Here is a 57671-nt window from a genome sequence, read left to right as displayed (position 1 = left end):
TCTCCATTTTCGGTGACAATTCCGCCTTTCCCTTTCTCCGCAAAGCCGAGGTCTTCAATTGCACAGATCTCGGCAATAGTAAAGCAGTCGTGTACTTCGACAAGGTCAATGTCTTCAGGGGTCAATTTTGCCATTGAATATGCCCTCTTTGCAGCCATCACGGTTGAGTCCAGAGTGGTGATGTCCCTCCTGTCATGAAGGGCAATTGTGTCACTTGCCTGTGCTGTCGCCTTAATGTAAATGGGAGTATCGGTATACTTGTGAGCGATGTCCGCAGGAGCTACAACAAGTGCCGATGCTCCGTCTGTTATTGGGGAGCAGTCGAAGATATGCAACGGATCAGCCACCATTATTGACTTCAGCACATCATCTACGGAGATTTCGTTCTTGTACTGAGCAATGGGATTTAAAGAGCCGTTTTTATGATTTTTTACGGCAACCTCTGCAAGCTGTTCACTGGTGGTTCCGTATCTATGCATGTGCAGTTTTGCAATCATTGCATACAGGCCGGGAAAAGTTGCTCCTGCCATACCTTCCCATTCACGGTCGGCTGCTGCTGCAAGAGCGGAGGATGCCTCTTCGGTCCCTACATCGGTCATTTTTTCCGCCCCTGCTGCAACTACGATATTGCTGTAGCCGGATGCTACTGCCATGATGGCCTGGCGCAGCGCAAGCCCGCCTGATGCACAGGCAGCCTCGACCCGGGTAGCCGGAATATGCAGGTTCTTGGAAAGCCCGGAATAATCCGCGATGAGGGCCCCTATATGTTCCTGGTCAACAAAACGGCCGCCACTCATGTTCCCTAGATACAGAGCATCGATTTCTTTTCCGCTAACATCTGCATCATCAAGTACTCCGATAGCGGCTTCTACAATTATGTCTCTCAAGGAGCGATCCCAGAGTTCCCCAAATTTAGTATTTTTTACTCCGATAATTGCTACGTCTCTCATTCTTATTCACCCCGTTTTCAGGCCAGACGGATCTTGCCTTTATGCCTGGCATACCTTGCGTAGTCGATGTATACGGGATCCTTGATAAGTTCGGAAACCTTCGGAGCCCTATTTCGGATTTCCTCAATCCTGTCGGTAACTGTTATGCTGAACGCGTCGGACCCTGCTCCTGACCCGAAGGCGGTTGCAAAAATACGGTCTCCGGGCTTTGCCTGGTCAAGGGTTGCAGCAATTCCCATCAGGCAGGAACCAGAATAGGTGTTCCCTATTTTCGGGACAACAAGTCCGGGAGTAATCTGGGCTTTTGTAAACCCGAGTATCTTTGCAGCTTTGCTAGGGAATTTCCCGTTTGGCTGGTGGAAGACTGCATAATCATAATCTTCAGGTTTTGTCCCGAGTTTTTCAAGCAGCCCTTTTGCGCCGTTTGTCACGTGCTTGAAGTATCCGGGCTCTCCCGTAAACCTGCCTCCATGTTCGGGATAGGGCATTCCTTCCCTTCTCCAGAAGTCAGGGGTATCCGTTGTAAAAGAGTATGTATCTTCAATGATTGCGGCAAGTTCGGATTCTTTTCTTCCGATCAGGCAGGCAACTCCGCCTGCAGCTGCAGTGTATTCAAGGGCATCGCTTGGGGCTCCCTGGGAAACGTCTGCTCCGATGGCCAGGCCAAGGTCGATCATTCCCGAGCCCACGAGGCCCATACAGGCCTGAACTGCGGCTGTTCCTGCTTTACAGGCAAACTCAAAGTCTGCTGCAGTCATTTCGGGGGTTGCGCCGATAGCCTGGGCGACGATGGTGCTTGTAGGTTTTACAGCGTAGGGATGACTTTCTGAACCCGTGTACACCGCCCCGATTCTGGAGGGATCTACGCCGCTTCTTGCCATTGCATATCTTGCCGCTTCCACTGCAATCGTTGCTGCGTCTTCGTCGACATCAGGCACGGACTTTTCGTACACCATGAGGCCATTTTTGAGAGCCTCGGCGTCATCACCCCAGAGCCGGGCGATTTCTTCAATTTTTATCCGGTATCTCGGGACATAAGCACCGTAAGATACAATTCCGATAGTCATGTGTTCACCTGTTTTTGAGTGTTTAAGGCATCAGTTTCAGGGTTCATTCCCTCGCATAATATTGACTGTATTTTTTCAGTAACTGCACAATCTGGTCGAGGTCCATTGTGGTTGCGACCAGGGGGATTCGGTCTACCTCCGCCATCTTGACTACAACAGGTTCAACCTCGTCATTACGGAGTCCGTGGAGCACAACAGCTCCGGGTTTCAGGTTGGTGACCCGGATAGCTACCATGGGGGATTTTCCGGTACTGACCTTCGTAAAGATCATGGCTCTGTCCGTACTCCAGCCGTAGAGCTTCTGGAATTCATGGGAGGAAAGTTCCAGGATCGCCCTCTGACTGTCGATGACAGAAAAACCATACAGAGGCTTTTCAGCTCCTTTGTAGACAATATCGCCTTCGATAAGGTTAACCAGTTTTGCAAGCTGTATCGGGATAGTATATTCATAGGTTGAGTAGATGGATTTAGAACTGTTTTCAGCGTTAAGTATGGATTCGTAAGCGTGGATCTTCTTCCCACCCCGCTCCATATCAATTTCAAGCAGCGATTCAACGATCTTCCGGACTATCAGTGTCCCTGGAGACTTTCGCCTTCCACTTTCATAGTCGCTGATCACAGAGGGGGATACCTTAAGGTAATTTGCAATATCGGTCTGGGATATCTCGAAGTTTAACCTCCACTTTTTCAGGGACTCTCCGGGCTTTTCCGAGAGTGTGATATCACCAGCCATTTTTTCCGCGAGACGGTTGCGCAGATTTTCTGAGGAATCGTTTGATGTCATGACTTCCTTAAACTAAGACGAAACATTACCATATATATCTAACGAATGCGAGTTCGGCAATTGTCGCAGTACTGGAGCGGTTTAAAAATGGATGTCTTCTACAAAAAATTTATAAGATCCGAAAGATAAATTGGAACGTGATGCCTGCAACTCCACGGAGCCCGGAGATAAGTGTCTCCGACCTTCTCCTATATATCAGCTGCCCGCGGCGGGTGTACTTTGTCAGCCGCGGATTTGAACTATTTCCGGAAATAAACGCTTCACGGCTCGAGAGAATGCTCCTGAAAGAGCTCTCTCTAAATTATCCTGAAATTGTGAGCAAGTGTTCGTTAAACGCCGATACCCTGTGTAAAGAACTTGAAGTTGCCCTCAATCAGGCATATGAAGATCTCCCGTTAATGTTTCCGGGGGATTTTACCCGCATAGAAGGGGGCGCACTGGAAGAAGGGAGCGCGCGGGCAAGAGCAAAAATTCCGGAAATTGTGGCGAACCTTCTAAGAGGGCTTGAAGAATATGGAAAAGACACCATGCTTGCGGCACTTACCCCTGTAAAAACCGAGCCTTTTCTTTCCTCGGAAAAACTTAACCTGAAAGGTGTCCCCTCCAAAATAGTCTGTTTTGAGGACACGAATGTTCCTTCAATCCTGAAACCGGGAAACTGCCCTGTCCAGGGGGTTTGGGCGTCCGATAGAATGCATGCTGCATCTCTTGCCCTCCTCCTTGAAGCCGAATCCGGAAAAGAGGTCCCTTTCGCTTTTGTTGAGTATGTAAGTTTCGGGCTTCTCCGAAAAGTGGTCATCCGAAGTTCGGACAGGAGAGAGGTGTTGAAAATCTGCAGGCGGGTGGAAAAAATAAAAGCCGGACTCATGCCTGAAAAAACTGAAGAAAAATTCTGCACGCAATGTACATTTTCAGAGCATTGTGTTTCGAATTCTTCTCTTATGTCTAAGTTTTTTTGAACAGAATATTGACAAAAAATTACAACACAATGAAAAAGAGCAAAAACCAGAAGAATGTACCATGTTAGGGTGATAGAAGGTAACACTAAAGCGCATTAATAAATAGGTAAAAAACGATACAAAAGAAATATGTTGCTCTGTAATGAATTGTAAGGATTTTTTCAAATTTGGTTGAACGGTTAGTATCTTTTTTAATATGAATATTATAAATTTTTCATCCTGATGGCTAACTTACGTTGGGCATGGGTGTATACGCTTTCTGACCAAAATCTCAAACAATTCCAAAATCTCAAACAATTAGTCCTATTATACAGGGCTTTTTAAATAATTAATCATAAATCCTACATACTTTGGATTGTTAGACTCTTTGGTCAGAAAACTTATAAGGAGTTAACAACCAGGAATTTATGGAGTAAAAAAAGAGGAATTATTTCCTTTCTTCTTTTGTTTATTTCTGTGGTTCTCACCATTTTTTGAATGTGATATCATGAAAACCGGAAATTTATTGTTTATAGGAATAGTGGTCGGACTTGTGTTATTCGGGTTTTTTGAATTTTTAGGGTTTGATCCAACATACGGAGGGATTATAGGTGCTGTTGTTGTAGGCATATTAATTGGTAAAACCATAGGCAAAGGGTCGGAAAAATATGCTTTTTTTTCAATATTTACATATAACCTGATTGGCTGGATTTTAGTATTTTTGTTTACCTCCGATGGAAAGCTCGCGTTACAATATGGGGGTGTAGCTCTGTCTGCTCTCATCGGTTTTGCGCTCATTATGGCTTTTTTCTATTCAGTAATAGGGTTCTTTGGGGCATTTGTTGCCTCCAACCTCAGCAGTAATCAACAGGACGAAAGATTATGAATTTTTCTGAAATACGGATTATTGGAGAAGATGAAACATTAAGGGGTTCAAAAAGTAGATATGTTTGGCTTTTTGGCGGAGTTTTTATCTTTCTTTGTTTTCTGGTAATGCACTATAGTACCAGTTACCTTTTCCTTTTCTTTTCAAATTCCGGCGACATCCCGTATACTTTGATTTCTTATCAGGTGGTGTTGTTTATCGGACCTTTCATGACTATGATAGCGTCTTTTGATATCATAAGCAGTGAAACTGAAACCGGGTCGGTAAGATACATCCTCTCCAAGGTCCACAGGTCATCTTTTGTCTTAGGAAAGTTTTTCTTTTTATTACTGGTATTTACGTCCGTTTCCTCCGGAATTGCACTTATAAGCTTGATATATCAGTATTCCTCAGGAAACGCCTTTCAGTTCGAAAGTATCATCCTATTCTGGGTTTCTTCAAGCCTTTATTTGGGATGTTTCATAAGTATTTTTATATTTATCTCAACGCTGTCTGCAAACAACAAAATTTCATTCACAATGTCTGCAGTCTTTCTTGGGATTTTGATATTTTTCATATTACAGGGAAATGAAAGTTATCTAAAATATATCACCCCCTTTTTTTATGGGGCTAAAAATATGGAGTTTATGAGAGGCTTCCCGGTTGAAGGTGGATATCTTAAAGTTTTTGAAAGCCTGCTGTCAATGTTCCTGTACATACTGGCCTTTTTATCCATGAGTTTGGTAGCCATTAAAAGGAGGGATTTCTAATTACTGTGGCTATCTCTACCAAAAAACTGTACAAAAAGTACGGTTCCCGTTTTGTTCTGGAAGATCTCTCCCTGAATGTAGAAAAAGGAAGTATCTACGGTTTTTTGGGCCGGAACGGTGCCGGAAAAACAACCACAATAAAATTATTGTCAGGGCTTTCAACGCCTACACAGGGGCAAATTTTTGTTGACGGCATGGACATGTCTTCCGAATCGGGAAAGATTAAACAGCTCCTGGGTCTGGTTCCTCAGGATTCCGGTTTTTACGATGAGAGGACAGCCTTAAGCCACATGATCTATTACGGCAGGTTAAAAGGCCTGAGTAAAAAAGAGAGCTTGGAACAATCTCGGAATTTACTGGATCAGGTTGGGCTTGGCAATGAAATGTTCAAAAAAGTGGCTTATTTTTCCCATGGTATGAAAACACGGCTGGGAATTGCCCAGGCTCTTTTGAATAAGCCGGAAGTACTGGTTCTTGACGAACCAACAAACGGTCTTGATCCTGTTGGTATCCGGCAAATTCGGCAAATTCTTCGCGAGTGCAATAACAGAGGGATTACGATATTTCTTTCATCCCATAACCTTCTGGAAGTACAGGAGATCTGTACCTATGTCGGGATTCTGGACAAAGGCAAGCTTATTGCCGAAAGTGCAATTGAGAAAATTCGCCACCTTGAGTCAAATGGAGTTATTACGATTGGAGTATACAATCTCTCTTCTGAGATGATTTCTTTGATCAAGAGTCTGGAGTTTGTTGTAAAAACCGAATTGAAAGCCGAAAATACTCTGGACATTTTCGTAAATTCCAGGATAGATGTCAAACCGGAAATCAACAGGTTAATTGTTGAAAGCGGAGGCCGTGTTTTCAAACTTATAGAAAATTCTCTCTCATTGGAAGATGCTTTTCTTAATGCCACAGGAATGAATCTTTAACTTTCAGGTAGGAAAGCCGTGTTTTTGCTTCAAAAGGAAACATGGCTTTACCCATGTCTGCGAAGGTCGGATCATACAATTAGTTGTTCCCAAAACCCGGATTTAGATCCTAAATTTTTGCGTTTCCTTTTGTTTCCTTTTAATAGTATCCTTCGGTTTTTAATTTTAGGGGAACCCTTGCGTTAGGTGTGAGTATATATATTTTCCCTCCAGTATCTCAAACAATTTGTCCTATTAAATAATATTTCTGAAAAGGTGGATTGTATATCCAGTATTCTCTCAATTGTTAGAGACTATGGTCAGAAAACTTATTAGGAGTTGACAAAGAGGGACTTGTAGAGTTCAAATGGACTTTCAGAATAATTCTGACATGGGAACATTGCTTCTGGCAATGTTACTTGCATACGCGGTGCTTATGCCGGCGGTAAGTGCAGAGGAAAATTTAAAAACAGGTGATAAGCCTTCAGAATGGGAGCAGGGGTTAATTGATGCACTGAACTCAAATACAGAAAACCTATCCACAGACGATGTGATTGCGGATTATTGTAAAGCAAACAGACATAAAGTTTCAATGCCAAAGCTCGATACTGCTTCAGATGAAAACAATTCCAGGACATATCAACTGAAAGACGGATCAAATATAACTTTCACAAATCAAGGTTATTTTGTTATTGATAATCTGATAGTAGAAGAAACAAACAATAATACCGTCCAGTTAAATAACCAAAAAAATACAATCCAGCTAAATAGTAAAAAAAGTGAAATGGATTCCCAATCGCTGGTGAATCCGGATTATACTTCTACTCTAACTCACTCCGTAAGTGAGTATAATTTCCTTGGTTGGAAATTGTTTACAGTTACCACAGAAGGGTATTTTGGGTATGATCACCAATCCGTACAGCCTTATCATCTAGACTCATGGTACGTGCACAATATGCCTCTCAATCTCTGGCAGATTTCTAACTGGGAAGATGGTGAGTATCTAACTTCTAACAATACTGCAGAAGTTTACGGTCAGGGAAATTTCCATTACGGTTTTGAATACAGGGGCAACAGCATAACTGTTCAAAACTATTACATCAAGGTTTATTTATCGTGTGATCGAAATGGAAATTATGGGACTCATTACTCTATAACCGATCTTAACCAAAAACTCAAAATTGGTCCCCTGAATCTTGAATTCTGAACTCTCAATCAACTTATCAACGCTTAATAAACTCTTATCAACGCTCAATCAACCCTTATCAACTCTCAATCAAGCTTCTGATTATGTAAATTGGTTCTGATACTTTTGATTTTAAGAAGAAACCTTGTTTGGGATCAGCTCAATTATTGAAATGAATTAATTTCTTTGTATGGGTGTGAATTTATTATGAAAAGATCAAGTTATGAAATATTGTTTCTCGCTTGTTTTGCCTTTTTTTTTATTTTGAATCTTCTGAATGTGATTGGTCAACCTGATATGTCAATTCTTATAGCAATAATTATTGCAGCATTTATGGAATCTCTAATTCCTTATTTGGTTATAATTCTGATTATACACATAGTAAATCATGACAGCAGAGAATCTTAATTAAAAAATATTTTACTAAGTTGCTGCCTTTTAGTTGAGTGTGTAATGAGACTATATATAGGCTCTACATAATCCAGAATTAAGAACTTCTACAGAATCAACTTCAGGGTACTTATGAAAATGTAAAAACCGAGAATGTTTTCCCGCGCCGAATTATTGAGATTTTTTTGAATGCTATTGAACGGTTTGTCTCTTCCTTTACACAGCACATTTACAATTTTTAATCCTATAATGCACTTGCTCCGGTACGAGTATATAAGTTCTCTGACTAGGATCTTAAACAATTCTTCATATCAAGTGACATTTCAGAGAACTGTAATAATAAGTCCGACGTTCTTTCTGATTGTTAGAGACTATGGTCAGAAAACTTATAAGGAGTTATGTAAAAGGAATTTTTAGAGTTTGAAGATACATTCCAGGCAACCTGAACTTTTCATTTTTTCAATTTTCATGATATAGAAATATTAGCACAGTAAGCAGAACCGGGATTTGTTTCAATAAAACAATAGGGTCGTCAGTTAACTACTTTCCGTTTAATTCAAACCCGTTCCTCACTTATTGAGATTAGTTTAAAACTTAGATTCCTTTGAGTGAAAGCATAAAAATATCTGTGGTTAAGAATCTGGCATCTTTGAAAACACGAGAGTAAGGCCCTGAAGGATAGGACGTAAAATAATGGAAATAAACAGACAAATAATTTGCCCACTTATCTTTGTTGTTTTTTTGGTAACGATCACAGGGTCGGTTTCTGGAGTTGCCGCTGATCCTGAAGTCAAAATGAAACCGGTGGGACATTTCGGTGGGACGACGGATGCTGTTGATGTCGCTGGCAATTATGCCTATGTTGGACAGGGGCAGGACCTTTTGATATTGGATATAACTAATCCCTCTTCACCTGTTTTAGTGAGTAAGATCATGATAGAAGGTTTAGTAAGGGACGTAAAAGTTTCCCGAGATTATGCCTATGTAGCCGATGAGGATAATGGTCTTATGATTGTTGATATCAGCAATCCTGCTTCTCCTACCCTGAAAGGAAGCTACAATATTTCCGGATATACTTATTGTGTTGCAGTTTCCGGTAATTACGCTTATGTAACTGATGACGATGGCTTTTTGATTGTTGATATCAGTAATCCTTCCGATCCGATTCTCAAAGGGCGTTATGCCGGTTCTACTGGCGATATTGCAGTTTCCGGGAATTACACCTTCGTAGCCGATTGGGATAATGGTCTTATGATTGTTGATATCAGCAATCCTTCTTCACCTGTTTTTAAAGGGAGCTACGATACTGAAGGAGGTATTTACGGTGTCTCAATTTCCGGGAATTACGCCTATGTGGCCGATGGCAATGCCGGTCTTTTGATTGTTGATGTCAGCAATCCTTCTTCTCCTACTCTCAAAGGAAGCTACAATACTGCCGGAATTGCTTGTGATGTTTCAGTTTTGGGCAAATACGCCTACGTGGCTGATAATGATAAAGGTCTTGCGATAATTGATATTAGCAATCCTTCTTCTCCAACTCTCAAAGGAAGCTGTGATACTCCAGGATATGCCAGAGATATTTCAGCTTCAGGTAATTATGTCTGTATAGCGGATAAAAATGATTTTGTGATTGTTGATATCAGCAATCCTTCTTATCCAGGTCTCAAAGAAATTTACAATACTATTGGAATGAGTAAAAGTATTTCTATTTCGGGCAATTATGCCTATGTGGCCGATTGGGATAACGGTCTTTTGATTGTTGATATCAGCAATCCTTCTTCTCCCATTCTCAAAGGAAGTTGCAATACTCCCGGATCTGCTCAAGACGTTGTGGTTTCAGGCGATTATGCTTATATAGCCGATAGGAATGATCTTGTGATTGTTGACATAAGCAATCCGTCGTCTCCAATTCTGAAAGAAACTTTCAATACTGGGGGATGGGCTCAACATATTACGGTTTCCGGCAATTATGCCTATGTAACCGACAATGCTAACGGTATTTTCATTGTTGACATCGGCAATCCTTCTTCTCCAACTCTTAAGGGGATTTATGATACTTCTCCAACCGTCATAGAAAATTATGCGTATATTGCATGTATCTGGAATGTTGAGGTTTCGGGTAATTATGCCTATGTAGCCGATGAAGGAGACGGTCTTTTGATTGTTGATATCAGCAATCCTTCTTCTCCTATTTTAACTGGAAGTTATGATACTGCAGGGCATGCTTGCGATGTTGCAGTTTCAGGAAACTATGCCTATGTAGCCGATAGCAAAAATGGGCTTGTGGTTATCGACATTAGTAATCCTTCTTCTCCGGTTATGATAGGAAGGTATGATACTGCAGGATATGCTGACCGTGTTTCAATTTCAGGCAATTACGCCTATGTAGCCGTTGATAATGGTCTTATAATCGTTGATATCAGCAATCCTTCATCTCCGATTTTAAAAGGGATTTATGCCGTTTATGCCAGTGATATTGAAGTTTCAGGGAATTATATCTATGCAATTGATGGTGTTAACGGTCTTGTTATTCTGAAAGCAAATCCTGAACATTCAGCATTTTTTGTTGCAGACTTTAGTAGTAATATCACCTCCGGTTACGCTCCTCTCTCGGTCCAGTTTAATGATCGCTCTCAGAACGCAACTTTATGGAACTGGGACTTTGGAGATGGATTTAATTCAACCGATCAAAATCCGGTCCATACTTACTCCTCAGCAGGAACCTATACTGTTAACCTGACAGTAAACAATGAAGGCAGAACAGCCTCAAAAGAGGCCGCGATCTTTGTGCTGAATGCAACAAGTCCAGGTGAAAACGGAATAGTCGGCGAAGGAAACGGTAGTTCTGGGGCAACCTTAACAACAGATACAGGCATTCCTGCAAAAGAAAGCAAAAGAACTCCCGGATTTGAAATCGTTTACGGGATGATAAGCCTGACAGTTGCATTCTGGATAAAGGAGAAATAAAAAGTAAGAAAACTTTATCCTGATATTATTTTGCCTCAAGATTCGTTTCAATTTTTTCATACATTCATAACCCTAAAACCTTATCAGATTCGATTTTATCCGGAAATCGAATTAAATTATAGAAGATTTTAGAAAATATCATAACTCCGGATTTTTTGATAACAATACTGGCATGAAGGACAAACACTGCTTGGAAAACAAAAGATGAAAAGTAAAACTATCTCAACAATACCAATTGCAACTTTTTCGATTCCACTTCCATCTATGGTAATGTCTAATAAAGCACGTAGAGGACATACTCTCATAAGAGCTTTTGGAACAACGGCGTTTGTGATTCTAACACTGGTGGGCTTAGCAGGCGCAGCTCCATTTGCATATGTGACGAGTATAGGAATCGACACCGGTACTGTCTTTGTAATTGACACCGCAACTGACAGTCTAACAGCTGTGATACCTGTAGAAGGCTGGGCCGGAGAAGTCGCAATCAACCCTGCAGGAACAAAGGTATATGTGACAGACATATCAGGATTAAGCACCACCGTCTCTGTAATTGATACAGCTACAAATACAGTTGATGCCGTAGTGGATGTGGGGGGTTATCCTCGAGGAGTTGCAGTCAATCCGACGGGATCAAGGGTTTATGTAACGAATCGTTACAGTAGAGTAGAGGATAATAGCAACAATGTCTCTGTAATTAACACAGTAATTGGCACATCCACAAACACTGTAATGGATCCGGTTAATATGGGGTTGAGTACTTATAACGTTGCATTTACACCGGATGGGGAAAAAATCTATGCTACTAACAGCCGCAATAACACTACTTCTGTGCTTGATGCGGCTACAAACAAAGTTACAGCCACTGTACCTGTAGGAGACTATCCTACTGATGTTGCAATCAGTCCTGATGGAAATAAGGTGTATGTGATTAATTCGGGCAGCAACAATGTTTCTGTAATTGACACCAATACAAACAACGTTACAGGAACTGTGCCTGTAGGAGACGGGCCCAGTGATATTGCGGTCAGTCCTGATGGAACTAAAATATATGTGACGAACTCCGGTTCCCTTGATGAACCGGGTAACACTGTTTCTGTAATTAATACAGCAACAAACAGTGTTACAGCTACAGTGTCCATAGGAACTGCTCCCAGAGGAGTTGCAGTCACTCCAGATGGAAAAAAGGCCTATGTAGTGGTCTCTGATATTCACTCCAGTGACTACACAGATAATGTCTCCGTAATTGACACAACCACAAACAAAGTTACAGCAACTGTAAATACAGGAAAATATACTATGAACTGTCCTTTTGGAGTTGTCATTGGACCTCTTAAATGTTCTGAAATTACTGATCAAATTAAGATTGTAAGTTCCAATGAAACTGACAAAAGTACAGTGGCTATTTTTAATGCAACTGAAGATATAGGAGTTGAAGAAACTAACTTCTCGCCGTCTGACGAAAAAAACATTACTGTACCCAACAATTCAAACAACACTAACAATAATAACTCTGAATCTGATAATGGCAGTGGTTCAGGTGAAAACGAGTCGAGAAAGAGTAACTCTGCTCCGGGCTTTGGATTGTTGGGAAGCTTAGCCTGTCTGTATGGTGGATGGAAACTCGGGAAAAAGTAACACAAGGGAAAAAGTGACACAGGGCTTGGATTGAATATCTATTGCTGGCATTGCTGGCGGCTGACGATTCATTCCTATCAACCCAGGTAAATGAAAAGCATAGAAACTGACGATTGAAGCTTTAAGCATACTGTGAGGGATTAAAACCTTTCATCTTTTTGCGGTGTTGGTATGGGCAAAATCAGTACAGAACTCGCTATTTTTGTTATATTTCTTATTCTTGTAGTTCTTTGGGGGTTATTTATTAAGACGCCAGTTGATAAGGAACCAACGGTCAACAATGAGCTTAAGGTATGCGGCATATATGTCCAGTTTGAAAACGGAACTTCCGATTATGAAGTTGAAACTATTCTTGAAAACTACAACATGACTGTGAACTATAGTATCGAATACAATAATAGGAATATGGCGGACGACTGCTACATCATGTTAGACAAAGATGAAAGGGATGTAAGGCGCGAACTGAGTGAAGAAATGAAGGAAGAGAATCAAGACTGGATGGTGTCTTCTCCTTCACATGTTGTCCGGAAAGGAGATTATTACGTAATTATGGTATCTGAGCAGGCTATTAATGATGAAACTTTTCTTGCGATACTGGAGAAATATGATATTCGGTTGAAAAAGTCTGTCTGGTGCTATATTCGCTTTGAAAAGCCGGACGGGACCAGATATTGGATTCCGGAAGAAGATGCGATCAGAATAAAAAATGAGCTTGAAAATAATGAAAGTGTTTTTTCTGTACATATTGGCTATATCTATGATCAATAATTTATTCACATTTTTGAGAAGATGTTTGAAGACTATTCGGATACAAGAGCAATGCAGGTAATCGGCATGCAGGTGATCGTATGCACATTCGACCCTGACAATTTTGGGTCGTGTCCGCGAGGTTATGGATGTGAATTTATTATGATGAAAAAATCATACAACGTATTGCTTATCATTTGCTTTGCAGTCTTTTTTATTCCGAATATATTAGAGCCTATCCGAAAAGTCCTGCTGCTCTGAAAGTTATCCATGAGCATGCGAAATGAAGCATAGAAAAGTAATCCTTGATTTTCTCTTCCCATCTAATCAGTAGCCTTCTGAATCTATTCAGCCATGAATGTATCCTTTCCGCAACCCACCTTCTTGCTCTGTAATCCGGTATCTCTTTTTTATGTTTTCTTCTCCACATCTTCTGATCCGGGCCCCGTATAGTCATATTCTTCAATTAATTCTCTGATAGCAGCAAATTCGGGACACTGCTAACACTCAGTGCAAAAGTTCTACCCTGAAGCCTTTTTTTGAGCCAACCAATGAATTGTACAGGCTAGCTGCAATACGCCCTATGAAGTATCCAGATACTCCATAAAATATAGGCAGACTGAGTACAGCCCATTTCCCGAAAATCAAGGAAAAAATTCCGAATTTTCTTGGCACCGAAAATCCCATAAAAGCAGCGATTGTTGTAAAGATTCCGAAAATGAAACCCATTGTTCCGTAAAGGATTGTAAGGATTTTCCCGAATGTTACCGAATCGATTTCTTTTATTACTACCATGACTTTCCCCCAATACCTTATATTTTTTGCATTTTTATATAATTATGTTACTATTATTTTTGAGATCTCTGAAAGATAAACATCTATAAGGCACACGTACTCAGAAAATCATTCGGAGGAGGTCGAGAAAATCTGCAAAAAAGCCAAAGCCTTTTAAAGGTGAACCTCTCTCAATCTGCTTGACATGTCCAGACCAGCATACCTTGGCAAAATGCTCCTGCACTGGTGCGAAACCTGCAATGTGCCTGTGCTCGGGAAAAAATGTGGGTGCGGAAAAAGAACAAAACGAGTTGAAGTCACTCCTCCCGGAGATATCCGCCCGGCTTTTGATTATGATATAAGACGCATAAATTCCGTTTCTGAAAAACAATTCAATGCTCCTCTTATCCCCGAAGGCACCTTGTGGTGCTCAACAAAGCCCCTTATGAAGACCGGATGGATGAAATCATAGTGGACGGAGAAGTCCTTGCATCCATCAGGTTTGAAATAGAGAGCTGTGAATGGGTCCTTCTCCCCCGCCTGGAAGCGGCAAGGCGGCTTTTCCAGGGCAGGGACAGAAAAGACCTGAAAAAATGGGTGGTTATTGAGGAGGAAATTCTGCCTTTTATCCTGAAAAAAGGAGCAAGTATCCTCGCTCCCGGGGTTCTTGATGCAGACCCTGAAATCAAAAAAGAGGATGAAGTCGTTGTCCTGAACCCTGCCGGAGAAGTGGTCTGCTGCGGACGCGCACGGATGGCAGGAAAAGAGATGATTGAGGAAAAACGCGGAAACGCGGTAAAGCCTCGCTGGAGTGCGGAGCCGAAGGCTGCAAAAATCCTCGCTCCCGGAAAAAGCTGGAACGACGCCGTAAAAGCCAATGAAAAAATCCTGAACCCCATGATAGAGGATGCCCATGACTTTATAAGAAATGTTTCTGGAAGTATGGACCTTAAAGTCAGTGTCTCCTATTCCGGAGGCAAGGACAGCCTTGCAGTGCTTCAGCTTGTGGATGAAACTCTGGACAATTATGAATTGATGTTTGCAGATACCGGGCTTGAGTTTCCGGAAACCCTTGAAAACGTCCGAAAGGTTGCGGAATATTACGGAAAGCCTCTCAGGACGGCAAGTGCGGGGGATTCCTTCTGGGAGTCTATAGGAATTTTCGGTCCTCCTACAATGGATACGCGCTGGTGCTGTAAGATCTGCAAACTCGGGCCTATTACCCAGTTGATTGACGAAAACTATGAAGGGGGCTGTCTGAGTTTTATAGGGCAGCGCCAGTACGAGTCCCACGCACGTTCCATCAGTAAAAGGGTCTGGAAAAACCCCTGGGTAGGAAATCAGGTTGGGGCTTCTCCTATTCAGGAATGGACAGCTCTTCATGTCTGGCTTTACCTCTTCAGGACAAAAGCTCCCTACAATCCGGCTTATGAAAAAGGGTATGACAGGATGGGCTGCTGGCTCTGTCCCTCTTCATCCCTTTCCGACTTTTTCCAGCTTGAAGAGAGCCACCCCGAGCTTGCAAAAAAACTTAACTCCCATCTCCTGGTTTATGCAGAGAAGATGGGGCTTTCTCCCGAATGGGTAAGGTACGGCCTATGGCGCTTCAAACGCTATCCTACAGTTCTGCAGGCACTTGCGGATAAAAAGGGAATTTCCTTGCTCCCTTCCCAGGAAACTCCCGGAGAGCTCCATTTTGAAGTTGCTACAGGCTACCGGCCCTGTAAAGCAGGTGGAATCTCTGCGGACGGAAGCTTCGGGCAGGCAATAAATCTTGAAACACTGGAAGAAAGCGGGATGCTCAATCCTGTCGGAAAAGTCTCCTTCATCGAAGGGGCCGCTTCTGTTGCTCACGGGGAATCGAGAGCTCAGGTCTTTGCTTCCGGAAACGTAAACGGAAGAAGTGCTGACGAAAAAACCCTTAAAAAACTCATGCGAAAGGTCGAGTTCTCAGTAAGAAGGGCTATTCTCTGCCAGGGATGCGGGGTCTGCGTAGGACACTGCGAGCATAACGCAATTCAAATGAAAGAAAAAAGAGCCTGGATCAGGGAGAGCTGTACCCACTGCGGAGCCTGCATCGAAGTCTGCCCGCTTGTAAAATTCATGTGAATAATCCTCAAATGGTCAGGTTGTCCACACTTAATTGCTTGACACTATTCCGGAAATCCGGACCTGCATCTTCTTTTTTCTTTCCTGTGCCCGTACATTTTGGTTTTAGTTTTTCTTTTCTACATTGCACGAGCTGTAGCGGCTCATTCGCCAGAGAATAAATGATACCCTGCCAACTTGCCCTGTTTTTGAAAGAATCAGGATTTCGAAATTTCTTCCCTGACCTCAGTTCAGAGATATGATTCTGGAATACACTACTGGAGGACAAGAGAAAGCTATCATTCTTTTGTGATAACTTGAACAAAACTAGCAAAAATCTATGAATTAGTCTGCTTGAACGAGCGAAGCCCACTGCTGGAACCTATAAATTAACCCTCTTGAGCGTAGCTCACTTTTTCTCATAATAGTCTGGTTGAGCGGAGCGAAACAGATAGTGGGCTCCTGAATCGCAACTCGGGCTGCAGAGCCGCAACTCTGCTGAAACGGACCGCGTACTGTTGCGATTACATCGCAACTCCCATGAAATCTCCGATTCCCTGCGATCCTGAGGTGCAATTCGGGCGGCGAAACTCGGGCGAGGCGCAATTCGGGAAAAAAGCAGATGAAATGTAAGGTAGCCCCTCGGCAAGGTAGGGCGGATGGGATTAAAACCAGAGAAGGTTACCTTGCCTGGACCTCAGGCTCCGTGGCCTGTATATAGTATTATTCGGCATCAATATTGATCTCAAAGCAACTTGCTATCTGATTGCCCCTCCGGTATGTACCTGTTATCTTTTGACTACCCTGAGAAGTTACCCGAATATCCCATATACGGTATCCCCCACTACCTGTCTGTTCCTCATCTTCGGGGACGAACCTGTCCCTCATTATCTGTAAGCCGTTACTGGTTGCGATGTCCCAGCTGAATCCGCTGACCGGATTTTCCGGAAACTGGATTGTAAACGGTTTTTTAATCATATTTCCCTCTCCTGACCGTCCTTATGCAGCCTCCTTCCTCTCTTCCCAACTTTAAAATTTTCGCCATTTTAGCGCATTCCAAATCAAGTGCCATTTTGAAGAAATGCGCATGCAGAGCTGATCTACATTAAAAATAGCTGGCTTAAAAAATGGGATAGAAATTCAGGTTCTGGAAGTAATTTCGGAATAATTCCTATATTATTATTACATTTCTTCTATGATAAATTTTATGAAATAATTCTCTTCCGGGTTAACAATAATGAGAACTAAACGGGTTAAATCTTTTTGACTGAGGCAAAGGCTGTTTATATACTAAATAATAATATAAATAATGTAGATTACTAGACGCCTCTATGGGCCCAACGGAGTAAACGTAACTCTCTGGAACTGTACGGTTGATAGAGAAAACATAGAATCCAGATATATACAGGCAGTGATACAGGGGTATCCCCAAAAATATGTACAAAGCAGCATTCGGAATTAATAATCAAAAAGGCTTGTCTGACCTTTTTTTTTCTGAAGCCCCCCTACCCTTACTCCCACACGCCGGAATTCGGTTTTGCTTTCCGAAAGGAACTCGCTAAGGATTTCACGGGCAGCTTCAAGCAAGGTTTCCTTTGAAGAAACCGGATGATTGAGGGTACGGCTCTTCGTATACGTCCTGAAATTTGAGTTTATGACCGTAACGGTTACAACCCTGAAGGAGAGCTCCCTTGAGTCCAGTTTTTCAATAACGTCTCCTGCAAGCTTCTCCAGCAGCGAAAGGATAAGCTCCTGGTCCAGCGTATCCTCAGGCAGAGTTGCAATCCTCCCTATCTGTTCCGAGCCTTCTCTTTCCTTAAGGGGAGAGTCATCTATTCCTGAGGCAGCCTGCTTAAGCCACGTGCCCCGGGATTTCCCAAAAGTGGAAATAAGTTCGATAACATCATGTTCCGCTAAGTCCTTTACCGTAACTATGTCCATTTCCTGCAATTTTTTTGCAGTTACATCCCCTATCCCCCAGAGTTTGGATACCTTCAGGGGCCAGAGAAAGGCTTCCTGGTTTTCCGGGCTCACTACCGTAATCCCATCAGGTTTTTTTGCGGAAGAAGCCATCTTGGCAATCAGTTTGTTAGGACCTATTCCTATAGAGCAGGTCAGGTTTTCTTTTTCTTTTATTTCCTTCTTTATCTGCATCCCCAGCTCAAAAGCCAGGTTAAAGTCTCCTCCTGCCCTGTAGGTAATTTCAAGGAAAGCTTCATCAACACTTATCTGTTCAAAGGAATCTCCATTTTCTCCGGGATCTGCATAGCTGCGAAGGATTTCCATGATCCTGTCCGAAACCGAAGTGTAAAACTCCTTCCTGACCGGCAGGAAAACGGCTTCAGGGTTAAGTTTCTTTGCCCTTGAACAGGGCATTCCCGACCTTATTCCAAACTCTCGAGCAATGTAATTGCATGTGCTTACCGATCCGCTGAGTTCGCTTCGCCCGGAAAGCATGCAGACCACAACGGCTTTCCCGAGGAGTTCGGGTTTTTCCCGTTCCTCTATGGCTGCATAAAAATAGTCCATGTCTACATGAATAATTACCCGCTGCATCACAGTAAAAGATGCGGGGAAGATTTGTATATTTATCTCTTAAGCTCTGGAACAGGAAAAGTACAGGCAATGACGTAAAACTTAGAATATATCAAAAACATCAAGCTTAAGCAACAAAATGAAATATTGAAGCATTACCTTTTAGTCACTAAGTAAAGTTTAAATCAGTGTTCTTTCTAAATACATTTTGTCTACACAATGTGTGTTTGTGATAAATTACTGTATCAATTGATTTCATCAATTAATGTAATCTGTAAAATCCTGGCTTTAATATGTTTTAGCCTGTAAAAATTAAATAATATGCTGATTTCATTTGATTTTGATCAATATTCAATCATTTAGAATAATTCTTTTTTGATAAAACTGGTACCTTTTTTATCGGGCTTTGGGCATGAATTCCGGGTTTACTCTTCCAGGCTTTTTGATGACATCGGTACCTTTTTGTCCAGGCCTATGATCTTTCCGTTATACTAAATATAATTCTGAATTCCGTTCCCTGTGCCTTTTTAAGCTCAATTTTTCCATCCACCTGGTTAACAAGAATACTTACCAGCTGCAGTCCGAGTGAATCAACACTCCCCAACTCTACATTTTCAGGAATTCCTTTTCCATTATCTGAAATTATCAGACTGAAAAGGGATTTGCTCATTTCACAATCCGATTCTTCCCTGCAAAGCTTGATTTGAATTTCCCCTTCCTTATTTTCAGCGAATGCATGCTTGAGGGAGTTGGAAACGAGTTCGTTAACAATTATTCCTAACGGGACAGCAACATCAATATTAAAGAACGTATTTTCTTCCAGGTCCATATACAGTCGGATATTTTTGCTACAAAGACTGTAAGTCTGGAAAAGGTTTTCAGCTAACTTTCGGAGGTACACAGAAAAGTTCAGTGTATCAGTTCCTTCTCCTTTATAGAGTTCTTCATGAATTAGGGACATTGAAATTACTCGGTTCTGACTTTCCTTGAAAGCTTCGAGAATCTCCAGAGTAGGAACAGCTTCTCTATGACTGAACTTTTCGGCCTGAAGATCAAGAAGAGAAGAGATTACCTGCAAGTTATTTTTAATTCTGTGATGAATTTCTTTTTTCCTGGCATCCTCAATTTTTACCAGGGCTTCTTTTGCCTTTATTCTCTCAGTAACGTCGGATACTGTGCTCTGGTAACTATCAAATTTTCCATCCTTGCCCGGAATTTTTTGATATACTTCATGCACCCATTTTATTTTTCCGTCCTTGCATCTTATTCTGTAGCTGAGTTTTCCATAATACGGAGAGGGAGCATTTTTGACCTCTTTTTCTTTTTTAAGGAATAAAGGCAGGTCTTCCTTCTCAACAAGCTTTTTCCACTGCTTTTTGGACATTAACTCTTCTTCGCTGTACCCGGTAATCTCTTCTACACTCCCTTTTACAAATTCAAGGTTGAAATCCTTATCTTGCTGAAAAGCAATCCCTGTAAAATTCCGTATGAAAGAATGGTATTTTTCCTCGCTTAACATGAGCAAGTCTTCGATTTTGATTCGCTCCGTAATGTCCTGGAGTGTTCCTCTCATTCGAATAGGAGCATTTTTCTCATTAAAAATAACTTCTCCTTGTGCATGGACTATACGCTCTTCCCCATCAGCCGAGATAACTCTGAAATTATTATTAAATTGTTCACCATCCAACGCTTTTTTAATTGCCGTATTCACAAAGTCTCGATCGTCAGGATGTATGTGATCAAAAAATATATCGAAAGTTTCTCTGAACTCGTGAGGATTAAATCCAAAGATGTGATAAACTTCATCAGACCAATACAGTTCATCAGTTACAATATCCCATTTCCAGCTCCCGATATGAGCCATTTTTTGAGCTTCGGCGAGATCTTTTTCACTTTCTTTCAACTGGATGTAAGCTTTTTTAAGCTGGATTGTTCTTTCTTTAACAAGTTCTTCTAGGTGATCGTATGCTTCCTTTGATCTAACTTCTGGGCCCTGTACAGACCGAATAGCTGTATTTTCTACTTTCTTGTGTTTGTGACTTTCTTCTACTTTCTTGTGTTTGTGACTTTCTATCTGTTGCCATGCTCCCTTTCTTTTGATCAAAGAGAATCGATGATTTGCGACAATGTCAATTATCTCGATTGTGTCGAACATGTCAAGAGAATAAGTGAACAGAGCTGCTATCCGGTGATTTCCTATGACACTATCAATTTTTTCCTCAAACTTAAGGAAATCACTCCGGTTTTCTTTTTCTAACCAGGAAATATTTTCTGTCAACCTTAAACCGTCATAGCCGTCGGCCAGAGCATTGTTAAGTTTTTCGATCCACCTATTTATCAGTCTTTCCGGATCAAAAATACCTTCTTTGCTTCCTTTAGAATTCCAATGCATATAGGAAATAATTTCAATTTGCCCTTTTTCCAGATAAATATCAATATCAGGAATGGACTTTCTCAAAGCTTCTTTCGCCTCTTCTACATCTGAAGGTTGTGAGGTAATCCAGATACAGAATTCGTGATCTTTCAGCCCTGCTTTAAAATAGGGAACAAGTATATCCATCAAATCTTCCTTGGTTTGGTAGAACTGGCACAAGTGGGTTCCCCAGGGTATATCTCCAATAATATTGATACCAGAACTCCTGATTTTCGTTCCCATCCACATCTCCCCAACTTAGTCCCCATGTAGTTACAGACCCGGAGAATCTTTTTTTACATCTTTTGTGTTACAATAAATTTAAGTCATATCTTGGTCGATATATACTTTTACTGTAACTATGTAAATTTATGTCCTACTTTTGAACTATGATTTGTTTACTTCTCCCCTTAAAAATTCTATATCTGAATATTGCTTTTGAAGAAGATGAATAAAACGATCGTAAGACGGAGTATTCGCTACAGATGAATAGCAGAGGTCAGTATTTACTACAGATGAATAACAGCGATCAGCTTCTGTAAAGCTAAGAACGGCAAATGCATCAACAAGAAAATTTACGTAGTTGAGGGCGGTATATTTTGACAGGTTTAAAGGCATAACTCCTCCCATTTTTATAATTTGTAACTCTCTAAATATGTTTTAAATCACTTCAAGTTCGCACTAATTTAACTGCACAAACCCGACACAATATTCAAATTCAATTAACAAACAGAATTTGAATCTTCTTTTATATATGTGAAGTAACACAAATATACTTATTCATGTTATTCTATTGCTCTTAAATGCTTTCTTTAATATATCCATATTTTTAACCATAAAATCAGGTTTCTTCTCGAGGAAAGAAAGCAAAAAAGATCCTATTTTCAGTCAGAGCTCATCTCTTTTCCCATAAAAAGTTTCTTTAGTTCAGTCTCCAATAAATAAGAAGGTTAGTTGCCTTTTTCAGGCAGCCCCCATACTATGAAATCCTTAAAAAAGTAGTTATTGGCCCAGTCCAGCAGCTATGCATGACTGAAGACAGAATGGTATATTATCTATCCTTATTCTTTGTGTTCATGCTCATGTCCGTGCTCATGCTCATGCTCGTGTTCGATCCTATGCAGATGCTCGTGTGTGTGAGTCTCCCCTTCATGTTCATGTTCATGTGTATGTTTGTATTCATGCACATGTAAATGAATATGTACGTGTGCTTCCTCAGGTGTTTGTTCCTCAGGTTTGTGTATGTGTATATGCGTTTCTTTTTCTTCCATAACTTTCACTATCCTTTTCAACCAAACGATTATCTTTTTCAACTAAACTATTAAAACTTTGATTTCATTCGGCTATAGTTACATAGTTGTGAGGTATTAAATACTTTCCTAACAATAAATTAGATAAAATAACACTAATTGACAAATAATTCTTATTATATTTGAGGAATTTCCTGAAAAATGAGATCTTTCCTTATCTGTCTTAATCTTTGCTTTGGTGGATCTCAATAGTTAATCCCAAAGAGAAATCATCTTAATCGTGGGTCTGAAACCAATTTGAACTCCACTGTTAGATTGATAGGCAATAGTTAGATTATAGGCAATAGTTAGATTATAGGCAATATTCTCTTAAGTTCAGGTAGGCGATTATCCTGAGTTTTAAGTAACTTTATAGGTTACGATTGCAGTCTATTTGATCATTAGTAGACCATATAACCATTAATAACAATTATAAAAAAATTATTGTTAAAAAATATGTATGAACATTACTTTTATATGAAAAGATATGATTATACACAAAATAAATTGTTAACGTCCTGTGGGGATTTTATGCATATTCCAGATGGTTATTTAGGGCCAAGTACGTTTATCTCGTTCTGGATCATCATGATTCCGATTTGGGCTTACGCGGGAAGGAAAATGAGGAATCTTGGATCGAGAAGAGTTCCACTGCTTGCTCTAGCGTCTGCATTCACCTTTGTAATTATGATGTTCAATATACCTGTACCTGGTGGAAGCAGTGGCCATGCGGTAGGGGGAACTGTAATTGCCGTCGTTATAGGGCCGTGGGCTGCAGTTATAGCCATATCTATAGCCCTGGCGCTGCAAGCGCTGATGTTCGGAGATGGGGGGCTCACCGCTTATGCTGCAAACTGTTTCTTCATGGCAGTTCTTATGCCTTTTATCGGTTACTATACCTACAAATTTATTAGCGGATCCACAGACATCAAATCCTCACGAAGAGTAATAGCCATAGCCATCGGGGCCTGGTTAGCTATCACTGTCTCAGCTACACTGATCGGACTTGTTCTTGGATTACAGCCTATTTTATATAAAAACGAAAGCGGTTTACCTCTTTATATGCCATATCCACTGAGTGTGACCGTTCCAGCGATGTTTTTGGAACATGCATTTCTATTCAGTATTCTTGAGGCATTGGTTTCGGCATTGATATTCGCCTATATCCAGAGAGCAGATCCATCCATATTTTATGCAGAAAAAACTAAGCCTCAAGAAATATCGAAGAAAGGCAAGCTTTTGAGAAACTTGACTGTTGGCCTGATATTGTTGATAATCCTGACGCCTTTAGGTCTGCTTGTGGCAGGCACTGCATATGGCGAATGGGCGCCAGAAGAGCTCAAAGCTAGGATTGGCTTTGTGCCACCGGGCCTGGAAAAACTTTCAGGTATCTGGAATGCGCCATTTTTAGACTACAGCCTTTCCAGTCTCCATCCGGCTATCGGATACGTCATAGCAGCCATAGTAGGGGTACTGTTATGCATGGGCATCTTGTACTTCATTGGCAGGAGGATAGTCAAGGACTAACAGCTGAATGGTTCATTTTTTGTTTTTATCGGAGGTTCCATGGTCCCGAACTGGATGAAAGAAGTAAATGTAGGATTTTGCAAGTGCCCTGCTATTTATCACGGCAAGAAGAGCTTCATAGGCAGGACAATTAAAGAAATTTTTGAGTTCATAGAGACTTCTTTTGTTACGGAAAGCTATTCAAGGCGCAAAGGTTTGCTTCAGAGTCTGGATCCCAGGGTCAAGCTGATTTCCATCATGGCCGTGATATTCGCAACGGCCTTATTAGCGGATCTGAGAGCGCTGATATTTATCTATGTTTTTTCATTACTAACTGCATACCTCAGCAAGATTGAAATCAAGTTTTTCATCAAACGGGTCTGGCTCTTCATTCCCATCTTTTCAGCAATCATTGTCTTTCCCATGATTTTCAACATCTTCTTTCCGGGTGATCCACTTATTCAATTGATATATCTGGGACCCGGTGTCCACATGGGGCCGTTTCTGTTGCCGGAAAATATATACATTACCAGACAGGGAGTCTATGCAGCAAGTATATTTATCATGCGTGTTGCAACGTGTGTTTCTGCCATAGTTCTGCTCTTTCTTACCACACCTCAGCAAATGCTCTTTAAGTCAGTACGCAGTGTTGGCGTTCCGAAGATCTATGTTCTCACGCTAGGTATGACCTACAGGTATATTTTCTTACTAACCAGTCTGGTCCGCGATATGTACATTGCAAAGAGAGCCAGGACCATAAAGTCTCGAAGCATGTTTGAGGAGCAGAAATGGGTTGGGGGACGCATAGGATATACACTGATGAGATCTCTGGATATAAGCGAAAAAGTTCATATGGCCATGATATCCAGGGGCTTCAACGGGGATTTTAAGACAATGCAGGAGTTCAAGATGCATAAGCGAGATTATATAGCAGGTGCAATCGCAATATCCCTGAGCGCAGTCCTGGTGTTGATCTCACAGAACACCATCAGGTGATATGATATGGGAACAATCTTTGACTTAAAGAATATATCATATTCATATGTAGGAGAGATAACTGTCTTAAAAGATATCAGCTTTAAAGTGGACCCCGGAGAGCAGATATCCATAATTGGCTCAAACGGAAGCGGCAAATCGACTCTGCTATCTCTCCTTGACGGGCTCATTTATCCTACAGTTGGAGAATTCTACGCTTTCGATAATAAGATAGTCGAAGAGGTTTTCGATACAATTAAAGATAATGAATTCAGATCCTATTTCCGGACAAAAGTTGGCTTTCTCTTTCAGAACTCAGATGTGCAGCTCTTCTCACCTACAGTTTTTGAGGAGGTAGCCTTTGGACCCCTGCAGCTCAATATAACCCCTGAAGAAGTCAAAACCAGAGTACTGGAAGTCCTGGAGATGATGGAATTGACAAAGCTTAAAGATCGATCGCCTCATACTCTGAGCGGCGGGGAAAAGAAAAAACTATGCATTGCCACTGTTCTAGCTACAAATCCTGATGTCCTTTTGCTGGACGAGCCTACTGCCGGATTGGATCCGAGAACCCAGTTATGGCTGACGGAGCTGTTACAGGAACTGGGAAGCATGGGAAAAACAATAATTATTGCCACTCATGACCTGGAACTTGTAGAGCAGATCAGCAAAAGAGCCATAGTCATGGGCGAAGATCATAGAATTGTGGTGGACGGGGATGTAGAAAAGGTGCTCAACGACCTGAACCTTCTCCTTTCCACAAATCTGATCCATGAACACATGCACATGCACGGCAAGCTTGTGCATGAGCATCTACACGCCCATGATAAAGAGCATGCGCACGAGCATAAAAATTGAGTTTTACCTCTGAAAGTGGATGTGATATTGTCATGATAGCCGCTTAAGCCGGACCAAAAACGAAGATATTTCATCACTTGGCAAAGGTACTGCCTGCAGGGACCAAAAACTCCTACCGCGCCTATGAAAAAGGGCTCAGAAAGTTATTAGACAGAAATTCTCTTTTGGAATTATCTCCCAATTTCTCCAGAAGGTTTGAAGAATATAACAGAGTCCACTCTGAACCAGCTGTCAACAATACCATCGTATATATAAAGGTAGCACGATTTTTATAACAGTCAACAGCTACCCTTAACAGGATGTAATCAAACATGACCATATCGACTCTTTCATCAAGCTACGGAAATGCCCAGGATGTTCCGGCAGAGGATAGCGACCGGCATGGAAGTATAGAGCCAGGCTCGGAAAAGGCAGCCAATGCCGTAGAAAGAAGTGGCATCCCTATCCTTGAAGTTAAAAATCTCTGCCACAGGTATCCACATCTTGATGCAAACACCCTGGAAGAAATTAACCTGAAAGTATACAAAGGGGAAAGAGTTGCAGTCCTTGGAGCTAACGGAGCAGGAAAGTCCACTCTCTTTAAACACCTTAATGGAATCCTGAAGCCTCTTTCCGGAGAAGTCCTGGTAAAAGGAGAAAAGATAACTAAAAAGAATGTCCGGATGTGCAGGGAGACTGTAGGGATAGTTTTTCAGGATCCTGATGATCAGGTGCTTGCTCCGAGCGTTGAAGAAGATATAGCATTTGGACCAATCAATATGGGTCTATCCAGTGAAGAAGTAGAAAAGAGGGTAAAGGAAGCCCTGAAGATGGTGGGACTTGAGGGTTTTGAAGAGAGAGCCCCACACCATCTGAGCGGAGGACAGAAGAAACTTGTTGCAATCGCAGGTATCCTTGCCATGCGCCCGGAGGTCATTGTGCTTGACGAACCGACAGCAGGGCTTGACCCTTTAAGTTCTGCTCGCTTTCTTGAATTGATCATGAAAATGAATAAGGAACTTGGTATTACCCTGCTTCTTTCTACCCATGATGTGGATGTTGTCCCCTATTTTGCTGAAAGGGTTTTTGTCCTCCATCATGGAAAACTTGAGGCTGACGGAATCCCTGAGGAAATTTTTAGCGATCCCGAACTCCTCAGAAAAGCTCACCTCAGGCTTCCAAGAATTGCCGAGATATTTGAAATGCTCCAGCAGGAAGGGGTCGATATTAACATAAAGATAACAGCCGAAAAGGCAAGGGATGAAATCCTGAGGGTAATGGATTCCAGATTTCAAACGTTCAGGATGGGATGAAAGCCGGGAAGATTTTTTAAACAGGAGAACGTTTAATGGTAACCCTTACGGATATCGAACGCGAATCATATAAGAACAGCCCCATACATCGTCTTGATCCAAGGGTAAAATTGCTCTTTACGCTTGTTGTAATCGTTTATGTAGTAAGCCTGCCAAGGATTCACGAAAAAAATATGGTTCGTCTTCTTGTAATCGAGGCTTATTTACTGCTCCTTGTGCTTGCTTCTGGGCTGGATTTAAGATATTTTCTCCTTCGCATTCTTGCGATTTTGCCTTTCGGACTGGGAATTGCTCTTATCCAGCCTTTCCTGAGACCTTCCTTTATGGAAACTTATACTCCTTATCCTCTCGATCTGCCTTTTGGGCTAAGTATAACCTATGAGGGACTCGCCTTCGGGAGCTCACTGCTTGCAAAATTTCTGGTCTGCATAACAGCCATCGTCTTGCTATCTTCCACTACGCGACTGAGAGATATGGTTGTAGCAGCAGAAAGAATAGGTATCCCAAGGGAATTTACTCTGCTCCTGAGTATGATGGTGCGTTATCTCTTTGTGTTTTGGGCTGTCCTCAAAAGAATACGGATTGCGCAGCAGACCAGGCTCTTCAATATATGGAACAAAGATGTCCCACGTAAATGGATCATCGAGCAGATAGGAAACAGCATTAGCGCAATTTTCATACGCTCCTACGAGCAGGGAGAAAGGACCTATATCAGTATGCTTTGCAGAGGCTACGGGAGCGGGTACGAAACAACTTATTACAGGACAAAAATCAGGACTCCGGATGTTTTTTTTCTGTTCCTGGGTGCGACTTGCATAATATATGCCCATCTTTTTACCTGAATGATCGGTTGACTGAAAAGAGAACTGAGTTACATAGTTTTGAACCTCTTTTCTGCAAATCTCAAGAAGTTTTTCATCTTCTTTTCAGAAATACAACCGTATTATTAATTGGAGGTTCCGGCTGAACCCTGAGATATTCTTCAAAACCTGAAGGCAGCTCGAAAAGGGAATTTCCGTCCAGAATTCTTCGGAGCCCTTTTTCGTAGAGGCGGTAGGAAACCTTAGTTCCTCCGGGAAGGATTTTTGCCAGGTGTTCGAACACCTCCTTTTTGGGTTCAGCTTGGGCAGCGACCATATAAAGATCGCATCTGGTTCCAAGGGGCAGGTTGAAGTGATTTCCTTCTATTATTTTGATTCTTTCGGAAAGCCCGATACAGGCAATCACCTCTCTCGAAAGATTTGCCCTTTTTTCGTCCTGTTCAATCCCGATTCCGAAAAGGTCGTATTCGTGGCAGAGCACTATCAGGCTCAGAGGAAGAGGGCCACTGCCAAGAAAAAGAACACAGTCTCCGGGTTTTAGGCCGGAACCTGTATATTCGGTCCTTGCAAGCTGCAGGTAGTTCGGATAATATGTAAAATTCCGGAGGGTTTCCCATGGATCCGAACTCTCAAGAAGGTTTTTTGCTTTTTCGTTTTCAAGTTTCAGATTGTATAAAAACCGGAAACGGGAAATCGAATCAATCAGAGCATTAAAAGTCGGGCTTTTAAGGATTGCATCAATAGACTTTTCATCTACTTCCAGGGCTGCGAGTTCGTCCAGCCTTTTAAATAGGGCATGCAGTTTGCCCGAGGAACTTTGCAGAATCTCCTCCTCTCCAGGGCCCTTTACCACAGCAGAAATCTGCCGGAGCTCGGCAACTAAGAAAGCATCCTCTATTTTTTGAATGTTATTCACACTCCAGGAAGACCAGGGTGTTGTTTACTCCGCAGGAAGGGCGTATTTCGTTTATTTTCCGAAAACCCCGGGTATGCTCCGGAAGGACAGGCCAGTAGAACAGCTGCCTCATGCCCGTATAGTTACGGTAACACACGGAAATAGGCTTACCATTCTCGGATTTTTTCTTTTTGATTATTGTATGGAGATTCTGGAAAATGCGCGGCTTCGGTTCAGCAAGAGCTGCTACGAGCACAGCGTCCCATTCGAGTTCCGAAAGCATATTCTCATTCCCTTCAATAATACTGATATCTTTTTCAAGGCCAAAGTGTTTTACACAGCTTTTTGCCAGAGCTACTGCTTCAGGGTCTATGTCTATGCCGATGCAGCGAATGCCGTACAATTTACTGAATAGTAGCAGGGTAATAGGAAGAGGTCCGCAGCCTATAAAAACCAGAACTTTAGCGTGGGAAGAATTCTGAAAATGGACATTGATCAGATTTTCATATCTCGGATACAGGGGAAAGGATTCGAGCACTTCCCAGGGGTTTTCATAGTTAAGAATTTTTCGTGCAAGCTGGATCTCATGAAGGCTAAAATAACTGCTGTAACTGGAATGGACTGCAGGAAGTAAGGCCCTGATTGCCGGGTCATGAAGCACAAACTCACACATCGTGCTGTCAACATCCAGATGCCCCAGTTCATCGAGCTCGGAGAATATCTCATAAAGCTCTTCCAGGTTTGATTCCGCAATTGTGCTTAAATCGCGGTCTTTAATATTATCGTAAAAATGCAGTATGTGTGATCTTATGTTGTATAATTGCGGCTCATATTCCCGGAATAGGGCTGAATAAGAGTTGCTTTCAACGTTCAGTAAGCTGTTCATGAGATCTATGCCTCTTTATCTCCCCTTTATTATACATCTAAAATTATTTATTCAAATTTAATTTAACGTTTATTTTTTTGGATTCTAATAAAAAGCTTTCTACAATTTTCGAAAAGTATGTATGTTAAAAAGTTTTGTTGCACCACGTAAAAAAAACCTGATTAGAAATGTAAAATTAAGCCGTAAATATCGTCAAAATTGTATGAAAATTAATAAATATAATGTGTTAACAGCGAAGAAATAAAAATGTCAGGGCATCTTATGGAAAAAATTCAACTAAAAAATAGGAAGGGACAAAAAAAGCTTATTCTTGAACTTTAAATCTTATCCTTAAATTTTCTGCCCCGATATCAGAAATATGGAGTTATTCTCAAGCAGCCTCTGTGAAAACGGGTACTTATTTCTTTGAAACTTCTGCACCTCCAGAAGGGAATTGATTGCAGTATTTACAAGTCCGGTTTCGGAAAAGAGAAGGGAGATACTTTCCGGGTTTATTTTCTCATAGAGGGGAAGAAAATTCCTTATCGGAGCGTAGGAATTCTTGAATATCCTGTTGTATTGTTTCTTATTCTCAAAGCTTTCTACCAGCTCGGAAAGCATTCTTTTGATATATCTATCTGGGCGAGAGTCAAACCAGTTGCCATCTATGGAAAAAATCATGCCTCCCGGTTTAAGGACTCGCTTCCATTCACAAACTGCACGGGAAGGTTCTTCGAGAGCCCAGAGCAGGTATTTGTTTACAACCAGGTCAAAAGAGCAATCCTCGAAAGGCAGATTTTCCGCATCCCCATGGAAGAGATCAATTTCTATACCCATGTTATCGGCGTTATGCTTTGCTTTTTCGAGCATGCCTTCGGACAGGTCTATGCCTGTTACCTCATGTCCCATCTCGGCAAAAAGGAGGGCTAGAAAACCTGTGCCTGTACCCACATCCAGTACTTTTAAACGCTTGCCGGAAGCCAGGGATTTTTCAAATGTTTGTTTCCAGATCGTTCGCTCTTCTTCATCAAAACCATTTACTCCGTTTGTGTAAGTAGAAGATCTGAAATTCCAGTAGTTGGTAATAACTTCCTTGCAGTCGATAAATACTCCTCAGTATAATACTGAAACTATTGCAATATACAAATACACAATTTTTTCATAATAAATATTACCAAAGATTAAAATCTGATGAACATATATTACTTAAATGATTATATAAGCATTCCTTCAGAACTCAAAAAGGTAGTAAAAATGGGGCTTATGCGGATTAACACCAACTTTTCCTGGACGAATATCTATTCGATTTGATAGAAGCTCCGAGGATACTTAATCTGACTAAAATATAAAAATGCCGACATGTAAGGAGATTTCATATAAAAATTATCAAAAAAAATAATACCAAAATGTATATATGTAATACTGAATTATTTAAGATTAGTACAGAAAATCTTCCGAAAATGCCTCAAAAATACATATTAGGAACAGGCATAATAGGTTTCTAATTGGTACTAATTCACATGGTTACACTCAACAAATTTTGACTTTTTGGGTATTTTGTTCTTTATATATGAACATTCTGAAAAACATGGGAACTGGAATGTTCACAGTGAGAACAGGGAATATAAAAAATAAGGTTTAAAAAGAGGAATATAAAAATGCATATACCTGATTCTTTTATGCCTTTAAGCCAAGCAATTGTCTATTGGGTAATTGCCCTTCCATTTATAATAATGTCAATGAAGTGGGCAAAAAATGATCTTGACGAAATGAAAGTGCCCGTTCTTGCCGCCCTTGCAGCAGGGATCTTTGCCATCCAGGCTATGAATATTCCTATAGGGATGGGGACAAGTGGACACATGGTAGGAGCAACCCTTGTTGCCATCGTCTTCGGAAGCCCCTGGGCTGGTGTACTTGTACTCACACTCGTGCTGCTTGTACAGGGTTTTGCCTTCGGTGATGGCGGAATCACCACAATGGGTGCAAATATCCTTAACATGGGTATCATTTCCGGGTTTGTCGGATATTATACCTATGTTGCTCTTCGCAAGAGTACAGGCACAAGCATTGCAGCCTTCGGAGGCGCGTGGCTCGGGCTTTTTATCTCGTCAATTGTTTGCGCAGTTCAGATGTGGATTGCAGGGACTTTCCCCCTTGTTCCGGGTCTAATTGCAATGGGCACCTATCATCTGATAATTGGTTTTGTCGGTGAAGGGCTGATAACTGCGGTTGTAATCACAGCGATTGCAAAATCCCGTCCTGACCTCCTTGAAGACAATTTCACTGTAAGACCTGAAAAATCTAAGAAGGAGGCTCATGCATGAGCGGAAACTCCAATATGAAATTCCTTTACGCCGGAATTGCAATTGCACTTTTGCTTTCAGTTCTTGCTCCTTTCCTTGCATCCTCCGACCCTGACGGGTTGGAAAGTGCGGCTGGAGGGGTAGTTGAAGAATCTAAAATGTCCGAAATTGAAGAAATGGAACCTGCAGTAAGTTCTCCGATGCCTGATTATGCAATCGAAGGTATGGGAAAAAGCGGGGAAGTCCTGGCGATTGCAGTGGGAACAATTGCAGTACTGGCAATAAGCTTCGGGTTCGGAAAGGTCTTCAATAAAAAAGCCTGAGCAAAAAATCGTTTTCCTTTTTGAAAAGCCGCTCTTCTTCCGGAGAGACGCGGCTTCTCATGTTTTTTCCTTAGTTTTTATGTATCTTTTTCTGAATTTCTTCCTGGGTCTTTTCCTGAGTTCCGAATTTAAATGTTATTTTTCCGGATTCTTTTCAATCAAGATATTTTTGACCCAAGATATTTTTGACCTAAGATATTTCTTGGCCCTTAAGAACTTCTCCTGCTTACTCTCCAATAAATATAATGCTGGAGGGGCACAGTTCTTTTACAACACAAACGTAGCATCTGGGTTTTCTTGCCCGGCAAACTTTCCTGCCATGATATATCAGGGTCATGGAAATTGAATCAAGGTCTTCTTTTCGGGCAAGGGTTATCAGGTCCTGTTCAATTTTTTCCGGGTCGGAGTGCCTGGTAAATCCAAGTCTTCTCGAAACTCTTTTTACATGGGTGTCTACGGCAATACCTTCTATTACCCCAAAAGCCCTTGCGAGTACTATATTCGCGGTTTTCCTTCCAACGCCGGGCAGGGTTACCAGTTCCTTCATAGTCTTCGGGACTTCTCCTCCAAAGCGTTCTACAATCATTTGCGCCGCAGCTTTGATATTTTTTGCTTTATTTTTGTAAAAGCCGGTGGAATAAATGTCGATTTCGAGTTCCCTGATGTCTGCGCCGGCATAATCCTCGGCAGTTCGGTATTTTTTGAACAAATTTTCAGTTACCCTGTTGATCTGGACATCCGTTGACTGGGCGGAAAGGACGGTCGCAATGAGAAGTTCCAGAGGGTTGCTGTAGTTAAGAGATGGTTTTGCATCCGGGTACTCTGCCTTTAAAAGTGCCCATACACTGTCAAAATTATGCCTGTTATCAGGGATTTCATACTCCTGCAGGGGCTCACTGGGGATTGATTTCTTCGGTTTGTTTTCGAGCATCGAAAAAAACTCCGGTCCGTGTTTGTTTTCCGGTTTCAGCCGTAAACACAGATTTCTTAAAGGCATCTGGATCTCTTTTTATTTTACCTTTTTCGGGTTAAGGTATGGTCAAGGCAATGAATCAGGTTAACAAGTCCAAATAACGAGTAAAGATAAATCTCAGATAACTTGTTCCCACACAACTGGAGTTTACAGCATATAACGAATATCGGAACACGTCGTTGGATAGGTGAACGCCATTTTCTTTATGCTGGATGCCCTTAGCCCAAGCTGCATTGCCGTAGCAAATATATTGATGGCCTCTTCGGCATTCGGTCCCAGAATATGGGCTCCCACGATGTGATCGTTTGTTTCATCTACGATTATCTTTGAGGCTGCAAATTCCAATCCTGCTCTTCTGGTGGTGCTCCATTTACTGCGGTCACGGAAAATTACTCTGTGTTTATCATTAACTTTTGCTTCGGTGATTCCGACCGAGGCCAGGACAGGAATGGTAAATACTGCACTCGGAATGCCTGTGTAATCTATTTCAGCTCTATTCTCATCGAAGATATTGGCTGCTGCGATTTCCCCCTGCAGGGTTGCTACCGGAGTAAGCTGCATGCCTTCGGCAGTGCAGTCTCCTCCAGCATAAACGCGAGGATTTGAAGTTTGCATGTGCTTATCAACTATAATCCCTTTTTTTTCGGCTGTGATCCCGGCATTTTCAAGCCGCAGGTCTTCGATATCAGGCGTTCGACCTGCACCGTTTACTACCATGTCTGCATTGAAAGTCTGTGTTTCGGATCCGGTTTCGGTTTTGTACTCGGCCCTGACCAGAAATCTGTCCCCTTCTCTTTCGACAGCTACCACCGGCCTGTCTGTAAGAATCCTCATCCCTGCAGCCTCAGAAGCTCTGACAAGCAGATCCGCCATCTCGGAATCAAAATCTCTCAGGGGCTTTTCGCTCCTGTGCAAAATTAAAACTTCCGCCCCTGCTCGCAAGGCAATATGTGCAAACTCGAAAGAGACATACCCGCCCCCTACAAAAATTATCTTTTCAGGGAACTTCTCGGTTTCCATGAATTCTTCACTTGTTATAAGGTATTCTTCCCCCGGGATGTTCAGTTTTCGCGGTTTTGAGCCTGTTGCAAGGAAAATATATTTCCCTTTAAGTTTATCTTTCCCGACAAGTATGGTATTCTCATTCTCAAAATTAGCCCTCCCGTGATACATATCAATTCCCATATCTGCGAACATTTTCTCGGTTTCACGGGGATAATCCCTGGTAAACGTTCTCTTGAATTCGATAAGTGAAGACCAATTGATTTCCAAAGGTTTCTCTGTCCCTGCACCTTTGCCTATAAGCCTGTTGTTCCAGTCCGTAGCTTCCGATGCGCCTGCAAGAACTTTTTTGGGATCGCACCCTCTAAGAGGGCAGGTACCTCCGTACTCCCTCGAATCAATAATAGCAAACTTCAATCCAGAGGACTTTGCCCTGCCTGCAAGGGTTCTGCCTGCAGTGCCTGTCCCGAGAATTATAATATCGTACTCCTTTTCCATCGGTTCCCCCATCTTTTTTCCTGATTCTCAAAAATGAGTTCAAAAGTAAAATTAAAATTGAATTTCAAAATCAGGAGCAGATCGAAAGAATAATTCTGAGGAATACTACTCCTTTACTCCTCATTCTTTTCTGTCCCTGAAAATAAATATTTCACCTAAACTTTTATTCCGAAAGAAGGTTCTTATCTCAGAGGAAGCGAAAAAAATAGTTATAAAATACCAAAAACTTAAAGAACTAGAAATCCATGAGGTTCATGATCAAATGTTAACAGAAATGTTGCATTTGAGGGATTTAACTCTGATTTTCTTCAATAACAAAATTTTTCGCTGATAAAATAATGTGTAAACCATAAGTTTTATAGCTAATAATTTTTAAACCAAGTATATTGGTGATTTTTTGGTAAAAAGGGCACTGCTCAGCGTCTCGGACAAGACAGGAATTACGGAATTTGCACGCGGGCTTGAAGCACTTGGCGTGAAGATCATCTCAACAGGCGGGACTGCGAAAATCCTTCGCGACGCCGGCATCGAGGTTACCGATGTCTCGGAGGTCACAGGCTATCCGGAGATGATGGGGGGAAGAGTCAAAACTCTCCACCCGAGAATTCATGGCGGGCTCCTATGTCTGCGGGAAAGCAAAGAACAGATGGAGGAAGCTGAAAAAGAAGATATCTCCCTCATAGATCTGGTTGCCGTGAACCTGTACCCCTTTGAAATAACGATTTCCAAAGAGGGTGTGGAACTTGAAGAAGCCATCGAAAACATAGACATCGGGGGCCCGACCCTCCTCCGTTCGGCAGCTAAGAACTATCGTTCGGTAACAGTAATATCCAACCCTTCGGACTACGGGCATGTCCTTAAGGAACTGCGCTCAAGTGGGATAATCTCTGACAAAACCCGTGCTAACCTCGCGGTTAAAGCTTTCAGGCATACCGCTGACTATGATGCAGCCATCGATACCTATCTGAGCAGGACCCTGCTTGGAGAAGAGGTGCTGCGCTTGAAGTTTACCGATGGGGTCAAACTCCGCTATGGAGAGAACTGGCACCAGAGTGCCTGTTTCTACAAAGATCCCGGTATCGAAGGCCCGAGTTTGGCAAAAGCAGTTCAGCTCCATGGAAAAGAACTTTCCTACAACAACTATGTTGATGCTGACAATGCCCTTCAGACGGTCAAAGAGCTGGGAAATGCCTCTCCTGCAGTAGCAATTGTAAAACACAATAACCCTTGCGGACTTGCCACTGGAGACACTCTCCTTCAGGCCCTGCAGGCTGCCTGGGACGGAGACCCGATTTCGGCTTATGGGAGCATAATCTGTACAAATGAAACTTTTGACCTCGAAGCTGCAACTTTTCTGAACGGGAAATTCATAGAAATCATTCTTGCTCCTGATTTCAAGCCCGATGCTCTTGAATACCTGAAAAATAAAAGTGAAAATCTGAGGCTCCTGAAGCTTCCGGAACTAAGAGAGGTTTTCGGGACGGAATACACTTACAAATACGTAATCGGAGGCATGCTCAAGCAGAGCCGGGATATAGGTATCTATGACAAATGGGAATCTGTTACCGAAGTTTCCTATCCCGAAGGCAAACGCACCCTTTCGGAGTTCTGCCTTAAAGCCTGCAAAGCCACAAAATCCAATGCCGTGATCCTTGCCCACGAATATGAGCCTGGATATTTCATGGTGCTGGGTATGGGGGCAGGACAGCCTAACAGGGTCGACTCGATCCGCAAACTGGCAGCCACAAAGGCAGTTGAAAATCTGAAGGTAATCTATGAACGTGAGCAGCCTGCTGTAGCCTTCGAAGAATATTGCCAGAAGATTCTGTCCGAATGTGTAATGGCATCGGATGCTTTCTTCCCCTTCGATGACAGCGTAGTCCATGCAGCAGAAAATAACATTCGTTATATTGTCTCCCCGGGCGGATCTATCCGGGACAACGAAGTTATTGCTACTGCAAACAGGCTTGGAATTGCCATGGTTTTTACAGGCATGCGGCATTTCCTCCACTGAAAAATCAGTTCTGACAACGAAAAACTCAGGGCATACACCTGAGCTCATGCAAAATCTCGAGTAACCCTGCATCCTGGGGCAGGGTCCATTCTCATTTCAGAATTATTTTTCAGGATAGCAGGGTCTGGATTGTATGAAGTTTGCGGAGTTGAAGCTTTTATACGAAGAAGCGTAAAACCCCTGAGTCTTTAAGCTCAGGTGGATATCCCTGATTAACAATGCTGTGTTTCCGGGTTTAGTTTGCAAGCAACTTTTCCTAATTTCTTGCAAAATCATCCTGGAATTTACTCCCTTGCTGGAGCTGTGTACTCTAATTAATAATTCAGCAAAAGGCCGGGCCTTAAATGTTAATTTTTTATCCCTGATTTTCAGCTGATGTGCTGAATCTTCATGTTTTAACCATATATTGATGGAATAATTTTATATCATTGCGATATAAAAATTATTTATAAAGTTATCCACATTTTTTCAACTGGAAATTTTACATTTTCGAAGTACCGGTACATAAACCATCTATATATCTGAAAAAATTATTAAGAATCAAGTATACTCTTGAAAAAGATAATATATCTTGAATTCGTATACCATTCTAGCAATATTATATCATCCTGATATAAGTGCCACCTCTATTCAATATAAAAGATGAAAAGAATTAAAAAAATCAAAATCTCGCCACTTCAAATCAAAGCCGGAGTACTTACCTTTCAACAGTAACTCTCCAACGACCCCGGAGACAGTATAAAAAATCATGGGCTGATATGTGTGAAATCAACTGGACTTTTAAGCATCCTAACCTTTTCTGAAAAACGAAAAGAAATCTTATTTTTGCTTCAGGAGAGCCCAAAAACCCTTTCGGATATCAAGGAATACTTCGATGTGAGATCCCCGGAGATTCTACCTCGCCTGAAGGAAATGGAGACCGCCAATTTAATTGTAAGACAGGAAGGAATGTATCGGTTGACTTCCCTGGGAAAGGTTTCAGCTATATACTACAGGCCTTTCCTTGATACTCTGACAGCTATAGAAGCAAACGAAGACTTCTGGAGAGACCATGACCTTGTCGCAATTCCGGAACCGTTGCTGAACCGAATTCAGGAGCTGAAAGAGTGTAGAGTTGTAAAAGACGAGCACGAACATATTTATGATTCGCATAAAGCGTTCATGGAAAATGTTCTGACTTCCGGTCGTTTTATGGGTTTTTCATCCATTTTCCTCCCTAGTTATCCCTCAATGTTTCTTGAGCTGGCTCGCAGGAATATCCCTATCTCTATAATTGTTACACCCAATGTCTTTTTCAAAATAAAAAGTGAACACAATGCTGAGATTGAAGAATTTCTTAAGCACAAACACACAAGTTTCCATGTCTACGACAGTGCAAAGGTAGCTTTTGTCGTAACAGACAGGTTTATGTCACTTTCACTGTTTTTCAAAAACGGAACCTTTGATCCGAGGCATGACCTTGTGGGTTTTGACTCTTCGTCAATTAAATGGGGTGAAGAACTTTTTAAATATTACAAAGAGAATGCAGTTGAGATAAAGAATCTGTAAACCTGAGGATTGTAATTCCCTTCGGTTACAGACTTTCGAGAGTCTGAATGAGGAAAAGCTGTAAAATAAAATTGAAGGATAGCTGATGAAGAGGCTTGATCTTCCAGTCTGGCCTGTTCAAAACCTGTTTGACCTGGCTCTCTACCTTCCGTACTCACTCTTTTGGTAAATGCTTTTAACTTAAAAGTCTTGCTCCAGATGTATTTTCGGTTAGGTTTTTGTCCGAGTTTTTTGATAGGAATCTTTTCATATTCAGGTCTTTATGCAATAAGAGCCCCTGTAATCATCCTGAGCCCGACAATTGAAGCGGATTCTCCGTCCACAAGCACTGTCCTTTCAAGTTTTTGGGAAGAAGGTTTCTCATCCTCAGGAACTGTAAGGCTCTGAATGCAGATCAGCCCGCAAATGAAACTGTAGATAATTACAAGAGGTTCAAAAGCAAGAATTCCGTGGATAAGGGCAATTCCAAGTGCCAGGTGGGAGAGAAGGTGCATGGCAGAAAGAAGATTGCGGGTTTTCTGGATTCCGAGGCTTACGGGCAGGGTCTTGATGCCTGCAAGGGTGTCTCCTTTAACGTCCCTGAAATCATATATGGCAGAGTTAATAAAGAGTTTTACACCGAAGAAAATGAATACCAGAACAATAGGGGTCAGATTTCCACACCCACTGCCTGCAAGCCCTGTAATAAAAATTCCCCAGGTAATCCCTACAATAATGTTCTTCATCCCAAGTCCCCCTTTGAGTTTCAAGGCGAACTTGCCAATTTTTATGCCTTTACTGTACAGATAGCCAGTTATGAGAGGTACGAATGCAAGTGCAAGCATTCCTTCTTTTGCCAGGATATAAGTTCCGATCATAAAAGCCAGTAGTGAAACTGCGAGTCCAATTTTTTTATTCGAGCCCTTTAGTTCTGTCCGGTTTACAGTATCTTCTTCAGACTCCAGAGCTCTGTCTATGGTGTACACAGTATAAATAATTAGACTACCTGCAATACAGGTTTGTATGCTTGATTGTATGTGTAATAATAGAAATGCTATGTGTATTCTTAACGCGCCTGAGAATGCAACTAAAATAGAACTTTTTAGAAGTTCAAAAGTGGCATTTTCTTCTCTATATCTCGAATTGATCGTTCTGCGGTACTTGAAAATGTGTCTCAAATTTCCAGAAAATACATTGAAGCCCATGAAGCTAATTCTGTACGACTTTCTAATATTATTATTTCAATATAATTTCAACAGATCGGTATAATTAATGCAATACTAAACAAACTGTATACCATTGAACTAACTAATAAGTTGATAAACTAACTATTATATTTATACAGATGATTTATTCTCCCCTGAACTCATTAAATAGCAACGGATTCCGTTATTCTAAAAACTTGAAAGCCCACAAAAGCACGGATTTTGCAAGATCAAAACTTTACTCGAGTATCAACGCGTCTCTGAAATGTCAAGTTCTACATTTTTAAAAAAAACATGACTATATCTATTCATATTCTAAGGTTGACAATTTTCACAAAAATAACATATGTAATTCTTATGAAATAGCTTATTCTGAGTAGCATGGACATAGATTTTGCAGCTTTTATGGTTGCTACTCGTCTCTTCGCTCTTTGAAGAGGCGTCAGAGTTCGGAAGAAAAAAGGGCAAAAACACAGGCAAAAGAGGGTATGGATAATTTTTCCCTTCCGACTTTTACTGAGGCAAAAAAACTTTCCTTTGAGCTTAAATGTGGAATCTCCCACTGAGGGCGCACGTCCAAATCTGCTATATACGGATTTCGCAAACTATTTCTATCAGTAATATTTGTTCATACTTTTCATGCAAGAAAGGGGGTCTGAAATATTGTACTCCTAAATATGGAGAAAAAGTCACCTGATGTTAAATTTCCCTTCAAAAGGCAGAAACTTTCCACCACATCTTGACCCTCGTACTCCTGCCCTTTTGCACAAGAGCCACATTTCTTCCTCAAGCACTTCCTGGAGGTAGGCCCTGAGATTTCTTCCTGCTCAGGTGAAAATGCCGCTTACTGGGGGTTTAAAGTGTTCAAGGGCTGCTTCGAGGTTTTCAAAGCTGTTTTTGTGCTCAAAAGGAAAGACCTTCACATCCGGATAGATCCTCATATTATAGAGCACATTGTAAAGGATGTCTGCCTTTGGGCCCTGCCTGTATTCACATCCATGAGGATAGGTCAGAGTTTTTGAGAGTGTATGTCCAGGGCATCTCCTGTAAACCAGTAAAGGTAAACATATCCTGAAGATAAGTCAATTGTTTTCCGGATTGAGGTCCGGATATCTTTCATACCCAAGAGTAAGATGCAAACACGACATCGTAAGGAGGGCAGAGGTCAGCCTCTATGTCAACAGCTTCCCAGTCTTTATATGAAGATCTCAGTCTTTATATGAAGAAGCACAAAACCCTGAGTTTTTAAGCCCAGGGGGATAAGCGCCAACTTCTCAACATTCTCCTGATATTGATTCTGCAAATAAGCTTGTATTCTTAACTATATTATAATATCGATACTGTTATCTCAACCAAAATGCGAAAATCAAGCTGAGAAGTTGGATAACGGGGTATCCTCATACCTGAAGGGATCGGGAACGTCAAGCCGGAGAAAAACGGAAGCTGGAAAGCATCTCAAGTATAATCTCACGTTCACATTCTGTTTCACCTTTGGAACGAGGGGCAGAGCTTGTATGACTCGCCAACATTGGCCGGGAGGATGACTCAGGAAGCCTCTAAATCTTTAGTTTAGCGGTAGTTCACAGACGCAGTCGATATTCCCGATCTCATAGGTCTCTATATTTTGTTTCAGAACCCCCTTCATCCCCTCTGCAGGTTCGACTGCTGTTACATGTGCAACCCTATCAGTGAGAGGAATTGCCGGGTTTCCGGGATCCGCTCCAATATCAAGGACTCTGGACTCCGGGGTAAGAGGCATCCCTTTCAGAGTTTTTTCAATCCGATCCTTATTTTCCAGAGACATTTCCCAGAACCTTTTTGCACTCTCTTTCCTTTTCCACATATTTGTGCAATCGGTGTTCATCTGTGTTTTACTCTGCAATTCCATTTTTTCTTTCCAGAGTTCATTCCAGTCGATTTTGAGATCCATCCTGCTTTCCCACTTACTTCACCTTGTCTGGTGACAGTTATTATTGAAAAGTAAAATTGTAGTAAAAAATAAGTGTTTTATTAAAAATCACATAAAATATGGAAATGAATCTGCTCTGTTAAAGACCGATTCGGACTAACGACAGCTTTGAACATTATCTAAATAATAGGTGATAAAACCGGCTGATGAAAATGGCTGATAAAATTACTGATAAAATAGCTGACAAAAATCAACGATACGCAGCTAATCAACCTAACTAAAATAGCCAAAAGACAGCCGATGAAATAGCTAATGGAAAATAAGTGAGTATGAAAGGTTTAATAAAAAAATGGGCTTAATAGCCCAAAAAAACATTCCTGAACCTTCATGCGCCTTTTTAGAGTGGAACTATCTTTTTGCCATACGCCTCGTTCAGTACCTGACCCATGGCAGCGTAAATTGCTGAAAACCCTACGAAAATTCCTTCATAGCCTGCAATCTTGATTATTGCTGGATTTCCCATGTAGTTCCCAGCGGCAAGCAGGAAGAAGAGAATTGTAAGGGAAAGGAATACCACCTGCAGAGCCCTTGTTGCTTTCAGTGTTCCTATGAACATGTAAAGGGTAAAAAGTCCCCACAGGAACAGGTACGCAGCAAAATCTGTTGGGGTTAGAGCCAGTCCTGCAAAATTATCTCCAAATTTAGGAAGCAGGACAATTACCACCAGAGTGAGCCAGAAAAGTCCGTAAGAGGTGAAAGCTGTAGCTCCGAAAGTATTACCTTTTTTCCATTCCTCGATCCCGGCAATGACCTGGCCTAGTCCACCATAGAAAATACCCATAGAAAGAATCACTGCTCCCAATGGATAGAATCCTGCATTGTGTATATTCAACAGTACAGTCGTCATTCCGAACCCCATCAAACCCAGTGGAGCAGGGTTTGCGCTTAAATCCTTTATTTTTACATCACGAATGTTCATAACATCTTTAATGTCTTCACTCACGATTCCAATCCTCCTTCCCGTTATTCGGAGATTTTACCTGAACTTCCTATAAGAAATACATAGAGACTACGCTGCCGTTTTTGCTGTCTCTTTTTTACCTTTTGGTGAAGTATGTAATTATTAATACTTATATTTACGGACAGTAAATATATTTTCAATACATTATAAATATATATAATATAATTTCATAAGAAGCCTTCAGAGAATCTTATACAGGATTTTTGGGGTTTCATGACAAGCTATTTATGAACAGGTGTGGAATTCCCTTCATATGACTCAGGCAAGAAGACCTCTTATGCTCATGATCCTTGACGGCTGGGGCTACAGGGAAGCCTCAGAAGGAAACGCTATCCTGGCAGCTGAAACTCCAAACCTCAACAGCCTGCTGAACGAATTCCCCTGGTGCTTTTTGGAATGCTCAGGGGAAGCTGTGGGCCTGCCGGAAGGTCAGATGGGAAACTCCGAAGTCGGCCACCTGAATATAGGGGCAGGAAGAGTCGTTTACCAGGACCTTACAAGAATAAACCTCTCTGTCAGGAACGGGGACTTTTTCGAAAACCCTGTTTTGCTGGACGCAATCTCAAACGTGAAGCTCAATGATTCAAGCCTGCACCTTATGGGGCTTGTCTCTTACGGAGGCGTTCACAGTTATATGACCCACCTTTATGCCCTTATCAAACTTGCACGGGACAAAGGGCTAAAAAAGGTATATATACATGCTTTCCTGGATGGGAGGGACGTACCCCCTAAAGCTGCTCTTGCAGATATCAGGGAGCTTGATGCTTTTTGTAAAGAAAACGGGAGTGCCAGGATTGCGACAGTACAGGGGCGCTACTACGCAATGGACAGGGATAAGCGCTGGGAGAGGTCAAAGCTAGCCTATGATGCCCTGACTCTCGGAGTTGCCCCATATACAACCTCTGACGCCGAAACTGCAGTTTCTGACGCCTATGCCAGAGGAGAAACCGATGAGTTTGTAAAACCCACCGTAGTCACCGGCTCTGACGGAAAGCCCGAGGCAGTCGTACAGGACAATGATTCCATAATTTTCTTTAATTTCAGGCCTGATCGGGCAAGGCAGCTCACCTGGGCTTTTGAAAATGATGACTTTGATGGTTTCCCCAGGGAAAAGCGCCCGAAGGTCCACTATGTCTGTATGGCGCAGTATGACGAAACCCTGGATTTGCCCATTGCCTTCCCTCCTGAAGAGCTGGAAAATGTGCTAGGGGAAGTGCTCAGCAAACAGGGGCTTGTCCAGCTTCGCATTGCCGAAACTGAGAAATACGCCCATGTGACCTTTTTCCTGAACGGCGGGCAGGAAAAATGCTATGATGGGGAAGACCGCTGCCTGATCCCCTCTCCAAAGGTTGCCACCTATGACCTCAAACCCGAGATGAGTGCATATGAAGTTACGGATGAGGTAATCCGGAGAATTCAGTCCGGAAAGTATGATGTAATTGTACTCAATTTCGCAAATATGGATATGGTAGGGCACACAGGTATTTTTGAAGCCGCAGTACAGGCAGTAGAAGCAGTGGATACCTGTGTGGGGAGGATTATTGAGGCTCTGAAAAAAGCAGGGGGTGTGGCCCTTATAACTGCAGACCACGGAAACGCCGAACAGATGGAAAACCAGCACACAGGAGAGCCGCATACAGCCCATACCTCAAATCCCGTAAGGTGCATTTACGCAGGAAAAGGCGAAGTAAAAGCCCTTGAGAACGGAAAACTGTCTGACCTCGCTCCTACCCTTCTGGATCTTCTCGGAGTCCCTAAACCCGAAGAGATGAAAGGCAAATCATTGATTTTAAATGAGTGACGGTAAAGGAAAAGTCAGGAGTTAATAACCGGGAAAGGAAGGCTTGCGAAAAAATCAGTGATTTCTTAATGTTTTTCGTTCCATTTTTTATTTCCTTTCCAGTTTTTCCTTTCCAGTTTTTCCTTTCCAGTTTTTTCTTTCCAGTTTTTTCTTTCCGCTTCTTTTTCCGGTCTTATTCTACTTTCTTATTTCGTTCTCTTTCTTGCTTCTTGTTCCATTTTCTTTCTGGTCTCTTTCGGGTTTTACCGGGTTTTCTGTCGTTCTCTGTCCCATTTCGAGTTCTTTTTTACTCTCTCTCCACTCATTATATTAATTAATACTGAATAGGGTTTCACGCATATTTTTTATTACTGATTTTCTTTTATTTGGGCTCCTGACCCTGTTGATTTAGCATAAACTCCATTTTTTCAGAGTTCCAGGCATACGTTTTTTAAAAAATGAGTCTTTTCCGGACAGGATTTTTTTAAAAAGATTAAATATCAGCAGCTACAATAGGAAGTAAAGATTCTGAGGTTATTATAAAAATTTATAGTGTTTGTCTAGGGGTTGTCCACGCATGATCAAAATTACCACTCCCAGCCGGCTTCACATAACCCTTATCGATATGAATGGTGAGATAGGGAGAGTTGATGGAGGGGCAGGGCTCACCCTTTCCTCCCCTAATGTAAAAGTTACTGCAGCAGAAGCCGACGAAATCCGGATAGAAGGACTGCAGGAATTTGCCGACCGCATGATAAAAGCCGCAGAAGCCCTGCTTCCTGAAGGAAAAGGGGTCAGAATTGATGTAGAATCCCTGATTCCCGCTCACGTGGGTTTTGGATCAGGTACTCAGGCTGCCCTGGCTGTGGCAGCAGCTGTGAATGAACTGTACGGACTTGAAAAAGACGTTCGAGAACTTGCATTTGCCGTAAAAAGAGGGGGAACCTCGGGTATAGGAGTAACAGCTTTTGAAAAGGGCGGATTCATAGTTGATGGGGGGCACAGGTTCAAAGACAAAGGGGCTTTCATGCCATCAGCCGCCAGCAGGGTGCCTCCGGGACCTGTACTTTTCAGAGAGGATTTTCCGGATTGGGATATTGTTATTGCAGTTCCCAATGACAAGGGCATGCACGACCAGCAGGAGATCGACGTGTTTCAGGAATTCTGCCCTCTGCCAATAGAGGAGGTCAGGGAGGTTGCACACATGGTACTCATGAAGATGATGCCTGCAGTTATCGAAGAAGATATCGAAAGTTTCGGAGCTGCGGTAAACCATGTCCAGACTGTGGGTTTCAACAAAAGTGAGAGTCTGATCTGGCCTGATTTCGTCAAGAGCATTGCCTCTTTTATGCGGAGCAGGAGTTACGGCGCCGGAGTAAGCTCATTTGGACCTGTAGTTTATGCTTTTGTGGATAACAGGGAAGAAGGCAGGCAGCTACAGGCCGAAGTCCAGAAAATGCTTGACGAATCGGTCGGTGGAATCACAATGATGACCCGGGCAAAGAACAGTGGAGCAGAGATCTCTAATGTCTGATACTTAAAGCGTGATACTTAAAATCTGATACTTAAAGCCTGATACTTTAAGTCCGATACTTAAAACCCGGGATATAATCCGGGTTAAATTATTTTGAAATCGTTTAGAGTCCGGAAGCCCGCAGGTTCAGTGCGAGTCAGGAGGAGAAACCTCGGAATCGTGCCCAGGAAGGCGATGAAAGTTCTCTCCGGATGCTCCCAGGGGATCTACGTGTACGACTGCGTTTGACAGGTAATTCAGGCCGTGGAGCATCCTGTGTCTCACGTTTACCGCAATTTCATGCCCTTCCTTAACAGAGAGCCCTGATTCCACTGCGATATTGATTTCAGCATAAAGCCTGTGCCCTATCCAGCGTACCCTTACCTCCGTAATATCCTTGACCTCTTTTACCTGGCTTACTACCTGTCGGATATCATCAACAATTTGAGGATCAACCCCGTCCATCATGCGAGAAAAAACGGATTTGCCAGCTTCCCAGACTATACGAAGGATTGCAACTGTGATCAAGAGCCCGATTACAGGGTCTGCGAGTGGATACCCAAACCAGACGCCCAGAGCTCCGAAAAGCACGGCAAGGCTGGTAAACCCGTCTGCCCTCGCGTGGTATCCGTCGGCAATTAGGGCAGCGCTTCCTATTTCTTTTCCTACTTTTATCCTGAATTTTGCCACAAGTTCATTTCCCAGAAATCCAATAATTGAAGCTGCAGCCACAGCCCATAAATACTCTACAGGTTGGGGGGAAAGAAGCCTGTGAATCGATTCATAAGCTGCAACTGCTGCGCTTAGAAAAATAAGAAAAACGATTAGCAGCCCTGCGAGGTCTTCTGCCCTGCCGTAGCCGTAAGTAAAACTTTTGTTGGGTTTTTTTCTGGAGAGCAGGAAAGCAAAACCCAGGGGGATTGCAGTTGCCGCATCCCCGAAGTTATGAATCGTATCGGCAAGGAGGGCTACACTGCCCGAAACCCAGACGACAAGAATTTGAAGGAGCGCTGTTAGCATCAGGCCTGCAAAGGACCATTTTATCGCATATAGCCCTTTATCCGTGGAAAGAATTTCGGGATCCACCACTCCGTGAACATGGGAATATGAGTGCTCTTCTCCCGAATGCTCCGGTTCGTGTCCTGTCAGGCTCATATCTCCCTCTGCGCCTAAAACTCTTCAAAACCACTGGTCGAGGGTTTTCTGCCTTGCTCCTGAAGCTGCTTTAAGGCGTTCTGCAGCTTTTTCCACCCTGTCTGTGGAGAAGTCGTTCTCCTCGCAGAGGAATTTGATGAGTTTTTCGGAATCCGGTTTTGTCCATTTGATTTCGTAGTCTTCGGTAACTTCAGGATGGGTAAAAAGTTTCCTTATTCTGTCCAGACCTTCGATTTCCATATCTTTTTCCCGGAGCACGGCATGGATATCTCCATGCTTTTTTATCAGTTTGAGGGCGGTTTTGGGGCCCACTTTTTCCAGTCCTTTGTTATAGTCCGTACCCACGCAGATTGCAATATCGATTAACTGATCCCTATTTATCTCCAGAGCCCTGAGGGTTTCCTCAAGTTCGATCACTTCAAGTTCGACATCCACATAGACATTCTTTCCAGGGAGCTTGCGCTTTCCGGTGACAGCCATATTCCGGACAACTTTCGGGGCTCCAAAAAGAAAGGAATCATAGTCCTGTGAAGCAACATAGTCTGCGTCTTTCTTAAGAACCATGTGGGCAGCCTGTGCTTCTCCTTCACAGGGCGCCTGTATCCAGGGAATGCCCATTATTCCGAGGAGGTATTTTGAATCTTCAACTATTTCCTGGTCGACCCTGGAAGAAGCCTGAGCATACTTATAAGCAGCTTCAAGGTCCCCTTCTGCTTTTGCATTTTCCCATTTTTCCAGGGAAGTCTCCCTTACTTCTTTCCTCCGGCTCAGGGTTTCGGATTTCAGGTCAGGGGGCTTGCCATCAAAAATGAAAACAGGTTTGATACCAGCTTCAACCAGGCTTGCTGTCCTGTAGAGCAGCCCGGAAAGGTGAGAGGTCACTTTCCCTCTTGAATTAACCAGAGGACTTCCGTCCCTCTGGCGGATAATGCTCAAAAACTGGTGAAGGGTGTTAAATGCGTCAACTGCAACCACCCTGTTTGAGAGGTCAGAAAGCTCTATTTTCCTTTTTTGAAGCAGATCTCCTATATCCGTGCCCATATTTTTCCCTCCTGTGTATGAAATTCTTTTTTAGCCTCAGGCTTCATTACTTTTACTCTCTGGTTTAAACTCTTTTACTGCCTGCGGGAACTTACGATCCTCAGATAGTTTTAATCAGGGGATACCTGTTGCTCTTTACATTTTGCTCCCAGCATCTTGCTCTTGGTATCCTGTTCCTGGCATCTCGCTTCCGATACTTTATTTTCTGGATGATAGACTATGATAGACTTTATGTGTACCGAAGTTTTATGCCTGTTGCCAGATTAACGGCTTTTTTAGATGGAAGAGAATTAAAAAGGGAATTTTCAGGCAATTATTTCGGGAGAGAAATTTTCAGGAAATTCTTCATGGGAGGATTTTCAGGAAATTTATTCCAGGATGATCTCCGCAGGTTCGCTCATATTGAAGTTAAGGCGGTAATCTTCTGCATAGAGTGCGGTATAATAGGTCCCTTCAGGCAGAAAGTCATAGACAAAAGCCGTATTTTCGTCCACTCTAAGTCTGCCAAGTGTTGTCCAGTACTTAATGCCGGTTTCTCCGTAGATAGGGGCGTATGCAGTGATAATATCTCCGGGTTCAGGTTCAAGAACTTCTTTTGAGAACAGGATGTTTCCGTCGTCAAGGACTTCGTAGGGATTCATGTAAGCCCTGACAGTCCCGTTGAGAGTGTCAAGGTAAAGCTGAGTAAGACAGGATCTGAACTCCCCACCTCTTTGAAGCCCCAGTTCGACATTAAATATTCTGCCTCCATTCTCGCTTTCTCCTTCGCAGGCTGCATAAATAAGAGAGCTTTTCCCCGTTTTGGAGTTCTCTACAAAAATCCATTCCCCTTTCCAGGGAGGAAGGCTGTAGTTCGTGCCTCCCGAACAGGTAAGGGGCATTCTTCCTATGGGAATCGGGCCTTCCGGAGAAGCTATAAAGTAGACCTGGTCTACCGAAGCCAGCCCTGAATCGTCTTCTACTGAAAAGGCATCTCCGGATTTTGAAATGCCGGGTTCGGTAAAGTCCGCGCAGGTTTTCATGGCATAACCGTCAAGGAATTCCGACCATGCTTCTGAAATGGAAACCCTGCCGTAATACGTGGAGTAGCTACCCTGAGTCTGGGGCGAATATACGGCAACCCCGTATGCTTCAGGCATTGTGCCGTCCTGCCTTGAGTAGATAACAAAATCTTCAAGCGATTTTATGAGGGCATCAGATCTACCTGCAAGTTCCGGCATTTCCTCCCCGATTATCAGGGCAAAACTCTTCAGGTCCATTGAGATTTCAGAGCCTTTCTTCGGTTCGACTCCAAACTTCCGGGCTTTCGTAACAGATGCCCCAAGCCCGCAATACCCTTTTGAGTTCGAAAAGCTTGTCCACATATCCTCTGCAAGCCAATCTACGTTCCGCAATACCTCTTCGGTTTTGGAAAGATCAAGGAGAGAAAGGGTTCTTGGGGGCACATGTGAGGGGTTCTCCAGGTAGCTGTCAATAATATCCCTGCCTGTTTCTTCTGCAGAGGCTTCGGGAGACTCTGAGACGTACCCGATGAAAGCAACATAGTCCCAGCCGTGGGTGGGTTCGATTGACTCGGAGGCAAGCATGTAATCGGCATAAGGTTCAACTGTTCTTGCAAGCTCAAGGGTGGACATGAGGCAGGCATCAAAACCGATAAGGTCGAAATACATTCCTGAGGCTTCAAGGGCGTCGCTCAGTTCAGGCAGCTCCAGCCTGTCATACCCATTATTTTCGTCAAAGCAAAGTCCCCTGTAAGCATCTCCATGGTCCCAGAAAATAAGCAGGGTACTTTCACTCTCGTAGTTTTCCCGGATATACGAAAGAAAGGTTTCAAGCCCTGCGTCATCTCCCATGTTTGCATGGGGATATGCCCTCCTGTGGATTTCCTCATTGCCTATGACCCCATCTTCGCTGTCCTTTCTGAGGTCTTCAAGCTCTGCGATCGTCATACCTTCCCATCCCTCCGCAGCAGCTCCTCCGTAAGCTATGAGAATTTCAGTCTCATTTCCGTTCAGCATGGAGGCTCCATCAATAATTTCAAAGATATCCTTGCTGGCATACCCGTTTGAAGACTCAAGGTCGCTTCCGACCATATAAACCGCAACCACAGTAGATAACTGGCGTTTCGGAACATCGCTTTTGTATACTGTAGAATAGTTACTTTTGATTTCAGTCCCGCCACCGGGATTTTCAAAATCTGTTTCTTCTTTCAGACAGCCTCCGCTAAGTAGCAAAAAAAGAATTATCATAAAAATAATTGAAGCAACTTTTGCTTTCTGGAATTCCCCTCCCAAACTCAGCTCTCCGTGAATCCCAGTCCAAGCTATTCAGGAGAAAAGGAGAACATCTGAGAACCTCTATTTTTTGTCGGCATATGTCGAAGTCTGAGGATGTCAGGCGGTAAGATCAAGTCGGACATCAATTACAGAATCTTCATTTGCCTCTATTTTGGATATGGTTAGCAGATTTCCTTTCCTTTCCAGAAGCGTTGCCTTTGTGACCTGGACCTGGTGACCATCTATTTGTTTTTTGCTATTATTTTTGTGAATAACCAGAATCTTCTGGCCCATTTCGGCTCCTTCTCCTATTTTGGACACGATATTTCGTATGACCTGCTCAAAATCAGAATAAATCAAAATCTCCGACTTATTTGCAACCTTTTTGATGATGCCAATCGGTTCAAGATTGAGGTGCATATTAGCTTTCCTTCTTTACCTGTTTACACAAGGTAATCAATATACTAACTCTGGGTAATAATAACTTACGATGCACTATATCAATTTTAATATATTTATCTACTTTTAGGCTTCAGATATTCTCATCCACTACAGAATATCCGATATATAAACTTTGCTAAATCATGCTGCCTGCGTCCGAAATGTTCGGATGAGATATCATTTTATCTAAGGTTTAATAACATAAATTATTATGTATTTGCCTGAAAGTATTATCCACTCTAAACCAACTAAAATGCAAACCAGGACCTCTTTTACAAAACTTGTATATCAACTTTTCTTTCTAATTCTGTCTGTTTGTTTCAGGTTTTAAGCCGCAGAACAGTTAATTTGTATGAATCACACAAAGTGTCCGCCTAAAAAGATACTTTGAAATGAAAACGTTTGGGAGTTTTTATGGTGATCGTTGATTAACGATAAAAACCGTTTAAAAAGCGCCCTGATGAAAAAAAGGAAGAAATGGAACGAAATATGTTTGAAGGATTCCCGAAGAATAAAATAGGGTCTGAATACAAAGACAAAGATAAAACTGTGAAAAGATAAAGCCATGAAAAGAAAAAACAGGATAAGAGATAAAAAACATTTGATAGAAAGACGAAAATTGAGGGGAAAATAATATCGGAGAAACTCTCGTATTAAAAAAGTTAATCTAAATAAATAGGCATATATATCTATTTTAATGTTAATTCGTGGATTAAATGAGAAATATTATTTAAAAAGATTAAATTGGATTCTCAGAATTATTTAAAAAGATTAAATTGGATTCTCAGAATTATTTAAAAAGATTAAATTGGATTCTCAGAATTATTTAAAAAGATTAAATTGGATTCTCAGAATTATTTAAAAAGATTAAATTGGATTCTCAGAATTATTTAAAAAGATTAAATTGGATTCTCAGAATTATTTAAAAAGATTAAATTGGATTCTCAGAATTATTTAAAAAGATTAAATTGGATTCTCAGAATTATTTAAAAAGATTAAATTGGATTCTCAGAACTAAATCTAATAGGTTTAATATCCGATTTCCTTTTAAATAGAAAGTGTTCACAAGGCTGGTAGGGTCAGGAGGATAAACACGAAAAAAAGTACCAATTCTGATCACACAGAGTCGTCAAACATTCTCAGAACAGCAGATATTTCCCTTAATATTTCACTTTCTAAAAAATCAGGGTACAACTGGTATGAAAAAATGGGAAAGTAAATTCTGGGTAGCATCTGGACCTGAATAGTATGTAGATTTATATACATATTGATTCTAGACGATACAGATTTTAGATAATTTAGATTCCAGACAAATATGTAGATTCCAGATACTATCTGAATTCCGGGTAAAACCCAGATATTGGAAGAAATCTTGCCATATTTATGCCTGCAGGGAAAAATAAGATTGTGAGCAGAAATCAGTGGTATTTTCTGCGGTTGAATTCATATACTGCGTTATCAACTTTGCTTGAGAGCTCGTTCATCCTTTCTTCGATTTTTGTTTCCGAGCTTTCCATATTGACCCTGAGAGAACGGTCCCTTGCTTCTATTGTGTCTTCAAAGTCCTGAAGCTTGTTGTTAATTGAAATGAGCATAAGAGATAATGTCCCGGCCAGAATCATAATAGATAAGATAATTAAAGGGTCAATGAAAGGGTTTGTAGGTCTGTATGTAAACCTTCTAAGCCACTGGAAGGATAGAAGGAAAGATGACAGAACCATCACAACAAGGAATACTGTATCTCTGGTCTCCATTGTATACCTCTACGTACTTATGGAAATTCTCCTGATGCATTCATAAACTTCATGTAAAGCCACAAATTCCTCAATAACGGGCTGGAAATTATTAGATGGAGGTAATTCCATTAAAGTATTTACTGTTTTTCTATTTTTACCGCATTTCCATATTTACTAGCTTTTTATTTTTGCTTATTTTTTATACAGTTATTCTATATAATTTTTTGCATAAACTATTTATGTATCATTTGTCTCGAATTCATTTTTACTCCTGATATGTCAAATTTCCGTTCATTATCCTGAAGAGAATTGCCGTGACTCCTCTCTGGTAAACTAACAGGTGCATAAGACTTCTCTCAAAATGAAAATCATGAAAGTTGTAAGTCCAGACTAAGATCACAGAACAAATATGAGTATGGCGGGTAATTGGCAAATTGGATTATATCTTAAAGGGTATAAAAATTGAAGACAGAGGATAGAGTAAATATATAAAGGAATAGAAAAGGCATAGTGTCAAGAAATAAGGGAGTCCAGTACTTGAGTTCAAGCGAACATTCACTTAAAGATTATTTGCCGATTCTCTCCATGGCAGGGTTAATCCTGATAGTGCAGGTTCTCGCCCTTCTCCTATCAATGCCAATGGAAATCAATGATATGCAGGCTTTTGAAGATCCGACACAGGTTTCCAATTCGATTTACTATATCGTGATGATTCTGGTTTTTACGCTTTTTGTCCTGATAGCGATAAAGAAAAACATGAAATGGATTATCAGCTTGCTCATATACCTCGCCATAGTCAGTACTCTGTACTATGTATTTTTCGCGCTGTTTACCCTGATCCCTGCCCTCGCAGGGCTTGAAAACATAGCTTCGCTCCTGCTTTCGATAGGGTTGACGGTACTGCTTTACAAATATCCCGAATGGTATGTAATCGATCTTCTGGGAGTTTGCATAGCAGGCGGGGTCAGTGCCCTGATAGGAATTTCCCTTTCCATCATTCCTGTAGTTGTCCTTCTGATCTTGCTTGCGGTTTATGATGCCATCTCTGTGTATAAGACAAAACACATGATAGCCATGGCTGAAGGGGTCATGGACCTCAAACTGCCAATTCTTTTCATAATCCCAAAGCACTTGAACTATTCCTTCATCACGGAAGGCTTTAAAGAAGGGGAAAAACGTGAAGCCTTTTTCATGGGCCTCGGAGATGCAGTCATGCCCACCTTGCTAGTAGTTTCCGCAAATGTATTCCTCGAAAACGGAGGATTATCCTACCCTGTACTTGGGGCAATGCTGGGAACTCTTGTAGGGCACATCTTCCTGTCTATCCTGGTAATGAGGGGCAAGCCCCAGGCAGGGCTTCCGTTCCTGAATTCCGGAGCAATTATTGGGTTTTTTATCGGAGTCCTGTTCTCGGGAGCCTCAATCCTTTAAGAGGAACTGTAAAATGAAGTCTAATTTCCCTACTTCATTTATTTTTATAAATTTCGGTATCCCGTCTATTTTTCCGGGCTTTTACAAAGATTTTTTTATTTTATAGATTAATCAATTGACATGGCCAAACGAATCGCAGTGGTCTTTGACAGTGCCGGCACTCTTCTCCACATGTACAGAGTTGCAAAAGAACCAAGTACCGGGGACATTCTTGAAAACATAGAAAGCACTGCCATTGTCGCAAGAAAAAACGGTTGCGGCCTAGTAGCTCTCAATACCGAGAAAGAAATAATCCTGCGCTCAAGAAGGGATATGTTTTTATTTGAGTTTATAAAGGAACATGGAGTTTCAATAGGTATAAGCTGTTCAAAAGGAAAGTTTACTCTGGACATTGCCTTTGAGGTTATAAGAGGTTCTTCTCTCCTGATGGGAGACGTGCATGATGTGCTCGAGGCAGTTACATCCCGCTGCCCTGACAGCATTTATTTTGCGGCAGGTCTGATAGTGGATTCAAAAGCGAGAAAAATCCTCTACGTGCTCAGCACGGGAGGGCAGGTCTTCAGTAAGACATCGCAGACCATTCAGTTGCTTCATGCTATGGAGGTGGACATATACATAGCATCAGGGGACAGAATGTCTTCTCTTGTGCAACTTGCAGAATTCGTAAACATCCCTCTGGAAAGAGTCTTTGCTTTTGCAGATCCTTTTATGAAGGAGAAAGTTGTGTTTGAACTTAAAAGCAGGTATGAGAAAGTAGTTATGGTAGGGGATGGAATTAACGATATCCTGGCACTCAGGGCAGCAGATGTAGGGATAATGACTGTCCAGCAGGGGGATAAAAGACCCGAAGAACTCAGAGAAGCGGCGGATGTGGTGCTCAAAGATATAATAAAAGTTGTGGATGTGGTAAAAGGATTGCAATAAGTCAAAATCCTATAAATTTCCCTACGGATATTGGTTCTGGATGTTCACAGTGACAAAATAATGCGTTATGTTTATGTAATGTTTACTCTTATCTAGTTGTTGCCCAAATGTGTGAAATTTATTGTTTATGTTAATGCGGTACTCACTTTAAAGTAATTACTTTTCACTCTTGAGCCAATACAGGCAGGCGGGAGAAAGCCACCAGAATTTATTTGCAGCTCATAATTTGCGGAGGAAAATAAATGCCAGTATTTATTGAAGTTAAAAACCTAACTGTAGACTTTGACGGTCTCAAAGCCCTGAAAAATGTAAATTTAAGGATCAACGAAGGGGAAGTCGTTGGAATTCTGGGAAAAAGCGGATCAGGGAAAACAATCCTGATGCACGTGTTGCGCGGGACCGAATCTTTTGAGAATATCTCAGGCGAAGTAATCTATCATCTGGCCCGCTGTGAGAAATGTGGATATATAGAGCGTCCAAGCAAAATAGGCCAGAAATGTCCGGTCTGCGGGGAGACGCTTGAGGAGTTCGAAGCTGATTTCATAAAACTTTCACTTTACGACCCTATAAGAAAAGATATTGCCAAGCGCATTGCAATCATGCTCCAGAGGACCTTTGCCCTTTATGGGGATGAAAGAGTTCTGGTAAACGTCATAAACTCCCTGAATGAAATCGGGTATAAGGGAGAAGACGCCATGAAAAAGGCTGTTGAACTCCTCGAGGAGGTAAACCTGAGCCACCGTATGATGCACGTGGCAAGGGAACTTTCCGGTGGAGAAAAACAGAGGGTTGTGCTTGCAAGGCAGCTCGTAAGAAACCCCCTCCTTCTGTTAGCTGACGAGCCTACGGGTACACTTGACCCCATGACTGCAAAACTGGTTCACGAAGCCATTATAAACGCTGTTAAGAACTACAACATGAGCATGGTCCTGACCTCCCATTGGCCGGAAGTGATCGAGAAACTGGCAGACAAGGCAATCCTACTTGAAAATGGAGAAGTCGTTCAGGAAGGAGACCCGCTTGAGGTTTCTGCGATCTTCATGCAAAGTGTATCCATGGTCAGGCAGGAAAAGAACGTTCTGGTAGGAGAGCCCATTATCCGCGTAAGGGACCTCTCAAAGCGCTATATCTCAGTAGACCGGGGCGTGGTTAGAGCTGTTGACAAAATCTCTTTTGACGTGAAAGAAGGAGAGATTTTCGGGCTTGTAGGGATAAGCGGAGCAGGCAAAACCACAACCTCTAAAATCCTTATGGGAATTTTGCCCCCTACCTCAGGAGAAGTTGAAGTCCGTGTCGGAGACGAATGGGTGGACATGACAAAATTAGGGGTTGATAATAAAGGCAGAGCAACGAAATACATGGGATTCCTGCACCAGGAATACGGGCTTTATACCCATAGCTCTGTAATAGACAACCTTACGGAATCCATCAGTCTGGACCTCCCGTTCGAACTTGGGGTTCGAAAAGCCATAATTACTCTCAAGGCTGCAGGTTTTGAAGAAAATAAGGCAAAAGGTGTTCTGCCCAAAATGACCGATGAAATGAGTGAAGGGGAGAGGCATAGAATAGCACTTGCGCAGGTTCTGATCAAAGAGCCAAGGATCGTTATTATGGACGAACCTACAGGGACCATGGACCCCATTACCAAGGTGGCGGTTACAAACTCCATCCTCAAAGCCAGAGAAGAGATCGGAGAAACCTTTGTTGTCGTTTCCCATGACATGGATTTTGTAAATGAGATCTGCGACCGTGTTGCCCTCATGCGTGACGGAAAGATTGTGGAGATAGGCAGACCCGGTACCGTACTTGCTCAACTCACGGAAGAAGAAAGGATCAAAGCTGCAGAAGAAATATAAATATGCTCCCACCTCTTAGTATAGAAAATACTAAAATGAGGTGCAGATTACGAGTAATGAGATCAGCGTAGAGGTGAATGGGCAAAGTTATACTCTGCCCGCAGGCTCTACCCTTGGAGACGCCCTTGAAGTTTCCAGAGCCTCCTACATAGCCGGTACAGCAGTTGGAATTATTAAAAGAGCTGCTGAGAAGAGAACGGAAGAAATCACCGAATACGCTATCAAGACGCCCAGAGGGGAACTTAGGATAGAACTCAAAGATCCGGAATCTTCCTCCGGAAAACTATGGGCTGAACATTATAAAGAGTATGAAGGTACATATATCCACTGGGCAAGTCCTGAAGCTCTGGCTTTTGGACCTTTTGAAGCCGATATTAAGCCTTTTCATGAGACAGGGAGTTTTGAAGCATTTGATGTCGTGTTCGGAGCAGGAGGATTTGACCCCCATAATACTCATCTGATCATTTCAAGAAAAAGGCACGTTGCTGAGTATGGAGCTCCTGAAGATGGTGTTTTTGCAACAGTTGTAACCGGGAGAAATCTTATTTTCAGGCTTTCAAGAGAAGACCCCATCCTGAGCATAGAGCCTATTATAGAGTGGGAACAACTTGCAGAAAAAACCTGCACCACCGACCTTTCGACTATTCTTGAAGATGAAGACAGCGTATTTACTTATTTTGAGGTCGAACTTTCCAGAAACTCTCCCAAAGGAGCTGAGCATTTTTATGCCTTGACCCGCAAGGGAACTCTTTCCGTAGATGTGACAACCAGTTCTTTTATTTCGGATGACACCTTGAGAGAAGAACCTGTTCCTTACGAAAACTTTGAGCTGAGGAAAGAAGGTGCCATTTCTGTCAGAACCGTCGGATACGGGACAGGCAGGACATATATCTCCAGAGAAGAACGGCCTTCAAGCCTTGTGCATTCTATCGTTGGGCAGGTAATAACAGGTATCGAACTTATCAAACTTGCAGAAAAGGGACAGAAGCTGTCAGTAGAAAGCCTTCCTCCCCAGATAGTCTTGCTGGGTCACAGTTTTGAAGAGGTCGAACCCGTACTTACCGCCATAGGGATCGAACTGGTAAAGGAAGGGTACACGGAAGAAAATGCAGTAATCGTAAAGCAGGACCCTCCGACAACTCTTGAAATTCTCGGAGAGGCTAAAGTAACCGCTTACGGGGTCCCCAGGGAAAAACTCATCGAGGTCGAGCTTTACCCGGAG

Annotated in this window: 46 protein-coding genes and 2 pseudogenes (2 of these 48 running past the window's edge); 26 read left to right on the top strand and 22 right to left on the bottom strand. The window is 42.1% G+C overall.

The window, feature by feature from the left end; all coding sequences use genetic code 11:
• The 3 genes in view from MA_RS21100 to MA_RS21090 are tightly spaced (at most 43 nt apart) and all read right to left on the bottom strand, a layout consistent with a single transcriptional unit that may run on beyond the window.
• On the bottom strand, window positions 1-950 hold the 5' portion of the coding sequence (locus MA_RS21100; RefSeq protein ID WP_011023935.1) for a thiolase domain-containing protein. It extends 223 nt beyond the left edge of the window; only the first 950 of its 1173 coding nucleotides appear in the window; the start codon lies at window positions 948-950; its stop codon lies off the left edge, out of view.
• Between the two features lie 17 nt (window positions 951-967).
• Complete coding sequence (locus tag MA_RS21095; RefSeq protein ID WP_011023934.1) at window positions 968-2017, bottom strand: hydroxymethylglutaryl-CoA synthase; 1050 nt, start codon at window positions 2015-2017, stop codon at window positions 968-970.
• Window positions 2018-2060: 43 nt separating this feature from the next.
• Window positions 2061-2801 carry a helix-turn-helix domain-containing protein gene (locus MA_RS21090; RefSeq protein ID WP_011023933.1) on the bottom strand — a complete coding sequence of 247 codons (741 nt, stop codon included), beginning with the start codon at window positions 2799-2801 and terminating at the stop codon, window positions 2061-2063.
• Window positions 2802-2941: 140 nt separating this feature from the next.
• Between MA_RS21090 and MA_RS21085 the strand changes: the two genes are divergently transcribed.
• The 9 genes from MA_RS21085 (at window position 2942) to MA_RS27620 (ending at window position 13471) form a co-directional block, all read left to right on the top strand.
• Window positions 2942-3760, top strand: coding sequence for a Dna2/Cas4 domain-containing protein (locus MA_RS21085; RefSeq protein WP_048065883.1), 819 nt, complete (start codon window positions 2942-2944; stop codon window positions 3758-3760).
• A 487-nt stretch (window positions 3761-4247) separates the two neighbouring features.
• A complete protein-coding gene (locus tag MA_RS21080) occupies window positions 4248-4625 on the top strand; it encodes a hypothetical protein (RefSeq protein ID WP_011023931.1) in 378 nt (125 codons plus the stop codon).
• 233 nt (window positions 4626-4858) lie between these two features.
• Entirely contained in the window at window positions 4859-5374 is a 516-nt protein-coding gene (locus tag MA_RS21075; protein ID WP_226990903.1) for an ABC transporter permease, read from the top strand.
• Between the two features lie 5 nt (window positions 5375-5379).
• Complete coding sequence (locus tag MA_RS21070) at window positions 5380-6306, top strand: ABC transporter ATP-binding protein (RefSeq protein ID WP_226990678.1); 927 nt, start codon at window positions 5380-5382, stop codon at window positions 6304-6306.
• 346 nt (window positions 6307-6652) lie between these two features.
• Window positions 6653-7492 carry a hypothetical protein gene (locus MA_RS21065; protein WP_193589508.1) on the top strand — a complete coding sequence of 280 codons (840 nt, stop codon included), beginning with the start codon at window positions 6653-6655 and terminating at the stop codon, window positions 7490-7492.
• 1062 nt (window positions 7493-8554) lie between these two features.
• Window positions 8555-10828, top strand: a complete 2274-nt coding sequence (locus MA_RS21055) for a PKD domain-containing protein (RefSeq protein ID WP_011023927.1) — start codon at window positions 8555-8557, stop codon at window positions 10826-10828.
• Between the two features lie 264 nt (window positions 10829-11092).
• Window positions 11093-12463 carry a beta-propeller fold lactonase family protein gene (locus MA_RS21050; RefSeq protein WP_011023926.1) on the top strand — a complete coding sequence of 457 codons (1371 nt, stop codon included), beginning with the start codon at window positions 11093-11095 and terminating at the stop codon, window positions 12461-12463.
• Window positions 12464-12634: 171 nt separating this feature from the next.
• A complete protein-coding gene (locus tag MA_RS21045; RefSeq protein ID WP_011023925.1) occupies window positions 12635-13231 on the top strand; it encodes a UPF0228 family protein in 597 nt (198 codons plus the stop codon).
• A gap of 21 nt (window positions 13232-13252) precedes the next feature.
• Window positions 13253-13471, top strand: coding sequence for a hypothetical protein (locus MA_RS27620; protein ID WP_157860367.1), 219 nt, complete (start codon window positions 13253-13255; stop codon window positions 13469-13471).
• Here the strand turns inward: MA_RS27620 and MA_RS21040 are convergent.
• A pseudogene (locus MA_RS21040) lies at window positions 13446-13701 on the bottom strand (IS5/IS1182 family transposase); the annotation flags it as partial. The gene MA_RS27620 and the pseudogene MA_RS21040 overlap by 26 nt on opposite strands.
• A 16-nt stretch (window positions 13702-13717) precedes the next feature.
• Window positions 13718-14005: a hypothetical protein gene (locus MA_RS21035; protein ID WP_011023923.1), complete on the bottom strand. Its 288-nt coding sequence runs from the start codon at window positions 14003-14005 to the stop codon at window positions 13718-13720.
• Between the two features lie 184 nt (window positions 14006-14189).
• Between MA_RS21035 and MA_RS21030 the strand changes: the two are divergent.
• Window positions 14190-16093, top strand: a pseudogene (locus tag MA_RS21030) (phosphoadenosine phosphosulfate reductase family protein).
• Between the two features lie 7 nt (window positions 16094-16100).
• Here MA_RS21030 and MA_RS29570 read toward each other — a convergent pair.
• From MA_RS29570 to MA_RS21010, 4 genes are all read right to left on the bottom strand, one after another.
• Window positions 16101-16223, bottom strand: coding sequence for a hypothetical protein (locus tag MA_RS29570; RefSeq protein WP_282679155.1), 123 nt, complete (start codon window positions 16221-16223; stop codon window positions 16101-16103).
• 572 nt (window positions 16224-16795) lie between these two features.
• Window positions 16796-17050 carry a protease inhibitor I42 family protein gene (locus tag MA_RS21020; RefSeq protein WP_011023922.1) on the bottom strand — a complete coding sequence of 85 codons (255 nt, stop codon included), beginning with the start codon at window positions 17048-17050 and terminating at the stop codon, window positions 16796-16798.
• 480 nt (window positions 17051-17530) lie between these two features.
• Entirely contained in the window at window positions 17531-18628 is a 1098-nt protein-coding gene (gene dinB / locus MA_RS21015; protein ID WP_048066563.1) for a DNA polymerase IV, read from the bottom strand.
• A gap of 451 nt (window positions 18629-19079) precedes the next feature.
• On the bottom strand, window positions 19080-21269 hold the full coding sequence (locus tag MA_RS21010; protein ID WP_011023920.1) for an MEDS domain-containing protein: 2190 nt from the start codon (window positions 21267-21269) through the stop codon (window positions 19080-19082).
• A gap of 779 nt (window positions 21270-22048) precedes the next feature.
• Between MA_RS21010 and MA_RS27615 the strand changes: the two genes are divergently transcribed.
• The 6 genes from MA_RS27615 to cbiQ (MA_RS20970) all read left to right on the top strand — a co-directional run bounded on the left by MA_RS27615 (window position 22049) and on the right by cbiQ (MA_RS20970) (window position 27782).
• Entirely contained in the window at window positions 22049-22213 is a 165-nt protein-coding gene (locus tag MA_RS27615) for a hypothetical protein (protein ID WP_157860365.1), read from the top strand.
• Window positions 22214-22840: 627 nt separating this feature from the next.
• Entirely contained in the window at window positions 22841-23836 is a 996-nt protein-coding gene (cbiM, locus tag MA_RS20995) for a cobalt transporter CbiM (RefSeq protein ID WP_011023917.1), read from the top strand.
• A gap of 39 nt (window positions 23837-23875) precedes the next feature.
• Window positions 23876-24811, top strand: a complete 936-nt coding sequence (gene cbiQ, locus MA_RS20990; protein ID WP_011023916.1) for a cobalt ECF transporter T component CbiQ — start codon at window positions 23876-23878, stop codon at window positions 24809-24811.
• A 6-nt stretch (window positions 24812-24817) separates the two neighbouring features.
• Window positions 24818-25648 carry an energy-coupling factor ABC transporter ATP-binding protein gene (locus MA_RS20985; protein ID WP_011023915.1) on the top strand — a complete coding sequence of 277 codons (831 nt, stop codon included), beginning with the start codon at window positions 24818-24820 and terminating at the stop codon, window positions 25646-25648.
• A gap of 311 nt (window positions 25649-25959) precedes the next feature.
• Window positions 25960-26940 (top strand): ATP-binding cassette domain-containing protein, encoded by a 981-nt coding sequence (locus MA_RS20975; RefSeq protein ID WP_011023914.1) that lies wholly within the window; start codon window positions 25960-25962, stop codon window positions 26938-26940.
• Window positions 26941-26975: 35 nt separating this feature from the next.
• Window positions 26976-27782 carry a cobalt ECF transporter T component CbiQ gene (cbiQ, locus tag MA_RS20970; RefSeq protein ID WP_011023913.1) on the top strand — a complete coding sequence of 269 codons (807 nt, stop codon included), beginning with the start codon at window positions 26976-26978 and terminating at the stop codon, window positions 27780-27782.
• Between the two features lie 73 nt (window positions 27783-27855).
• Here cbiQ (MA_RS20970) and MA_RS20965 read toward each other — a convergent pair whose 3' ends face one another.
• The 3 genes from MA_RS20965 to MA_RS20955 all read right to left on the bottom strand — a co-directional run bounded on the left by MA_RS20965 (window position 27856) and on the right by MA_RS20955 (window position 30478).
• Window positions 27856-28677 (bottom strand): nicotianamine synthase family protein, encoded by an 822-nt coding sequence (locus MA_RS20965; RefSeq protein ID WP_011023912.1) that lies wholly within the window; start codon window positions 28675-28677, stop codon window positions 27856-27858.
• Window positions 28670-29542, bottom strand: coding sequence for a nicotianamine synthase family protein (locus MA_RS20960; RefSeq protein ID WP_011023911.1), 873 nt, complete (start codon window positions 29540-29542; stop codon window positions 28670-28672). The genes MA_RS20965 and MA_RS20960 overlap by 8 nt, the downstream gene beginning before the upstream one ends.
• A gap of 330 nt (window positions 29543-29872) precedes the next feature.
• Window positions 29873-30478 (bottom strand): class I SAM-dependent methyltransferase, encoded by a 606-nt coding sequence (locus tag MA_RS20955; RefSeq protein ID WP_342636692.1) that lies wholly within the window; start codon window positions 30476-30478, stop codon window positions 29873-29875.
• Between the two features lie 701 nt (window positions 30479-31179).
• Between MA_RS20955 and cbiM (MA_RS20950) the strand changes: the two genes are divergently transcribed.
• A complete protein-coding gene (gene cbiM / locus MA_RS20950) occupies window positions 31180-31845 on the top strand; it encodes a cobalt transporter CbiM (protein ID WP_048065876.1) in 666 nt (221 codons plus the stop codon).
• Window positions 31842-32147, top strand: a complete 306-nt coding sequence (locus MA_RS20945) for a PDGLE domain-containing protein (protein WP_048065875.1) — start codon at window positions 31842-31844, stop codon at window positions 32145-32147. The genes cbiM (MA_RS20950) and MA_RS20945 overlap by 4 nt, the downstream gene beginning before the upstream one ends.
• Window positions 32148-32373: 226 nt before the next feature.
• Here the strand turns inward: MA_RS20945 and nth are convergent, their stop codons facing one another.
• Both nth and MA_RS20935 read right to left on the bottom strand, forming a co-directional pair.
• A complete protein-coding gene (gene nth / locus MA_RS20940; RefSeq protein WP_048065874.1) occupies window positions 32374-33078 on the bottom strand; it encodes an endonuclease III in 705 nt (234 codons plus the stop codon).
• A 189-nt stretch (window positions 33079-33267) separates the two neighbouring features.
• Window positions 33268-34620: a dihydrolipoyl dehydrogenase family protein gene (locus MA_RS20935; protein WP_011023908.1), complete on the bottom strand. Its 1353-nt coding sequence runs from the start codon at window positions 34618-34620 to the stop codon at window positions 33268-33270.
• 397 nt (window positions 34621-35017) lie between these two features.
• Between MA_RS20935 and purH the strand changes: the two genes are divergently transcribed.
• The gene (gene purH / locus MA_RS20930; protein ID WP_011023907.1) at window positions 35018-36634 is read left to right on the top strand and encodes a bifunctional phosphoribosylaminoimidazolecarboxamide formyltransferase/IMP cyclohydrolase; all 1617 of its coding nucleotides are present in this window, start codon (window positions 35018-35020) and stop codon (window positions 36632-36634) included.
• A 762-nt stretch (window positions 36635-37396) separates the two neighbouring features.
• Window positions 37397-38182, top strand: a complete 786-nt coding sequence (locus tag MA_RS20925) for a helix-turn-helix transcriptional regulator (protein WP_011023906.1) — start codon at window positions 37397-37399, stop codon at window positions 38180-38182.
• 260 nt (window positions 38183-38442) lie between these two features.
• Here MA_RS20925 and MA_RS20920 read toward each other — a convergent pair whose 3' ends face one another.
• From MA_RS20920 to MA_RS20910, 3 genes are all read right to left on the bottom strand, one after another.
• Window positions 38443-39366: a UbiA family prenyltransferase gene (locus tag MA_RS20920; RefSeq protein WP_011023905.1), complete on the bottom strand. Its 924-nt coding sequence runs from the start codon at window positions 39364-39366 to the stop codon at window positions 38443-38445.
• A gap of 1564 nt (window positions 39367-40930) precedes the next feature.
• Window positions 40931-41296, bottom strand: coding sequence for a class I SAM-dependent methyltransferase (locus MA_RS20915; protein ID WP_011023904.1), 366 nt, complete (start codon window positions 41294-41296; stop codon window positions 40931-40933).
• Window positions 41297-41672: 376 nt separating this feature from the next.
• On the bottom strand, window positions 41673-42278 hold the full coding sequence (locus tag MA_RS20910; protein WP_011023903.1) for an acetate uptake transporter: 606 nt from the start codon (window positions 42276-42278) through the stop codon (window positions 41673-41675).
• Window positions 42279-42549: 271 nt separating this feature from the next.
• On the opposite strand from MA_RS20910, the gene gpmI reads away from it, so the two are divergent.
• A complete protein-coding gene (gpmI, locus tag MA_RS20905) occupies window positions 42550-44097 on the top strand; it encodes a 2,3-bisphosphoglycerate-independent phosphoglycerate mutase (RefSeq protein ID WP_048065873.1) in 1548 nt (515 codons plus the stop codon).
• A gap of 556 nt (window positions 44098-44653) precedes the next feature.
• Window positions 44654-45610, top strand: a complete 957-nt coding sequence (locus MA_RS20900; RefSeq protein WP_048065872.1) for a beta-ribofuranosylaminobenzene 5'-phosphate synthase — start codon at window positions 44654-44656, stop codon at window positions 45608-45610.
• A 126-nt stretch (window positions 45611-45736) separates the two neighbouring features.
• Here the strand turns inward: MA_RS20900 and MA_RS20895 are convergent, their stop codons facing one another.
• From MA_RS20895 to MA_RS20875, 5 genes are all read right to left on the bottom strand, one after another.
• On the bottom strand, window positions 45737-46744 hold the full coding sequence (locus MA_RS20895) for a cation diffusion facilitator family transporter (RefSeq protein WP_011023900.1): 1008 nt from the start codon (window positions 46742-46744) through the stop codon (window positions 45737-45739).
• Window positions 46745-46768: 24 nt separating this feature from the next.
• Window positions 46769-47785 carry a flap endonuclease-1 gene (gene fen / locus MA_RS20890; RefSeq protein WP_011023899.1) on the bottom strand — a complete coding sequence of 339 codons (1017 nt, stop codon included), beginning with the start codon at window positions 47783-47785 and terminating at the stop codon, window positions 46769-46771.
• A gap of 368 nt (window positions 47786-48153) precedes the next feature.
• On the bottom strand, window positions 48154-50079 hold the full coding sequence (locus MA_RS24830; protein ID WP_011023898.1) for a clostripain-related cysteine peptidase: 1926 nt from the start codon (window positions 50077-50079) through the stop codon (window positions 48154-48156).
• A gap of 99 nt (window positions 50080-50178) precedes the next feature.
• A complete protein-coding gene (locus tag MA_RS20880; RefSeq protein WP_011023897.1) occupies window positions 50179-50481 on the bottom strand; it encodes a hypothetical protein in 303 nt (100 codons plus the stop codon).
• Between the two features lie 1439 nt (window positions 50482-51920).
• The gene (locus MA_RS20875) at window positions 51921-52256 is read right to left on the bottom strand and encodes a hypothetical protein (RefSeq protein WP_048065871.1); all 336 of its coding nucleotides are present in this window, start codon (window positions 52254-52256) and stop codon (window positions 51921-51923) included.
• 519 nt (window positions 52257-52775) lie between these two features.
• Here MA_RS20875 and MA_RS20870 point away from each other — a divergent pair.
• The 4 genes from MA_RS20870 to MA_RS20855 form a co-directional block, all read left to right on the top strand.
• Entirely contained in the window at window positions 52776-53669 is an 894-nt protein-coding gene (locus tag MA_RS20870; protein WP_048065870.1) for a presenilin family intramembrane aspartyl protease PSH, read from the top strand.
• Window positions 53670-53789: 120 nt separating this feature from the next.
• A complete protein-coding gene (locus MA_RS20865) occupies window positions 53790-54593 on the top strand; it encodes an HAD family hydrolase (RefSeq protein ID WP_011023894.1) in 804 nt (267 codons plus the stop codon).
• Between the two features lie 242 nt (window positions 54594-54835).
• Window positions 54836-56449, top strand: coding sequence for a methyl coenzyme M reductase system, component A2 (gene atwA, locus MA_RS20860; RefSeq protein WP_011023893.1), 1614 nt, complete (start codon window positions 54836-54838; stop codon window positions 56447-56449).
• A gap of 40 nt (window positions 56450-56489) precedes the next feature.
• Window positions 56490-57671: the 5' portion of a methyl-coenzyme M reductase-associated protein Mmp3 gene (locus MA_RS20855; RefSeq protein WP_011023892.1), read on the top strand. The gene runs 396 nt beyond the window's last position; the window shows 1182 of its 1578 coding nt (coding positions 1-1182); its start codon is at window positions 56490-56492; its stop codon lies beyond the right edge, outside the window.

The organism is Methanosarcina acetivorans C2A (assembly GCF_000007345.1).
GTDB lineage: Archaea > Halobacteriota > Methanosarcinia > Methanosarcinales > Methanosarcinaceae > Methanosarcina > Methanosarcina acetivorans.
This window is presented reverse-complemented; position numbering and strand designations above follow the sequence as displayed.

Coding starts and splice junctions, on each gene's coding strand:
- MA_RS21095 (WP_011023934.1), bottom strand. CDS start 2,017: ATGACTATCGGAATTGTATCTTACGGTGCTTATGTCCCGAGATACCGG.
- MA_RS21090 (WP_011023933.1), bottom strand. CDS start 2,801: ATGACATCAAACGATTCCTCAGAAAATCTGCGCAACCGTCTCGCGGAA.
- MA_RS21085 (WP_048065883.1), top strand. CDS start 2,942: ATGCCTGCAACTCCACGGAGCCCGGAGATAAGTGTCTCCGACCTTCTC.
- MA_RS21080 (WP_011023931.1), top strand. CDS start 4,248: ATGAAAACCGGAAATTTATTGTTTATAGGAATAGTGGTCGGACTTGTG.
- MA_RS21065 (WP_193589508.1), top strand. CDS start 6,653: ATGGACTTTCAGAATAATTCTGACATGGGAACATTGCTTCTGGCAATG.
- MA_RS21055 (WP_011023927.1), top strand. CDS start 8,555: ATGGAAATAAACAGACAAATAATTTGCCCACTTATCTTTGTTGTTTTT.
- MA_RS21050 (WP_011023926.1), top strand. CDS start 11,093: ATGGTAATGTCTAATAAAGCACGTAGAGGACATACTCTCATAAGAGCT.
- MA_RS21045 (WP_011023925.1), top strand. CDS start 12,635: ATGGGCAAAATCAGTACAGAACTCGCTATTTTTGTTATATTTCTTATT.
- MA_RS27620 (WP_157860367.1), top strand. CDS start 13,253: ATGTTTGAAGACTATTCGGATACAAGAGCAATGCAGGTAATCGGCATG.
- MA_RS21035 (WP_011023923.1), bottom strand. CDS start 14,005: ATGGTAGTAATAAAAGAAATCGATTCGGTAACATTCGGGAAAATCCTT.
- MA_RS21020 (WP_011023922.1), bottom strand. CDS start 17,050: ATGATTAAAAAACCGTTTACAATCCAGTTTCCGGAAAATCCGGTCAGC.
- dinB (WP_048066563.1), bottom strand. CDS start 18,628: ATGCAGCGGGTAATTATTCATGTAGACATGGACTATTTTTATGCAGCC.
- MA_RS21010 (WP_011023920.1), bottom strand. CDS start 21,269: ATGTGGATGGGAACGAAAATCAGGAGTTCTGGTATCAATATTATTGGA.
- MA_RS27615 (WP_157860365.1), top strand. CDS start 22,049: ATGACTGAAGACAGAATGGTATATTATCTATCCTTATTCTTTGTGTTC.
- cbiM (WP_011023917.1), top strand. CDS start 22,841: ATGCATATTCCAGATGGTTATTTAGGGCCAAGTACGTTTATCTCGTTC.
- cbiQ (WP_011023916.1), top strand. CDS start 23,876: ATGGTCCCGAACTGGATGAAAGAAGTAAATGTAGGATTTTGCAAGTGC.
- MA_RS20985 (WP_011023915.1), top strand. CDS start 24,818: ATGGGAACAATCTTTGACTTAAAGAATATATCATATTCATATGTAGGA.
- MA_RS20975 (WP_011023914.1), top strand. CDS start 25,960: ATGACCATATCGACTCTTTCATCAAGCTACGGAAATGCCCAGGATGTT.
- cbiQ (WP_011023913.1), top strand. CDS start 26,976: ATGGTAACCCTTACGGATATCGAACGCGAATCATATAAGAACAGCCCC.
- MA_RS20960 (WP_011023911.1), bottom strand. CDS start 29,542: ATGAACAGCTTACTGAACGTTGAAAGCAACTCTTATTCAGCCCTATTC.
- cbiM (WP_048065876.1), top strand. CDS start 31,180: ATGCATATACCTGATTCTTTTATGCCTTTAAGCCAAGCAATTGTCTAT.
- MA_RS20945 (WP_048065875.1), top strand. CDS start 31,842: ATGAGCGGAAACTCCAATATGAAATTCCTTTACGCCGGAATTGCAATT.
- nth (WP_048065874.1), bottom strand. CDS start 33,078: ATGCTCGAAAACAAACCGAAGAAATCAATCCCCAGTGAGCCCCTGCAG.
- MA_RS20935 (WP_011023908.1), bottom strand. CDS start 34,620: ATGGAAAAGGAGTACGATATTATAATTCTCGGGACAGGCACTGCAGGC.
- MA_RS20920 (WP_011023905.1), bottom strand. CDS start 39,366: ATGGGCTTCAATGTATTTTCTGGAAATTTGAGACACATTTTCAAGTAC.
- MA_RS20915 (WP_011023904.1), bottom strand. CDS start 41,296: ATGGATCTCAAAATCGACTGGAATGAACTCTGGAAAGAAAAAATGGAA.
- gpmI (WP_048065873.1), top strand. CDS start 42,550: ATGACTCAGGCAAGAAGACCTCTTATGCTCATGATCCTTGACGGCTGG.
- MA_RS20900 (WP_048065872.1), top strand. CDS start 44,654: ATGATCAAAATTACCACTCCCAGCCGGCTTCACATAACCCTTATCGAT.
- MA_RS20895 (WP_011023900.1), bottom strand. CDS start 46,744: ATGAGCCTGACAGGACACGAACCGGAGCATTCGGGAGAAGAGCACTCA.
- fen (WP_011023899.1), bottom strand. CDS start 47,785: ATGGGCACGGATATAGGAGATCTGCTTCAAAAAAGGAAAATAGAGCTT.
- MA_RS20880 (WP_011023897.1), bottom strand. CDS start 50,481: ATGCACCTCAATCTTGAACCGATTGGCATCATCAAAAAGGTTGCAAAT.
- MA_RS20875 (WP_048065871.1), bottom strand. CDS start 52,256: ATGGAGACCAGAGATACAGTATTCCTTGTTGTGATGGTTCTGTCATCT.
- MA_RS20865 (WP_011023894.1), top strand. CDS start 53,790: ATGGCCAAACGAATCGCAGTGGTCTTTGACAGTGCCGGCACTCTTCTC.
- atwA (WP_011023893.1), top strand. CDS start 54,836: ATGCCAGTATTTATTGAAGTTAAAAACCTAACTGTAGACTTTGACGGT.